Source organism: Nocardioides nematodiphilus (assembly GCF_020216525.1).
Taxonomy (GTDB): domain Bacteria; phylum Actinomycetota; class Actinomycetes; order Propionibacteriales; family Nocardioidaceae; genus Nocardioides; species Nocardioides nematodiphilus.
This window is the reverse complement of record NZ_JAIWOY010000002.1, coordinates 527223-582118: the sequence shown is the minus strand read 5'-3', so window position 1 is coordinate 582118 and position 54896 is coordinate 527223. Positions and strand designations below refer to the sequence as shown.

Genomic DNA, 54896 nt, shown 5'->3' with positions numbered 1-54896 from the left:
CGGTGGAGACCGCGAGCCGCTCGCGTACGTCGATCTGCGGGAAGGCGACCTGGTTGTCGATGTAGTCGATGATCGCGCCGGCCACGTCGAGCTTGGTGGCGGTCTCGATGCCCTCGAGACCGGGGGAGGAGTTGACCTCCATCACCAGCGGGCCCTCGTCGCTCTCCAGCATGTCCACCCCGGCGACCTTGAGGCCCATGATCTGGGCGGCGCGCACGGCGGTGCGCTCGTACTCGGGGTCGAGGTCGACGCGCTCGACCGTGCCGCCGCGGTGGACGTTGGAACGGAAGTCCTCGCCCTGGGCCGTACGACGCATCGCGGCCACCACCCGGTCGCCCACGACGAGCGCGCGGATGTCACGGCCCTTGGACTCCTTGATGAACTTCTGGATCAGGACGTTGTGACGCGTGGAGTGCAGCGTCTCGATGATCGCCTCGGCGACCTTGATGTCCGGCGCCAGGATCACGCCGATGCCCTGGGTGCCCTCGAGCAGCTTGATGATGACCGGCGCGCCGCCGACGCGCTGGATCGCGGGGACGACGTCGGCGCGGTTGCGGACGAACGCGGTCGGCGGCATCGCGATGTCGTGGCGCGAGAGGATCTGGTTGGCCCGCAGCTTGTCGCGGGAGTTGGTGATGCCGCTGGCGGTGTTGGGGGTGTAGACGTCCATCTGCTCGAACTGCCGCACCACGGCGGTGCCGTAGTAGGTGATCGAGGCGCCGATGCGCGGCAGGATCGCGTCGTACTCCGAGAGCTGCTTGCCCCGGAAGTGCAGGTCCGGCTCGTCGCCCGAGAGGTCGATGGCGAACCGCAGCGTGTTGAGCACCTTGACCCTGTGTCCCCGGTCGTGGGCGGCCTGGCGGAGGCGCTGGGTGCTGTAGCTCCGGGGCGCACGGGACAAGATGGCGATCTTCACGAGGGAATCCTGATTGGATAGGCGACGTGTCGAGAAACGATCCCACCCGCACCATCGGCTGGCGTGAATGGGTCGGTCTACCGGGTGTCGGCGTCGACTGGCTCAAGGCCAAGATAGACACCGGCGCCCAGACGTCATCGTTGCACGCGTTCGGGCTCGAGCGGTTCGAGCGCCACGGCGCGGCCTGGGTGCGCTTCGAGATCCACCCGTGGCAGCGCTCGACGGCCGACCCGATCCGGGTCGAGCTGCCCGTCCACGACACCCGCCACGTCCGCTCCTCGTCGGGGCACACCGAGGAGCGCCACGTCGTCCTCATCGATGTGCGGCTGTGCGGAAGGGTCGTGCCCGCCGAGGTCACCCTCACCCGCCGCGACGCGATGGGCTTCCGGATGCTGGTCGGTCGCGAACTGCTCAAGCGTGGCTTCCTGGTCGACTCCTCGGCCTCCTACCTGGGCGGCAAGCCGCCTCGCGACGTACGTCGCGCCAACCGCCGCGAAGATGGCTGACTCGGCCCTCGCGCACGGCCGACCTGGCCCTCGCGCACGGCCGAGTGACGTGGGGTGCCGCGGTCGAGTCGGAGTCGGTCTGGGACGTGACGCGACGCGGGGCGTCGCCGTACGCCACGGCTAGCAGCCCTTCTTGAACACGTAGCAGCGCAGCGGGGGCTCGGCGCTCAGCATCGGGGCGCCCGAGAGCGTGACGAGCGGAAGCTCGGTGCTCGCCAGGCTCGGCAGCGCACTCATCAACGGCAGGAAGCCGGTCACGTCGAGCGGATCGATGCCCGGCATGTAGAGCCGGCCGCAGACCGTACGGGCGATGCGCGCGGGTACGGCCGGGCCCGGGTGGTCGAGGGCGTCCATCACCAAGGCGTACGTGGTCGGGCTGACCGTGCCCGTCATGAGGTGCTCGTAGACCTCGAGCGGACAGATCGACTGGGTGGCGACGTTCGAGATCCTGCCGCGCCCGGTGTGCAGGGCCGAGGAAGGGTCGTCGCCCGTGCTGGGTGTGACCACCTCGTCGGTGTGCGTGTAGATCTCGGTGTAGCTGATCCCGGCGAAGGTCTCGGTACGCGAGTTGAGCGCGCGCATGAAGGCCGAGCCGCGCAGCTGCTGCCACACCGCCGGGGTGCACGTGGTGACGTGCGGGACGCAGCCGACCAGCATCGTGGTGCCGTGATTGTCACCCGCCATCCCGATCACGTCGTCGACCATGGGGCGGGTCGCGGGCCAGAACCGCAGCGCCCAGCGCATGCTCATCCCGCCCTGGCTGTGGCCGAGGATCGCGATCCGGCGTCCGGTGGTCGCGTGCATCCGCCTGATCGCGAAGACGAGGTACTCGGCGGCCGTCTGGATGTCGCCGAAGGTGTGATGGGGCATGGTGACTGCGCACCAGTACCTGCCCTGGCGCGTGAAGGCCTTCTCGTAGTTCCACGAGTAGTTCTCCGCCGGCGTCACGCTGGTCGCCGGGTTGAGCAGCACCGGCTCGGGCGCGGCATGCGGGTCGCCGTGGCAGGTGATCGCGGCCCGGAGACTTGCTCGGGGCACGCTGAGCGACGGCCCGCTCCGGTTCAGCGGGGCGTACCCGCCGCCGTGCGCGTACGCCGATGGGACAGCGTGCTCGCAGGCAAGCAGGACGACGAGGACGAGCAGCAGGCGACGGAGCATGTCCGGACAACGTCTCGTGCAGACACGGGTTACGACGCGTGCTCGGCCCCTGGCTGAGCAGGCGGCGACAGGTGCGCGCTCCTCGGCGTGGGTCAGCCGGCCCCTACGCGGTGCCGAGCTCGTCCTGCCGACCGTTCAAGGAGTACGTCGCGGGCTGCGGTGTGATGACCGCTCGCACCGTGTGACGGCCTCCGCCGGCTCACGCGCCGTGGGACATCACGACCGCGCGCTCGGCGGCGTGGGCCAGGTCGCTGCGGTGACGCTCGCTCAGATCCGGCATCGCCAGCTCCAGCAGCAGCATCACGGCGCTGCGCGCGGCGCGTCCGGGGTGCCCGCCGGGCAGCTCCGGGGCGATCGCGATCACCTCGACGCAGATGTCGAGGGCGAGATCGCGCCGCCGGCGCGGCAGCCGTTCGGTGAGCAGCAGCAGCGTGTCGTCCATGCTCGGGACAACGACCACCGCAGCGGAGGGGTTACGTGTCAGGCGGAGAGAGCGGGCTCGGCGCCCGGCATGCCGATGAGGCCGGAGCCGGCGATCTTCTCGATCAGCGCAGTCGTCGAGATCGCCGGCGTGCGGGGCAGGTAGACGACCTCGCAGATGTCGCGGAACTCGTCGAAGCGACCCTCCCAGTCGTCACCCATCACGAGGACGTCGGCGCCGTACGAGAGGATGTAGTGGCGCTTGAGCTCGAGGCTCTCCTCGAGGAAGACCTCGTCGACCTGCTTGAGCGATCCGACGATCGCGAGACGCTCGGCCTGGCTGAAGACAGGGGCCCGGTTCTTCTTGCGCATGTTGAGTGCATCAGCGCTCACCCCGACGATCAGCCGGGTGCCGAGATGGGCCGCACGCTCGATCACACGGAGATGGCCGACATGGAAGACGTCGAACGTACCGAAGGTGATGACCGTGCGATTGTGCATTAGAGAATTCTGTCACGTGAGTGCCGTCCGGAAAGAATCAGCGGAGAGGGCAGAATCACCTGCATGACGACGGCCAGCCCGATCACGGACACGACCGCCGACGAAGCCCGCCGACGCGCGCTGCGGAGGATGCGGACGGTGGCGACATCGCTCCTCGTGGTGGCGGCGATCGTCTTCCTCCTGACCCTGCATCACGACGGCTTCCTGGGCTTCGTCAACGCCGGCGCGGAGGCATCGATGGTCGGTGCGATGGCGGACTGGTTCGCGGTCACCGCGCTCTTCCGGCACCCCCTCGGGCTGCCGATCCCGCACACCGCGCTGATCCCGCGCCGCAAGGACGACATCGGGCACAGCCTGGAGGAGTTCGTCGGTGAGAACTTCCTCGCCGAGGACGTGCTGCGCGAGCGGATCGCGGTCGTCCGGCCTGCCCGCCGCGCCGCGGCCTGGCTGGCGCAGGAGGCCAACGCCCGCACGCTCGTCGACGAGGTCTCCACGGTCGCGGCGGCCGGCCTGGGCAGGATCCGCGAGGAGCACATCGCCGAGCTGGTCCACGACGTCCTCGTCCCACGCTTCGCCGAGGAGCCGATCGCGCCGTTGCTCGGCGGCGCGCTCGAGGGCGCCTTGGCCGACGACCTGCACCACGGCCTGGTCGATCTGGCCCTGGTCGAGCTGCACGGCTGGCTGCAGACCCACCCCGAGACGGTCACCGATGTGCTGGGGGAGCGGGCGCCGTGGTGGGTCCCACCCGCGCTGCGCGAGCCCGCGGCGGCGCGGATCCACGTCGAGATCGTGCGCTGGGTCGCCGAGATCCGCCGCGACCCGCACCACCGGGCGCGGGTCGCGCTCGACCAGCTCCTCGGCGAGCTCGCCGACAACCTGCAACACGACGCGGGCACGCAGGAACGCGCCGAGCGGTTCAAGCTGCGCCTGCTCGAGCACCCGCAGGTGCTCGCGACCTCGATCGACCTGTGGAACGCCTTCCGGCGCGCACTCACGACCGCGCTCAACGACGACGAGGGCGCGCTGCGCGCCCGCCTGGTCGAGGAGGTCACCCGGTTCGGCGCACGCCTGTCGGGCGACGACGCGCTGCAGGAGCGCCTCGACGGCATCGCCGCCGACAGCGTCGTCTACGTCGTGAAGCGGTACGGCAAGGAGGCCACCGCCGTCATCACCCACACCATCGAGCGCTGGGACGGCAAGGAGGCCTCCGAGCGCATCGAGCTGCACGTGGGCCGCGACCTGCAGTTCATCCGGATCAACGGCACCATCGTCGGTGGTCTGGTCGGCGTGCTGATCCACGCCGTGTCGACGGCCCTCTGACCGGAGGACCGCCCCTCGTCACAGGCGGAAGTGGCCGACCAGGTCCTTGAGCTCCCCGGCCATCGAGGTGAGCCGGGTGGCCGCGTCCAGCGTGCCCTGTGCGCCGGCCTGAGTCTCCGCAGCGGCGCGGGCGACCTGGGTGGCGTCCTCGGCGATCCCGTTGGCGCCGTTGGCGGCCTCGGTCACCGAGCGGGCGATCTCGTTGGTGGTGGCGGTCTGCTCCTCCACCGCGCTGGCGATGGTGCCGGTGATGTCGTTGATCTCGGTGATCACGCCGGTGATCTGCGCGATCGCCTCGACAGCGTCGGTGGTGCTTCCCTGGATCGCCGCGATCCGCTGGCTGATCTCCTCGGTGGCCCGCGCGGTCTGGCTGGAGAGCTCCTTGACCTCGTTGGCGACCACGGCGAAGCCGCGACCGGCATCGCCGGCCCGGGCGGCCTCGATGGTGGCGTTGAGGGCGAGCAGGTTGGTCTGGGCGGCGATCGAGGTGATCGTCTTGACGACCTTGCCGATCTCGGCGCTCGCCTCGCCGAGCGAGGCGACGGTGCCCTGCGCGCCGCTGGCGACGCCGACGGCCTGGGTGGCGACCGAGGACGCGTCCGTGGCGTTGCGCGCGATCTCGCTGATCGAGGCGGTCATCTGCTCGGCAGCGGTCGCCACCGTCTGGATGGAGGCGGAGACCTCGACCGAGGCCGCCGACGCCGTGGAGGCGCGGTCGGTGGTCTGGGCGGCGCCCTCGTCCATGCCCTGCGCGACCGCGGTGAGCTCACCGGAGGCCAGGTTGAGCGCGTCGGCCGTACGGTTGATCTGGTCGATCGAGGAGCGGAACGCGCTGACCAGCTCGTTGAGACCGGTGCCCATCTGGCCCAGGTCGTCGGTGCCGACGACGTCGGTGTCCGAGGCGAGGTCGCCGGCGGCGACCCCGCGGACGAAGACCAGCAGCTCCTCGAGGCGGCGCTTGCTCTCCTCCGCCTCGGCGGCAGCGCGCTCGGTGGCGCTCGCGCGCTCCATCGCCTCGGAGATGATCTGGGCGATCGACCGGATCGCGGCCTTCCGCTGCTCGGACAGGAGCAGCTCGACGTCGAAGGCGATCTCGATCGCGCCGATCACCTCGCCGTCGGTCGTGATCGGCAGGGCGAGCGCCGACTTCACACCGGCCTCGGCGGCCTCCTGGGCGCCGGCCCAGTCCGCGTCGGTCGCTGCGGCCACGTCAGCGATGTAGTACAGGTCGCGGCTCGACCAGGCCTTGCCGCACAGGCCGTCGCCCTTCTCCCACCGGACCTGCGCGTCGAGCGCGCGTCCCTGCTCGCGGATGCCGGGCACGCCGGCGTCCTGCACGGCGGCCATCCCGCCGGCGTCGTCGATCGCCCAGTACGCGAGGTACGGAAGCTGCCAGCGCTCGGCGAGGACGTCGAGGACGGTCTGCATCGTCGTGGCGCGGTTCTCGGCGCCGGCGAGGCGGGTGAGGAGGGTGTTGGTCGTCGCCGCGTCGGTCTCGGCGTCGGCGGCGGTGCGCTCGGCCGTGACCCGGTCGGTGATGTCGACGGCGCTGCACAGGGCGCCGTGGTAGGCGCCGTTCGCGTCGCGGATCGCGCTGAGAGAGACCTCGACGCTGCGTGCGCCTACGGCGGTGCGCAAGGTGACGGGCAGTCGCTGGGGGTCGCGAACGGCCCCGGCGAGCTCCGGGTTCTGCGGCAGCATGATCGCGAAGTCGGCGCCGATCATCGCCTCGAGGGTGATCGGCTGACCGGTCATCGCGCGGGCATCGGCGATCGCGATCGCGTTCGCGTGCAGCACGCGGAAGTCGGGATCGACCACGAAGGCCCCGATCGTCATCGCGTCGACGATGCCGTATCCGAGCGACGGCTGGGTGATGGGCGCGAGATCGAGGTCGAGAGTCACGCCTGTCGATCGGCCGGAGCCCCGTCCATCTGAGGCGGGGACCCTCCGTGACGGGGCGGTGCTCAGTTCACCCAGACGGCGCGCGCACCGGCATCGCCGGTCATCACACAGAGCACGATCACCGCGATGCCGCCGATCGGGAGAAGGACCGACACGGCCGTACGGGCGGCGCCAGGCCGCTCGTGCAGCCACCAGCCGAGCAGTGCCAGTGCACCGAGGACCCAGGTGGAGAACTGGAGCTTGCCGGCGAGGTCCTCGTGGTGGCGGATCGCCTCCGCCCCCGGTGTTCCGGGGACGAGGTGCATCGTGCTCTCCAGGTCGCCGCCGGTGAACGCGGCGAACCAGACCAGCACCGCGGAGATCACGCCGAGGGCAAGGACCCACGGACGCAGGCGGTCGCGCATCCGCGGGATCGCGTAGCCGACGGCGAGCAGCCCGGCCAGCGGGGCGGCGACCACCGCGCCGTGCACGACGAGCGGATGGAGCGGGAGGCCGTTGATCGTCATGGGGCCATCGTGCCGAACCCACCTGATACGCACCTGAAGACATCGGTGAGGAGTGCGTGGAGCGCGTGGCCACTAGGGTGAGCCTGTGGCGACCGACTACACCGATGACCTGCGTCTCGCGCACCTGCTGGCCGACGACGCCGACTCGATCAGTGCCGACCGGTTCAAGGCGTTGGACCTGCACGTCATGACCAAGCCGGACCTCACGCCGGTCAGCGACGCCGACCAGGCCGTCGAGGAGTCGATCCGCCGTACGCTCTCCCGGGCCCGCTCGCGCGACGCGATCACCGGCGAGGAGGAGGGCTCCTCGGGCACGGCCGCACGTCGTTGGATCGTCGACCCGATCGACGGCACCAAGAACTTCGTCCGTGGCGTGCCGGTCTGGGCCACCCTGATCTCGCTCGCCGTCGAGGACGAGGTCGTCATGTCCGTGGTCTCTGCGCCCCTGCTGGGCCGCCGCTGGTGGGCCAGCAAGGACCAGGGCAGCTGGACCGGCAAGTCGCTGATGAAGGCGACCCGCAACCAGGTCTCCGACGTGCGTCGGCTGGAGGACGCCTCCCTGGCGTACGCCTCCCTCGACGGCTGGGAGGAGCGCGGCCGGCTCGACGACTTCATGGCGTTGATGCGGCGCTGCTGGCGCACGCGCGGGTACGGCGACTTCTGGTCGTACATGCTGCTCGCCGAGGGCGCCGTCGACATCGCCGCCGAGCCCGAGCTCGAGGTCTACGACATGGCCGCGCTCGTCCCGATCGTGACCGAGGCCGGCGGCATCTTCACCTCGCTCGACGGCGAGGACGGCCCGTGGGGCGGCAACGCGCTGGCGACCAACGGCCACCTGCACGATGCCGCCCTCTCGTTCCTGGGCAGCGTGCCCGACGGCGACGACCCGGACTGGCCTACCAGCGGCCCCGGCTCGGTCACGCCGCTGCGTCGCCCCTGATCAGTCCTCGGCGCGGTGCGTGCCGGTGCTGGACGTGCCGGTGCTGGGCGGCGTGGGCTCGTAGTCACGGGCCTTGTGGTTCACCTCCGGGTCGAGGCGGTCCGCCTCGCGCAGCCGGTCCTCGTGCGCGGCCTCCTGCTGCGCCAGGGCGGTCTGGGCGGCCTCCGCCTCGCGCTGGGCGCGCTCGGCCTCGAGGCGAGCGGCGTCCGCGCGTACCTCGGCCTCCTGCGCCTCGGTGCGGGTCGAGCCGATCTCCGGGGCGCGCGTACGGGCCTCCTCGCGCAGAGCCTCCGCGCGGGCGCTGCGCTTCTTGCGCTCCGCCGAGCGCCACACCGCGAGCGCCAGCAGCAGCACCACCACGATGACGACCGCGAGAATGATCCAACCAGTCATGGACATGACGACTCCCTTCGTTTCAGGGAGAGGTACCCACGGATCTAGCCGAGGCATCATCCGCGGGTCTACGGTCGCAGCATGCGCATCGGAGAGATCTTGGCGGCCAAGCCGTCCTCCGGCGTCGTGACCATCGGTCGCGACGCCTCTGTCCGCGAGCTGCTCGCCGTGCTGGCCGAGCACAACATCGGCGCCTGCGTCGTCAGCGACGACGGCGAGGGCCTCGACGGCATCGTCAGCGAGCGCGATGTCGTACGCCGGCTGCACGCCGACCCCGCGGTCCTCGACCAGCCGGTCGCGGCGATCATGACCAGCCAGGTCACCACGTGCGCCACCGGCGACACCCTCGACCAGGTGATGGCCCAGATGACCGAGGGCCGCTTCCGGCACCTGCCCGTGGTCACCGACGGGGCACTGGTCGGCGTGATCAGCATCGGTGACCTGGTCAAGCACCGGATCGAGGAGCTCAGCTTCGAGCGCGACCAGCTGGAGAGCTACGTCCACCAGGTCTGAGATCGGGCTCGCGCGGGGCGCCTCGATAGGCTGGGTGCATGAGCCAGAAGCCTGAGATCGACTTCATCGACCCGTCGGAGACCTACACCGACCTCGTCATCAAGGACATCACCGTCGGTGACGGCGACGAGGCCGTCGCCGGCAAGACCGTCGCGGTCCACTACGTGGGTGTCGCGCTGAGCACCGGCGAGGAGTTCGACGCCTCGTACAACCGCGGTGCCGCCTTCCAGTTCCCGCTCGGCGGCGGCCGGGTCATCGCCGGTTGGGACCAGGGCGTCCAGGGCATGAAGGTCGGTGGCCGCCGTCAGCTGATCATCCCGCCGCACCTCGGCTACGGCCAGCGCGACCTCGGCGTGATCAAGCCCAACGAGACCCTCGTCTTCGTCGTGGACCTGCTCAGCGTCGGCTGATCGTTCCTGCGGTGACCGCAGATCACCAGGGCAGGTCGTCCACGTAGTCAGCCTCGCTGACCGGTCGGGCGGCCTGCCCGCGCAGCTCCACGACATCGCCGACGTGGAGCTGGCGACCCCGGCGGGTGTCGATCTCGCCGTTGACCTGAACCTCGCCGGCCGCGATGACCTCCTTGGCCTCGCCGCCGTGCTCGACCAGGTTCGCGAGCTTGAGGAACTGCCCGAGTCGGATCATCTCCTCGCGGATGGGCACGTCATCGATCTGCGGGCCCTGCGGCTCGACCGCCTCGACGGGCTGGGGCTCTGCGGACTTCTTCTTACGACCGAACACCGCGCCAGTCTCCCACTGATCGTCAGTAGGACGAGACCGAGCGCGCGTCCAGCAGGCGCCGGAACGACATCACCCGCTCCGGGTCGGCGTCGCCGCGCTCGACGGCCTCGTCCAGGCCGCACTCCGGCTCGTCCGCGCCGTGCGTACATCCGCGCGGGCAGTCCTCGGTCATCTCGTCCAGGTCGGGGAACGCCTCGATCAGGTGCTCCGGCTCGACGTGGGCCAGCCCGAAGGAGCGGATGCCGGGGGTGTCGATGATCCACCCCCGGGTGAGGTCGTCGCCCGCGTCCGGCAGCCGGAGCATCAGGGCCGAGGTCGAGGTGTGGCGACCGCGGCCGGTGACCGCGTTGACATGGCCGACCTCCCGCCTCGCATCGGGGACGAGCGCGTTGACCAGCGTCGACTTGCCGACGCCGGAGTGGCCGAGCAGGACGCTGGACTGGCCCTCGAGCCGCTCGCGCAGCTCGCTCAGGTCGCCACCGCCCGGCTGGTTGACGCCGTGCGTGACGACCCACGGCACGCCGAGGGCGCGGTAGGTCGACAGCAGGATCTCCGGGTCGGCCAGGTCGGCCTTCGTGAGGCACAGCAGCGGCGAGAGCCCGGCGTCGTAGGCCGCGACCAGCGCCCGGTCGATCAGCCCGTGCCGCGGCTCGGGGTCGGCCAGCGCGGTCACCACCACCAGCTGGGTCGCGTTCGCGACGATGACGCGCTCGTACGGATCGTCGTCGTCGGCGGTACGGCGCAGGACGGTCGTACGCTCCTCGACCTCGACGATGCGGGCGAGACTGCCGTCGACACCCGAGACGTCGCCCTCGAGCCGGACGCGGTCACCCACGACGACGCCCTTGCGGCCCAGCGGGCGGGCCTTGACCGCCCAGATCAGCCGGCCGGCGACCATCACCGTGAAGCGACCGCGGTCGACGGTGACGATGACACCAGGGACCGCGTCGGCGTACGTGGGCCGCTCCTTCGTGCGCGGTCGCGAGCCTCGCCGGTTGGGCCGGTCGTAGTGCTCGGGGTCGTGCTCGGAGTAGCGGCGGTTCAATCAGGCCCCCGGCGTCGTGGTCGGCTCGAAGAGCGCCGACCAGAAGGGTGCGAAGTCCGTGAACGTCTTGGAGGTGGTGCCGACGTTCTCGACCAGGATGCCGTCGACGGCGGCGCCGATGATCACACCGGCATGCGCCATCCGGTGGTCGGCGTAGGTGTGGAAGACACCGCCGTGCAGGGGAGCGGGGCGGATGACGAGGCCGTCGGGCAGCTCGTCGACGTCGGCGCCGAGCGCGTTGAGCTCGGTGGCCAGGGCCGTCAGCCGGTCCGTCTCGTGACCGCGGATGTGGGCCACACCGGTCAGCCGGGACGGCGTGCTCGCCAGCGCGCACAGCGCCGCGATCGCCGGGGTCAGCTCACCGACGTCGCGCAGGTCCATCTCGAGGCCGCGCAGGCCGCCGCTCCCGGGGCCGGAGACGGCCAGGCCGGCGTCGGTCATCTCCACGTGGCAGCCCATCAGCGTCAGGATCGTGCGCAGCTCGTCGCCGGGCTGGTCGGTGGTCTCGGGCCAGTCGCGCACGACCACCCGTCCGCCGGAGATCGCGGCCAGCGCGAGGAACGGCGCGGCGTTGGACAGATCGGGCTCGATGGTGCGATCGAGCGCCTTGACCGGGCCGGGCGCGACCACCCAGCGGTCGGGCTGAGCGTCGTCGACCTGGACGCCGTGCTCGCGCAGCATCGACACCGTCATCTCGATGTGGGGCAGCGAGGGCACCGGCTCGCCCTCGTGGCGGATCTCGACGCCGGCGTCATAGCGGGCGCCGGCCAGGAGGAGCGCGCTGACGAACTGGCTCGAGCCGGAGGCGTCGATCGTGACCACGCCGCCGGGCACGGAGCCGTCACCGGCGAGGGTGAAGGGGAGCGCGTCGCCCTGGGCGTCGACGCCCAGGCCGCGCAGCGCCTTGAGCACCTCGCCGATCGGGCGCTGGCGCATGTACTCGTCGCCGTCGAAGGCGATCCTGCCGCTGTTGAGCGCCGCGACCGGCGGCACGAAACGCATCACGGTGCCGGCCAGGCCGACGTCGATGGCGCCGTCCTGGTCGAAGGTGGCCGGGGTGACCGACCAGTCCTCGCCGCTGGTGTCGATCTGGGTGCCGAGCGCTGTCAGGGCCCCGGCCATGAGCGAGGAGTCGCGCGAGCGCAGCGCCCGACGTACGACGGAAGGTCCGTCAGCGATCGCGGCCAGCACGAGGGCGCGGTTCATCAGCGACTTGCTGCCGGGCAGCGAGAGCGTCGCGTCGATCGGCGCGCTCACGCGCGGGGCGGGCCAAGGGTCGGCGATCGGGGACTGCGTCACGACCGCAGCCTACCGAGGCCCGGCCCCGCGTCGTGCTTCTGCTGGGACTCAGACGAGCTTCGCCTTGGCCAGCTCGCCGACCGCCATCGCCTGCGCGCGAGCTGCTGCGGCCTGGTCGCGAGCGGCCGCAGCGATCGCGGGCGCCTGCTTCTTGGCGTGCTTGCGGGCCTTCTTGGCCCTCTTCTGGGCGTCCTTGCGCAGGTCCTTGATCATCGGCGCGGCCTGCTTGCGAGCCCTCTTCGCCTTCTTGCGGGCCTCCTTGCGCAGGTCCTCGATGACCGGCGCGGCCTCGGCACGGGCCTCCTGCGCGGCAGCCGTGGCGCTCGCGGCGAGCACGCCAGCGTGCTCACGGGCCGCGGCTGCGACGACCGGGCCCTTCTCCTGGGCGACCTCCTTGGCGTGCTTGCCGGCGGCGAGCAGTGCCGTGCCGACGGTTGCGCCGACGGCGGCCGTGCCGCGGTCGGCCTCCAGGGCCACCACCTTGCTCTCGAGCTTGGCGGTGTGGGCGGCGTGCCCCAGGTCGCGGCGTACGTCGCTGACGGCGTGCTTGGCCAGCCATGCGACGCCCGGCTTGCCGTCGGTGTCACCGGCGGCGATCAGCAGACCGCCCAGCAGGGAGACGTTCTTGGCGAGCTGGATCTGCTGCTGCTTGCGGACCTCCGGGTCGGTCTCGTTCCAGAAGTCGTGCGCTGCGACCGTGGTCGGCACCAGCGAGGTGGCGAGCACGGCTGCCGAGAGCCGCGGCAGCCGACCGGTCGCCAGGCACAGGCCGGCGGCGAGCTGCACGCCGGCGTTGATCTTCACCAGCTTCTCCGGGTCGTGCGTGATCGGCACGCCGGCGCGCTGAAGGAAACGGACGAGCGGGTCGGTGACCGGCTCCGCCTTCTTGGCTGCGCCGGACGAGTTGCGCAGCGTGGAGATGGGACCGACCAGGAAGATCGAGGCCAGCAGGGGACGCGCGATGGTTCGGCTCAGGCTCATGCAGGGCCGGTTACCCCGCTTCGCGCGGCGCATGCGCCCAGACCTCTAGGACCCCAGCGTGTCGCCGGTCGCGCGGTGGAAGGTGGTGTCGCCGCCGGTGCTGTCGACGAAGCCCTGCGGCGTCAGTGAGGCATCGACGCTCCACGGATCGCTGACGTCGAAGTCGAGGTGAAGAAGCTCGCCGTCGCGATCGACGGTGCAGGTCAGGTCGAGCGTGCCGCTGGGAGCGGTGGGCAGCGTGCAACCCGACGCGACCGGTCCCAGCGCATCGGTCTGGCCGGCCGCCCAGCCCGTGATGCCGGTGATGTGGATGTGGAACGAGGCAGTGTGGTCGGCGGGAATGCCACGGACGCTGAGGTGGACGTGCTCGTAGCTCCCGCCGACGGTGATCGGATGCGAGATCAAGGCGAGGTCGGAGGAGAGCGGGTCGACGGTGAGCGCGACCGTGCCTGACGCGGAGGCGCCGGCGGGGTCGGTGGCGGTGTAGCCGAACGAGTCCGGGCCGGAGTAGCCGGCGGACGGGGTGTACGTGGCGGCGCCGTCGGGTGCGATCACCACCGTCCCGTGTGCCGGGGCGTCGCCGATCGTGTAGCTCAGGAGATCGCCGTCCGGGTCGGAGGCGTGGGCGCTGAGAGCGACGGTCACCGGGGACCCGTACGCGGTGCTCGCCGTGAACGATCCCGCCACCGGTGCGCGGTCGGGCAGCGCGCCGAGGTGGACGGTGACGGTCGCGTGGGCGGTGCCGCCGTGGCCGTCGCGGACGGTGTAGCCGAACGTGTCACTGGCAGCGTCGGACCCCACCGGTGGGGTGTAGTGGATGGTGCCGCCGACGATGGTCGCGCGGCCGCGCTCGGGCTTCGTCACCGCCTTGATCGCCAGCGCGTCGTGGTTGGCGTCGCTGTCGTTGGCGAGCACGTCGATCGAGATCGGTGCGGCGGTGGTCAGCCATCCGTTGCTCGCCCGGGCGCTGTCGTCGCCGGCGACCGGAGGGGTGTTGGGCGTGCGGACCTCGACGCTGCCGCGGGCGGTGCCGCCGTGGCCGTCGGTGAGGACGTAGGTGATCGTGTCCGTGCCGCGCCAGCCCGCGTCCGGGGTGTAGGTGACGGTGGTGTGCGGGGCGGCGCTGGGCGTGACCGTACGGGCGGCGAACGGGGCGAGCGTGCGGCCGGCCGGCACCCGGGCCGCCGCACGGTCGATGACGACGGTGCCGTGGGACGGCCTGGTCACCGAGGCCGACCTGATCCTGATCGGGTAGCCGTTCGGGGCGACCGCGCCCTTGGTCAGGTCGATCGTGACGGGCGAGGTGGAGGACCGCGCGACCACCGGTCGGAGCGGCGTCCTGATCTCCAGCCCGGAGCGCGGGGCGCTCGGCGGCGCCAGGGCGGTCGCCGCGGTGGTCGCCGGAGCGACCGGAGGCGTGGTCGCCGTCGCGGTCGCGGGCGGCCGGCCCGCCGACTGCGTGGCGGTCTTCGAGGGCGGCGGGGCCGGCGCCTGGGTCGCGGGCGCGGTGCTGGGTGAGGAGGCCGGTGGCCGCGTGGTCGGGGCGGCCTGCGGGGACGAGCCGCCGTACGAGAGAGCGGCGGCCGCGACGACAGCGGCCGCGGCCACCACACCCGTGGCTCCGGCCGCGACCCGGCCAACAGGGTTGTGCAGCACCCAGTCCTTGCCACGGTCGAGGAAGAGCAGCACGCCGCCCTTGGTCGCGGCGATCGCGCCGACGTGTGCGGCGGCGAGGTAGCCGGCACCGGCGCTGCCGAGCAGCATCGGCGCGAGCACGGCGCCGAGGTCGTTGTTGACCTCGGTGAGCTCGAGATAGATCGCGCTGCACTCACGGCAGCCGCCGAGGTGCTCCTCGACCTTGGCGCCGTCGCGGCGCGAGATCCCGCCGCGCAGGTACGCGCCGAGGTTGGCGCGGGCCGTGGCGCAGGCGTCGACGGCCGCGTCCTGGGCGTGCATCGAGATGAAGGCCTGGCGCAGGCCCTCGCGGGCCCGGTAGGCGAGGGCGGAGACGGAGTTGGCGCTGATGCCGAGCAGCGGCGCCACCTCGGCCGGCTTCTGGCCCTCGACCTCGGTGTGCCACAGCACCTGCTGCCAGCGCTCCGGCAGCGACGCGAACGCCTTGGCAGCCGCGGCGTTGTCGAAGCCCGAGATCGCGGTGTCCTCGAAGGCGATCCCCGGGTCGTATGCGGTCATGTCGTCGGTCGTGGTGAGGCGTGCGCCGGCACGCATCTTGTCCACGTGGAGGCGTCGCAGCGAGGTCAGCAGGTAGGCGCGGAACGCCAGGTCGGGGCCGCCGCCCTTCTGCAGCGCCGAGAGCACCTTGGCGAACGCGTCCGAGACCAGGTCGTCGACGTCGCCGGCCGAGACCAGCTGCCGGGCCAGGCGTCGGGCGGAGTCGACGTGTCGCGCGAAGAGCAGGCCGTACGAGTCGAGATCGCCGCCGCGCACGGCGGAGATCAGCTCGGCGTCGCCGGGCTCATCGAGGGGCACGAGCCCGGAGGGCTGACCCTGGTGCACATCACTCACAACACCTTGACGTCGCCGGACGCGCGTCATGACGCGATCGACGCAATTCCGTCATCCCCCCGTCCCAGATCTGCCTTGCTGCCGGCGGCACGGTCAACGAACAAGGATCGAAAAAGTCCTGAAAAAGTCTCCGAACCGCGTCATGACCGCGTCGGGTCCGCGTCCCATCATCGTACGGCGCAGCGGCGCCGCACAGCTGAATGGACAAGGGAGGCTCACGTGGGGATCTTCGCCCGCCAGCGGACACGCCGTGAGCACCAGCAGAGCGGTGCAGAGCTGACCGACGACCTGCGGAGCGCGCTCGCCCCGCAGTTCGAGGCGGTAGGGGAGGCACTGGCTGCTGGGACCTCGTCCATGGAGGCGTGCTGGGTGGTGGGTCGCAGGCAAGCGGAGCAGGGCGCCTCTCTCGGGGAGAGCCTGGAAGGACTGCGCGCCACCACCCAGCTCGTCGTGGGCCGCGACCCGGTGTTCGACGAGTCGCACGCGCTCTCGCTGGCCTGGAGCGAGTCCGTGCTGGGCTACCTGCACGGCCTCTCCTGCGCCGACCCCCTGACCGGTCTCTCCACCCACGCGCACATCCGCGAACGCATCGCTGAGCTCTACCGCAACGCCGTCGCCGACTCCATCGGGGCCAGCAGCGTCAGCCGCAGCCATGCCCTGGTCGTCACCGACGTGGGGCACGCGGCCGACGTCCGGGACCCGGTCTCGGTGGCACGACGCCTCGCGCTGCTCGGCGACGCCGCCCGTACGGTCTTCGCCGGCAGCGAGACCATCGGCCAGATCGGCACCACCAAGGTGGTCGTGGTCGCGCCGCGCAACGAGCGCCTCGCGGACCGGGTCTCCCTGCTGCGGCGGATGGTCGTGCCGGAGGCCTCCCGCGTCTGGATCGAGGGCCTGCCCGGCTCCGACGCCTCAGCGGTCTCGCTGCTCGACGAGCTCGCCCGCGCCTGACGCGCCGGGGTCCGCACTACTGTGGCCCCATGTGCGGCCGCTACGCGTCCAGCAGGGACCCACTCGACCTCGCCGATGAGTTCGGTGTCGACGAGACCTATCTCGCCGCGCCCCTGCCCGCCTCGTACAACGTGGCTCCGACCGACGAGGTCTACGCCGTCCTCGAGCGGCCGGCCAAGCCGGACCGACCGCAGCAGCGCCAGCTGCGCGCGGTGCACTGGGGTCTGGTGCCGTCCTGGGCGAAGGACGCGAGCATCGGCAGCCGGATGATCAACGCTCGGATGGAGACGGTCGCGGAGAAGCCGTCCTTCCGCAAGGCGTTCGCCTCGCGGCGCTGCATCGTGCCCGCGGACGGCTACTACGAGTGGTACGCCACCTCGCAGACGACCGCGAAGGGCAAGCCGGTCAAGCAGCCGTTCTTCATCCGCCCGCGCGACGGCGGCGTGCTCGCGATGGCCGGGCTCTACGAGATCTGGCGCGACCGCTCGATCGAGGACGCGGAGGCGCCCGGCGCATGGCGCTGGACCTGCACCGTCATCACCACCACCGCCGAGGACGACCTCGGCCGGATCCACGACCGGATGCCGCTGATGGTGGAGCCGGACCGCTGGGACGACTGGCTCGACCCCACCCACCCGGCTGCGCTCACCCTGCTCGAGCCGGCCGCCCCCGGTCGCCTCGAGGCCTACCCGGTCAGCGCCCTGGTAAGCAACGTCCGCAACAACGGCCCCGAGCTGATCGAGCCGCTGCCCCTCACCCCCGCCATCGAGGAGTCGTTGCTGTGAGCACCCCACAGATCACCACGATCACCACCATGTACGGCGACGGGAGGCTCGAGGTCCACGCGGCCGAGGCGCCCATCGCCACGGTCCTGCTGAGCCACGGCGCCGGCAACGGCATCGAGACCCACGACCTCCAGGCGCTGGCCAGCGCGCTGCCCGCAGAGGGCATCAGCGTCGCGCTCTTCGAGCAGCCGTGGCGTGTCGCCGGCCGGCCCGTCGCCTCCGCGCCGGCCACCCTCGACGTGGGCCTCACCGCCGCAGCCGAGGCCCTCGCCGTCACGAGCCCTCTGATCGTCGGCGGCCGCTCGGCCGGTGCCCGCTCCGCGGCCCGTACGGCGACGAGTCTCGGTGCTGTCGGCTGCCTCGCGCTGGCCTTCCCCCTGCATCCGCCGGGCAAGCCGGAGAAGAGCCGGGTCGCGGAGCTGCTGGGCGCAGGAGTGCCGACGCTCGTCATCCAGGGGGAGCGTGACCCGATGGGCCGACCCGACGAGTTCCCCGGCCAGGCAGGCGCGATCGACCTGGTCGTGGTGCCCGCCGCGGACCACTCGCTGCGGGTCGGGAAGACGGGGCCGCTGGACCAGGAGGAGGCCAACGCGATCCTGGTCGAGTCGACGCTGGAGTGGCTGATCCGCGAGGTCGTCGGGACCCGCGCCTGACCCGCCCGGAGCGCGGGGAATGAGCCACGAGGGCGCGCTGTTGTGCTGGACATGATCGCCTGCCTCGACCGTCCCTCGACATCCGCCACCGCGGCTGATGATGGCCGCGTACTCTTGGCATCGATGTCTGACACCTTCGATGACCTGACCGCCTCGCTCGCCGTGGACCCGGCGACCGAGACGGATGCAGAGCGCGCTCTGCGGTTCGAGACGGACGCGCTGCCGTTCCTCGACCAGCTCTATTCCGCGGCGATGCGGATGACCCGCAACCCGGCCGATGCCGAGGACCTGGTGCAGGAGACGTTCGCCAAGGCGTACTCGTCCTTCCACCAGTTCAAGCCTGGCACCAACCTGAAGGCCTGGCTGTACCGGATCCTCACCAACACCTTCATCAACAACTACCGCAAGAAGCAGCGCCAGCCCCAGCAGTCGATGTCCGAGGACGTCGAGGACTGGCAGCTCGCGCGCGCCGAGTCGCACACCTCGCACGGGCTCAAGTCCGCCGAGACCGAGGCGCTCGAGCACCTTCCCGACTCCCAGGTGAAGCAGGCGCTGCAGCGTCTGCCCGAGGAGTTCCGGCTCGCGGTCTACCTCGCGGATGTCGAGGGCTTCGCCTACAAGGAGATCGCCGAGATCATGGAGACGCCGATCGGGACCGTGATGTCCCGCCTGCACCGCGGTCGCCGCCAGCTGCGCGACCTGCTCTCCGACTACGTCAAGGAGTCGGTGGCATGAGCGCCTCCCTGGACAACGGGCACAGCGAGCACGCCCACGGCGGGGCCGATGAGCCGACCTCGGCGGAGTGTGCCGACTACCTCGAGCAGATCGTGTACTTCATCGACAACGAGCTCGACGAGGCCGACTGCTCGGCGGTGCGCCAGCACCTCGACTCGTGCAACCCGTGCCTGGCCAAGTACGACCTCCAGCGCACCGTGAAGCAGGTCGTCGCACGCTCCTGCTCGGAGGTCGCACCCGGCGAGCTGCGCGCCAAGATCATGCTCCGCCTGCAGCAGGTCCGCGTGGAGATCACCCACGACTGACCCAGATTCGCCCTCTCGAGGCGGATTTGAGAGACTGGCCCCTGCCCCTCGTGGGCGATACGTATCGATCCAGGAGGACACCATGGGCAAGACCGGCCGCAAGCGCCGCGCTCGTAAGAAGAAGGGCGCGAACCACGGCAAGCGCCCCAACGCCTGAGCGCATCAAGCAATCGAGCCCCCGGCCTCACGGCCAGGGGCTCGCTGCTATTTCCGGGCCTGCGGGACCGCGGGTCGAGATCTACCCCTTGCGCAGGTCCGGGTTGCGGCGGCGCAGCACGTCGACCATGACCAGCAGCAGATCCGCCCGTACGGCCGGCGGCTGCGGGCCCAGAGCGAGCTGGAGGTAGAGGGCGCGTAGGAAGGACTCCGCGTTGTCGCGCGCGATCGCGGGGACCCGGTCGGTCGCCCCCACCCGAGCCACCCAGGTCTCGACGACGGAGAACGGCACCGCGTTGCGGCGCAGCACCGCGATGGTGGCGCGGGCGAGCTGGTCGGCGTCGTGCTGCGCGTAGGCGAGCGCGACGGACGCCAGGACGCGGTCGGCGACGACGTCGAGCAGGACGGTCAGCTCGGGCGTCGCCAGGTGCGGGGAGAGGGCGAGGGTCGCGAGCGCGTCAGCGCCGTGCGCCAGTGCCTGGGCCGGGCCCTTGCCCGGGACGACGGAGCGCAGGTCCTGCTCGCGCAGCAGCCACGTCGCGAGCCGGTCGCCCCACTCCAGGACCTTGCCTCCCGGCACGAGGGGCCGCTCGTTGTCCCGCGCGATGCACTCGCGCAGCACTAGTGCCGAGAAGCTGCGGCGGAAGACGCTGTCGGTGCCGGTCTCGCCCAGTCCGGCGATCAGGCCGGCGGCCATGCCGTCGCCCAGTCCGCTGAGCAGCTCGTCGTACACGCCACGCGCGATCCACGTCGACAGGGTCGGGTAGGCGATCGCGTCTCGGATGTCGGGATCGGCGTCGCCAAGCATGCGGGTGAGCTCGGTCGTGAGCTCCACCAGCGGGCGGTCAGAGGGGACACCGAGCCCCTGTGAGCGCACTGCTTCCCAATATGACCCGGACATACCCTCATCCTCTCAGATGCCGAGGCCTCACTAGTGTGTGGATCGTGCCGTCGCTGTTCGAGCTCGCGCAGAGCCACACCGACCTGGACGACGACGACGTCTCCTGGTTGCAGCTCCTCATGGCCGACTGGCAGATCGTCGCCGATCTGTCCTTCGCCGACCTCGTCCTCTGGCTGCCCGATCGGGAGGGCAAGGGCTTCTGGGCCGCCGGTCAGATGCGGCCCACCACCGGTCCCACGGCGTACGTCGACGACATGGTCGGCACCTTCGTCCCCGAGGGTCGTCGGCCGGTCCTGGACGAGGCGTTCGCGGCGGGCCGACTGGTGCGCGAGGGGGATCCGGAGTGGCGCGACGACGTGCCGGTACGGGTCGAGACGATCCCGGTCCGCCGTCAGCAGCGGGTCATCGCCGTGATCAGCCGCAACACCAACCTCCTGGGCGTACGCACCCCCAGCCAGCTCGAGCTGACCTACCTCCAGACCGCCTCCGACCTCACCCAGATGATCGCCGGCGGGGAGTTCCCGGCCGCGGGCCAGCGCAGCGACCATGCCGACACCCCGCGCGTGGGCGACGGCTTCCTGCGCGTCGACGCTGACGGGGTGGTCGTCTACGCCAGCCCCAACGCGCTCTCGGTCTACCGCCGTCTGGGGCTCTCCGGCGACCTGGCCGGCTCCTCGCTGGCCGATCTCACCCGTGGGCTGGTGCCGCCGCGCGACCGGCCCGACGAGGAGACGCTGAGCGCGGTCCTCGGCGGCCGGGCGTACCGCGACACCGAGATCGCGTCCCGGGCGGTCTCCCTGATCGTGCGCTCCATCCCGCTGCGTCCGCAGGGTCGCCACATCGGCGCCTTGGTGCTGGTCCGCGACGTGAGTGACCTGCGCCGCCGCGATCGCGAGCTGGTCACCAAGGACGCCACCATCCGCGAGATCCACCACCGGGTGAAGAACAACCTCCAGACCGTCGCCGCGCTGCTGCGCCTGCAGTCGCGCCGGATCGGCGAGCCCGCCGCCAAGGCAGCGCTGGATGAGGCCGTACGACGGGTCGGGTCGATCGCGCTCGTCCACGAGACCCTGAGCCTGCAGGCTGTCGAGCAGAAGGTGCTCTTCGACGAGATCGCGGATCGTCTGTGCGTGATGGTCACCGAGGTCTCCGCCGTCGGTGCACCGGTGCGCGTGCGCCGTGACGGCAGCTTCGGCGCCCTGCCCAGCGAGATGGCCACCGCCTTGGCGATGGTGCTCACCGAACTGCTGCAGAACGCCGTGGAGCACGGCTACGCCGACGCCTCCCCGGGGGATGAGACCGGGCGCATCGCGCTGCGGGTCGCTCGGACCGGCGGCCGGCTCCGGGTCGTGGTCGAGGACCACGGGCGCGGGCTGCCGGAGGGCTTCGACCTCGAGCGGTCGACGAACCTCGGGCTCTCCATCGTCAAGACGCTGGTGGAGTCCGAGCTCAAGGGCAGCCTGCGGCTCGAGCAGCGGTCCGGCGGTCCTGGCGCTCAGGCCACGATCGACGTACCGCTGGAGGAGTGAGGAGCGAGGTCACGAGCCGAGCCTGCGAGTGTTCTGCCGCCGAAGGCGGCCGGAGTGAGGACGCTCAGACGGTGGAGCGGACCCGGGCGCGGGCGTTGCGGCGCTTCAGCGCGCGACGCTCGTCCTCGGAGAGACCGCCCCAGACCCCGTGGTCCTGACCGGCCTCGAGAGCCCACTGGAGGCACTGTTCACGCACGTCGCAACGACGGCAGACAGCCTTGGCCTCCTCGATCTGGAGGATGGCCGGGCCGGTGTTCCCGATGGGGAAGAACAGCTCCGGGTCCTCGTCGAGGCATGCCGAACGGTGGCGCCAATCCATGGGCGGGGGATCCCTACTTCCTACTACGTCTGGGCAGCGGCACGATCAGTGCCTCAGCGACCGCACGGGCGCGATGGTGTGAACGCCTTCACGTGCGACTGCCAAGGATTCCAATTATTGGAGCGTTAAACAAGGGTTCATGAGCGTGGGATTCCTCACCGCGACGACGTGCCTCGTAGGCTGACGCGGTGCCGCGCCCGTTTCTTGTGACTGTAGCCGCTGCCCTGGTCGGACTCCAGGGACTTGTCCTCGTGGCGTGGGGAGTTCTCGTCCTGGTGGACATCTCCGCGATGTCGGTCTCGACCGCGATCTTCTTCCTCGCCTACGGCGTGGCGCTCGGCGCCTGCGCGTACGGCCTGCTCCGGTTGGTCTCCTGGACGCGGGCCCCGATCGTGCTGACCCAGCTGATCACCCTGGGCCTGGCCTGGGACGCCCGGCACACCAATGCCCCGGTCGCGATCGCGCTGGCTGTCGTCGCCCTGGTGGCGCTCGGCTGCGTGCTCAACCCGGTCAGCCTGGAGGCGCTCTCCTCCGAGGAGTGAGCCCGAGTCCCGATCCGTACGCCTTCGGCGGCGGACCGGCTCGCGACCTCGTTCCTCAGTCCTCCAGCGCGTTGCGCAGGTGGGCGAGCGTCCGGGTGAGCAGGCGGGAGACGTGCATCTGGGAGATGCCGACCTCCTCGGCGATCTGCGACTGGGTCATGTTGCGGAAGAAGCGCAGCATGAGGATCGTCTTCTCGCGGCTGTCGAGCGCATCGAGCAGGGGCTTGATCGACTCGCGGATCTCGACGTGCTCCAGCTGCTCGTCCTCGATGCCGAGCGCGTCCAGCATCGTGGCGGTGCTGTCGTTGCCGTCGGAGGCGTCCAGGGAGAGCGTCGCGTACGCGCTGCCCGACTCGAGCGCCTCGACGATCTCCTCGACCGTGCAGCCGAGGTGCTCGGCCAGCTCGCGGGGCGTGGGGGAGCGCCCCAGCAGCTGGGTGAGATGCGCGCTGGCGGTGCCGATCTGCAGGCGCAGCTCCTGGAGGCGCCGCGGCACCCGGATCGCCCAGCCCTTGTCGCGGAAGTGACGCTTGATCTCACCGATCACGGTCGGCGTGGCGTAGGTGGAGAACTCCACGCCGCGCGAGGTGTCGAAGCGGTCGACCGCCTTCAGCAGGCCGATGGTGCCGACCTGGACGAGGTCCTCGTGCGGCTCGCCGCGGTTGCGGAAGCGGCGCGCGCAGTGCTCGACCAGCGGCAGGTTGAAGCTGACCAGGTGATCGCGGGCGAACCGGCGATCGGAGTCGGTGCTGTCCTCGGCGTGCAGGATGGAGAAGAGCGCGGCATTGCGCCGGCGGCTCTCCTCGATCGCGGCACTGCGGGGGATGTCCACGGCGCTCGCGTGGCTCTCGTCCCGAGACGGATCGATGGTCATGTCAGACGCCGGTCTCCAGCGGCAGCGCGGTGACCACCAGGCTCAAGGCGACCAGCCCGTCGCTGTGCGTGAGCGAGGTGTCGGTGGCCAGCGTGCTGAGCACCTGCCAGCCGAAGTCCTCCTCCGGTGTGAGGACAGGGTGCTGCGCCGGCGCGGAGATGCGCACGGTGATCGCGCCGGCACCGAGCCAGAACTCCGCCGTCAGGTCGCCACCGTCGTCGACGCCGGAGAGCACGATCGCGCATGCCTCGCCGACCGCCATCCGCAGGTCCTCGATGTCATCGAGGGTGAAGTCGAGCCGGGCCGCGAGGCCGGCGCTGGTGGTGCGCAGCACCGAGACGTACGCGGAGTCGGCGGGAAGGCGGAGCTCGACGTGAGCGCGACCGGTGGCCCCGAATGCTGACGACATGGGCGTCATCCTTCCCCATCCGGCAGAGGGCTACACCGGCATTCGCGGTAAATGCAAAGAAGCCGAGACGGTACGCGCAGCCAGCCACCGCCTCCGCCGACCGCCGACCCGGCACCGCTCGACTGCTCGGCTGGGCGAGCAGTCGCTGCAGTCGTGGCCACCCGTCCGGCCCGGAGGTGACTCGGCGAATGACGAACCGCCCCGGCGCCAGGGGAGGTTGGTCGGGGCCGGGGCGGTTGGTTGGTCTCGCAGTTCCCACCCGGTCGCCGTGACGCACCCTGCGACCCCGCCGGTCTAGTCAGGGCGAAGGTCACAGTGTGCGTGCGCCAGTTTGTTGAAACCTGAACCTCGGCCACCTCGTCGCGTACTCCCGGGAGCGCCTTGTCGGGGGACAGGCGGCGGCGAGGTGGCCACGCGGCCACGCGCGACCAGCGTTCGCGCACCCATCCGGCCGCGGCTCACGCGTTGCTGACCCCATGTCTGTGGCCTACGGATGAGGACCGCACCCCGAACGTGCTCGACGCCGCCTCCGCCCGCTGAGTCCTGGTGCGGACTCCCTGCGGGCCGAGGCGGCGTCAAAGTAGCGTCTCCGCAGGTCAGCGACCTGCGGCGAGCGTCAGGCCTTCTTGGTCTCCCAGAAGATCTCAGCGATCTCGTCGATCTTGGCGAGCAGCTGGTCGGCGACCTCGGCGTCCAGCGTGCCCTTCGTGCCGGAGGCACCCGCGAGCTTGGTGGCCTCGTTGAAGAGGGTGTGCAGCTGCGGGTACTTCTCGAAGTGCGGAGCCTTGAAGTAGTCGGTCCACAGCACCCATAGGTGGTGCTTGACCAGCTCGGAGCGCTGCTCCTTGATGATCACCGCGCGGGTGCGGAAGTCGGGGTCGGAGCTGTCGTTGGCCTTGGCGATGATGGCCTTGATCGACTCGGCCTCGATGCGGGCCTGGGCGGGGTCGTACACGCCGCACGGCAGGTCGCAGTGGGCCGAGACCTCAAGAGTGGGGGCGAAGATGCGCGCGAACATGCGGGGTCCTCTCGTCGTCTAAGGGGTCGTTCCGCTGCGACACTACTCGCGTGGCGCAGCGCTCACTACAGGTACCCCTCTCCGGCCTCGGCCTCGCCCGCGTGACGGGCGACTCCATGGTGCCGACGCTGCGGCCGGGGGACCGGCTGCTGGTGTCCTACCGGCGGGCCCCGGTCGCGGGGGACCTGGTCGTCGCCCAGTTCGTCGACGGCACCGTCGCGGTCAAGCGGGCCACGGAGCGTCGCGAGACCCGTACGGGCGAGCCGGGTTGGTGGCTGCTCAGCGACAACCTCGACGACGGGGTGGACTCGCGCCACCGCGGCGTCGTCCCGGCCTCGGAGGTGATCGCCGTGGCGATCGCACGTCTGTGGCCACGGCCGCGCCGGATCTGACGCCGATGTGATCCAAGCCATTCAGAAGTGCCCTCGGCATCGGAGACATGCCGTGCCAGACTGACCAGTCCCTGGAGACGACCTCTCCACGGGTCCGTCTGTATCCGCGCCTCACCCTCTGTGCGCTGCCTGTTCCGCCCGCCTGAGACAAGAAGTTGCGCTGCCATGACTGAATCGACCCACCCCTTCGCCGGTGACCCCGTCTTCGACCTGCACGTCGGCGGCAAGATGGCCATCGCCGCCACGGCCTCCGTGAGCGACCGCGAGGCGCTCTCGATGGCGTACACGCCGGGCGTCGCCCGCGTCTGCACCGCGATCGCGGAGAACCCCGAGCTGGCCGAGGTCTACACCTGGGTGCCGAACACGGTCGCGGTCGTCACCGACGGCACCGCGGTGCTCGGCCTGGGCGACATCGGCCCCGCGGCCGCGATGCCGGTCATGGAGGGCAAGGCGGTCCTGTTCAAGGAGTTCGGCGGGGTCGACTCGATCCCGATCTGCCTGGACACCACCGACGTGGACGAGATCGTCGAGACCGTCGTGCGGATGGCACCGAGCTTCGGCGGCATCAACCTCGAGGACATCTCGGCGCCCCGCTGCTTCGAGATCGAGGACCGGCTCAAGGCGCGACTCTCGATCCCCGTCTTCCACGATGACCAGCACGGCACCGCCGTCGTCACGCTCGCGGCCCTGATGAACGCGCTCAAGCTCACCGGCCGCAACCCCGAGTCGACCCGCGTGGTCATCTCCGGTGCCGGCGCCGCCGGCGTCGCGGTCGCCAAGATCCTGCTTGAGTACGGCATCAAGGACCTTGCCGTCCTCGACCGCAAGGGCGTGCTGCACAGCTCGCGTGAGGATCTCACCGCCTCCAAGAAGTCGCTCGCCGCCCTGACGGCCGACCAGTCCGGTCGTACGGGCACCCTGGCGGACGTCATGGCCGGCGCGGACGTCTACGTCGGCGTCTCGGGCGGGACCGTGCCCGAGGAGATCGTCGCGACCATGGCCCCCGACGCGATCATCTTCGCGATGGCCAATCCCGACCCGGAGATCCACCCCGACGTGGCGCACAAGTACGCCCGTGTGGTGGCCACCGGCCGATCGGACTTCCCGAACCAGATCAACAACGTGCTGGCCTTCCCCGGCATCTTCCGCGGCACCTTCGACGTGCGCGGCACCGCCATCACCGAGGGCATGAAGCTCGCCGCCGCCGAGGCGCTGGCCGCCCTGGTGGGCGACGAGCTGGCCGAGGGCTACATCATCCCTGCGCCGTTCGACCCGCGCGTGGGACCGGCGGTCGCCGCAGCGGTCGGCGAGGCCGCTCGACGCGATGGTGTGGCGCGGGGCTAGGTTCGAGGCATGTTCGCTGTCTACGCCGACAAGATCAGCCGCGAGGACCCGCTCAGCGGGCTGGTGATCGGGGAGCGGCCCGACCCGGTCGCACCCGAGGGCTGGGCCACGGTCACGGTCAAGGCCGCCAGCCTCAACCACCACGACCTCTGGTCGCTCAAGGGCCAGGGCCTCCCGGCCGAGCGGCTGCCGATGATCCTCGGGTGCGACGCCGCCGGCCTCGATGAGGACGGACGCCCGGTCGTGGTGCACGCCGTCATCTCCGCCCCGGACTGGGTCGGGGACGAGACCCTCGACCCCAAGCGCTCGCTGCTCTCCGAGCTCCATCAGGGCACCTTCGCCGAGAAGGTCGTCGTGCCCCGCAGCAACGTGATCGCGCTCCCGGACGGCTACTCCTTCGAGGAGGCCGCCTGCCTGCCGACGGCGTGGCTGACCGCCTACCGGATGCTCTTCACCCAGGGCGGCTGCAAGCCCGGGCAGACGGTGCTGGTGCAGGGCGCCGGTGGCGGCGTCGCCACCGCGCTCATCGTGCTCGCCCGCGCAGCGGGCCTGCGGGTCTGGGCGACCTCGCGTGACGAGACCAAGCGGTCACGCGCCCTCGAGATCGGCGCCCACGACGTGTTCGCCTCCGGCGAGCGGCTGCCGGCGAAGGTCGACGCCGTCATGGAGACCGTCGGCAAGGCGACGTGGGAGCACTCGATCCGCTCGCTCAAGCCGGGCGGCGCGCTGGTCATCAGCGGGACGACGTCGGGCCCCGACCTCGACAACGCCATGCTCACCCACATCTTCTTCCTCCAGCTGCGGATCATCGGCTCGACGATGGGCACGCGCGGCGAGCTCGGCTCCCTGGTCGCGCTCCTGGACGCCACCGGCCACAAGCCGCTGATCGACCGGGTGCTGCCCATGGAGCAGGCCCGTGACGGCTTCGAGGCGATCGCCGGCGGCGACGTCTTCGGGAAGATCGTCCTCACCCGATGACGCAGCGGAGGCACCTGATCACCGGCGCAGGCTCGGGGATCGGGCGGGTGCTGGCGCAGCGGCTTCTGGAGCGCGGCGACGAGGTGCACGCGGTCGTCCGTACGGCCGGTCGCGCACCCGAGGGCTGCATCGAGCTGGTCGCCGACCTGGCCGATGACGCCGCCGTCGCGGCCCTCGACCTGCCCGGCGAGCTCGACACCGTGCTGCACGTTGCGGGCGTCGTCGAGCTGGCGAGCGTCGCGGAGATCAGCGCGGCCGGGCTGCGCGAGCAGCTCGACGTGAATCTGATCGCGCCGGTCCTGCTGACGCGGGCCGCACTCCCCGCGCTGCGGGCGGCACGGGGCCTGGTGGTGTTCGTGAACTCGTCGGCCGGACTCAGCGCCAGCCCGTCCTGGTCGGCGTACGCGGCCTCCAAGTTCGGTCTGCGCGCCGTCGCCGACGCGCTGCGCGCCGAGGAGCAGGCGAGCGGCGTACGGGTGACGACCGTCTTCCCGAGCCGGACCGCGACGCCCATGCAGGAGAAGGTGCACGAGCAGGAGGGCGGGGTCTACGACGCCGCCCGCTGGATCCGGCCCGAGACCGTGGTCGACACCATCCTGCACGTCATCGACCTGCCGCGGGACGCGACGATCCCGGACGTGACGATCAGGCCGTTGGTGCCCCGGCCGAACGCCAGTTGACCGCACCGATGAGGACCATCCGCAGCCGGGTGCGGATCACCTCGGCGACGGCCGCCTCGCGACTCGGCGCCGCTGCCAGCAGGTCCTCGGCCGCGCCGACCATCAGCGTGACGATGAGGCCGGACAGCGCCCGCAGGTCCGGAGTCGACAGGGCCTGACCCTGGGGGAGGCGGGCCAGGTCGGTCGCGAGCTCGTGCTCGCACAGGTCGATCTCGTGCCGGATCGCGGCACGGACGTCGGGGGTCCCGGCCACGCGCTCGCGGATGAGGAAGGCGAAGTGCGCCGGCTGGGCGCGGACGTGCTCGGTGACGATCCGCACCGAGGAGTCGACGATGCCGACCAGGCTCTCGATCGCCTCTGGCTGGCGGACGGCGCTCAGCATCGCGCGCAGCGAGACGAAGGCCTCCTCGACCAGGGCGAGGCCGAGCGCGTCGATCGAGTCGAAGTGCCGGTAGAAGGCGGTCGGTACCACGCCGACCTCCTTGGCCACGCTGCGCAGGGACAGGCTCGCCAGCCCGCTCTCGGCGGTGAGGTCCAGCGCCGCGTCCAGGATGGCGCGGCGGGTGCGCTCCTTCTGCTCGGCGCGGGTCTCGGTCACGGCGGCATCCTAGCCACCGCCCTTCACTTTCCGTGAACACGTGTTCACCGAAGTGGCGCGGCTCACCACGCGTCCCGTTGCGCAGGGCGGACCAGACCAGCCATAGTTTCGGTGTACGCATGTTCACTGAATGGAGAAGCGCATGTCTTTGACACAGGTGCTGACCGGCTCGAAGCTCGGTCGTCGCTTCCTGGACTCGGCCTTCGCCGAGGCGCTCGCGACGCCCCACGGCGTCGACCGTTACGTCGAGATGGTGGACCCCCTCTGGTCGCGGCGCGAGATCCGCGCCGAGGTGACCGACGTCGAGCGCAAGACCGCCGACAGCGTCACGCTCACCCTCCGTCCCAACACGAACTGGGCCGGCTTCAAGGCCGGTCAGTTCGTCAAGCTCTCGGTCGAGATCGACGGCATCCGCCGCACGCGCTGCTACTCGCCCGCGAACTCGCAGTTCCGGCGCGACGGCAGGATCGAGCTCACCATCAAGGTCGACCCGGCCGGCCTCGTCTCGCCGTGGCTGCTGGCCAACGCCGAGCCCGGCCTGATCGTGCAGATCTCGCCGGCGCAGGGTGACTTCCACATCCCGCTCCCGCACCCGCGCAGCATCCTGCTCATCAGCGGCGGCTCCGGGATCACGCCGGTGATGTCGATGCTGCGCACGCTCACCGAGCGCGCCTACATCGGCAAGGTCACCTTCCTGCACTACGCGTTCACCGAGGACGACGTCATCTACCGCGACGAGCTCGCGGAGATCGAGGCGAAGTACGAGGGCGTCCGCATCATCCGGGCGTACACGAACGCCGACAACGGCGACCTGCAGGGATTCTTCACCCGCGAGCACCTCGTCGCGGCCGACAAGCACTTCGCCGAGGCCGAGACCTTCCTCTGCGGCCCGATGCCGCTGATGGACAGCGTCCGCGCCGTCTTCGAGGCCGAGGGGATCACCGACCGCCTCCACCTGGAGCAGTTCGCCGCCCCGACCCGTACGGTCCCGACCGACGAGGCCACCGGCGAGCTGGTCTTCAGCGCCTCCGAGACGAAGGCGGAGAACAACGGCCAGACGATCCTCGAGCAGGCCGAGGGCGCGGGGCTCAACCCCGACTACGGCTGCCGCATCGGCATCTGCAACGCCTGCGTGAGCACCAAGCTCACCGGTATCACGCGCAACGTCCTGACCGGCGAGATCAACACCGACAACGACGTCAGCATCAAGCCGTGCATCTCGGCCCCGTGCGGCGACGTCTCCATCGACCTCTGATCCCTCAGACACCACTTTCAGGAGCTCTCATGACCACCACGAAGACGAAGAAGCTGGCGCCCGAGCAGATCGAGGCGTTCGGCAAGGAGCTCGACGACCTGCGTGCGCGCATCGTCGCCGACCTCGGCGAGAAGGACGCGAACTACATCCGCGGGATCGTCGGGCTGCAGAAGAAGCTCGAGATCTCCGGCCGCGCCCTGCTGTGGGCCGGCTGGCTCCCGCCGGCCTGGATCGCGGGCGTCACCGCCCTCTCCCTGTCGAAGATCATCGACAACATGGAGATCGGCCACAACGTCATGCACGGCCAGTACGACTTCATGAACGACCCGGAGTTCACGGCGAAGAACTTCGACTGGGACAACACGATCCACGCCGACAGCTGGCTCTACACGCACAACTACGTGCACCACACCTTCACCAACATCGTCGGCAAGGACCACGACGCCACCGGCTACGGCGTCATGCGGATGACCGACGAGACCCCGTGGCACCCGATCTGGCTGCTCAACCCGGTCTTCTGCGGGCTGCTGCAGACGTTCTTCCAGTGGGGCACCGCGCTGCAGGAGTTCGAGTCGGAGAAGTGGTTCCGTGGGGAGCAGACCTGGGCTGACATGGCCCCGGCGCGCAAGCGCTTCATGGAGAAGGCCGGCAAGCAGGCGTTGAAGGACTACGTCCTCTTCCCGCTGCTCTCGGGCCCGGGCGCGCCGTTCACGTTCGTCGGCAACGCGACCGCCAACCTGGTCCGCAACCTCTGGGCCTCCTCCGTCATCTGGTGCGGCCACTTCCCGGAGGGCGCCGAGACGTTCTCCATCGAGGAGACCGAGGACGAGAGCCACGCCGAGTGGTACTACCGCCAGATCCTCGGCTCCGCGAACTTCACCGGCAGCCACATCGTCGACGTCCTGTCGGGCAACCTGAGCTACCAGATCGAGCACCACCTCTTCCCCGACATCCCGGCGTACCGCTACGCCGAGATCGCGGTCGAGGTGCGCGAGATCTGCGAGCGCTACGGCGTCCGCTACAACGAGGCCCCGATGTACAAGCAGCTGTGGAGCGTGTGGCAGCAGGTCTTCAAGCTGGCGCTGCCGGACTCCACCTACACCCAGGGCGTCCTCGCCGGCCTGAAGGAGATCGTCACCTTCCCCTTCAGCCGCAAGAAGGCGAAGGCGGGGGCCCCGGCCTCGGCTGCTGCCGAGCAGACCGTGCTGGCGGCCTGACACCACTGTCGTGGACACTGGTCCCGTGACGAACCCACGCCTGAGCAAGCTCGAGATCCGCAAGGACGTCCTGCAGAGCGCCGTCGAGTCGATGGCGTCCACGGTGGGCGAGGTGACCGGCATCGTCACCGGCGCGATCAAGGACGTGGCCGCCTCGGTCGGGGGCCTGGCCACCGATCTCTTCGAGCTGCGTGAGTCCGCCCGCCGCGCCCACGAGGATCTCGACGACTGACGCCGAGCCTGTACGACGAAGACCGCCGGGTCTGCAGTTCAGCACTGCAGACCCGGCGGTCTTTCCACGTCTTCGGCAGAGGTCGGTCCGGCCCCCTGGGGCGGCGGCGACGTCGTCGCTCGGCACCCGTCACGAGCATGCTCGTGACCCGGCCTCGCTCCTAGTCCTCCGGGTCGTCGAGGCGGGCCAGCCAGGTGGCGAACCGCTCGATCGGCGTCTCGAACTCCGGGTAGGTGTCCACGAACGCCTGGAGCTGCTCGGCCAGCCAGGCCAGGGTGACGTCGTCGTCACCCCGCCTGGTGATCAGCTCCTCGATGCCGCGATCGGTGAAGTACATCGACCGTGCGCCTGACTCAGGCGAACGCCTGGTCGAGCAGCTCCTGCTGCTCGGTCAGGTGACGCTTCGAGGTGCCGACCGCGGTGGTGGTCGACGCCGCACGGGAGACGACCTGCACCGGGACACCGAGCTGCGGGGCGATGTTCAGCGCGAACGTCGGCCACGGACCCTGGTTGAACGGCTCGTCCTGGACCCACCTGACCGTCTTGAGGTTGGGGTAGGACGCGATCTCGGCCTTGAGCTCCTCGATCGGCCACGGGTAGAGCTGCTCGGTGCGGGCGACCGCGACCGTCTCCTGCAGGCCACGCTTGCCGCGGTCGACCATGATGTCCCAGGTCACGCGACCCGAGACCATCAGAAGGGTCTCGACCTTGGACTTGTCGGCCATCGCGTCGCCGATCACCGGACGGAACTCGCCGCTGGTGAAGTCCTCGGGCTGCGAGGCGGCCTCCTTGCGGCGCAGCATCGACTTCGGCGTGAAGACGATGAGCGGGCGGTGGTCCTCCGAGTGCGCGTGGGTGCGCAGCAGGTGGAAGTGCGAGGCCGGGGTCGACGGCTGGGCGATCTGGATCGCGTCGTCGGCGGCCATCTGCAGGAAGCGCTCGATGCGGGCCGAGGAGTGGTCCGGGCCCTGGCCCTCGTACCCGTGGGGGAGGAGGAGGACGACGCCGGAGTCCTGGCCCCACTTGGTGCGACCGGAGGTGATGTACTCGTCGATCACCGACTGGGCGCCGTTGACGAAGTCGCCGAACTGCGCCTCCCACAGGACGAGTGCGTCCGGTCGGGCGACCGAGTAGCCGTACTCGAAGCCGAGGGCGGCGTACTCGCTCAGCAGCGAGTCGTAGACGTAGAACTTCGCCTGCTCCTCGGTGAGGTTGGACAGCGGGGTCCACTCGTCGGCGTTGGTGCGGTCGATCATGGTGGCGAAGCGCTGCGAGAACGTGCCACGACGCGAGTCCTGGCCGGCGAGGCGGACCGGGCGGCCCTCCATCAGCAGCGAGCCGAAGGCGAGCAGCTCGCCGGTGGCCCAGTCGATGCCGCCCTGCGTGATCTGCTTGGCACGACGCTCCAGCTGGGGCATCACCTTCGGGTGGACGGTGAAGTCGACCGGCGGGGTGACGTACGCGTCGGCGACCCGCTTGAGGACCTCGTCGCTGACGGCGGAGGGCGTCGGCGCCGCGGCCTTGGCGGGGTACTGCGGGACGGTCTGCCACTGGTCGGGGCGGGCGTCGGCGTCGCGGACCGAGGTGAAGACGCGCTCCAGCTTGGCCTGGTAGTCGGCCAGGACCTGCTCGGCCTCCTCCACGGTGATGTCGCCACGACCGATGAGGGCCTCGGTGTAGAGCTTGCGCACCGAGCGCTTCTTCTCGATCAGGTCGTACATCAGCGGCTGGGTGAACGACGGGTCGTCGCCCTCGTTGTGGCCGCGGCGGCGGTAGCAGATGACGTCGACGACGACATCCTTGTTGAACGCCTCGCGGTACTCGAACGCGAGCCGGGCGACGCGCACGCACGCCTCCGGGTCGTCGCCGTTGACGTGGAAGATCGGGGCCTGCACCATCCGGGCCACGTCCGTGGCGTACAGCGTCGAGCGGGAGTTGCTCGGGCTGGTGGTGAAGCCGACCTGGTTGTTGATGATCACGTGCACGGTGCCGCCGGTGCGGTAGCCGCGCAGCTGCGAGAGGTTGAGCGTCTCGGCGACGACACCCTGGCCCGCGAACGCCGCGTCACCGTGGATGAGCAGCGGCAGCACCGAGAAGTCGCCCTTGTCAAGGACGTCCTGCTTGGCGCGGGCGATGCCCTCGAGCACCGGGTCGACGACCTCGAGGTGCGAGGGGTTCGCGGCGACGGTGACCTTGATCTTCTCGCCGGTGCCCGCGACGAGCTCGCCCTCGGCGCCGAGGTGGTACTTCACGTCGCCGGAGCCCTGGACGGTGCGCGGGTCGATGTTGCCCTCGAACTCGCGGAAGATCTGCGAGTACTCCTTGCCGACGATGTTGGCCAGGACGTTGAGGCGGCCGCGGTGGGCCATGCCGATCGCGACCTCGTCGAGGCCGGCCTGCGCGGCGGCCTCGCAGATCTCGTCGATCACCGGGATGGCGGTCTCGCCGCCCTCGAGGGAGAAGCGCTTCTGGCCGACGAACTTCGTCTGCAGGAAGGTCTCGAAGGCCTCGGCGTTGTTGAGCTTCTCCAGGATCCGGAGCTGCTCCTCGCGCGGGGTCTTGTCGTACGGGCGCTCGACGCGCTCCTGGATCCAGGCGCGCTGCTCGGGGTCCTGGATGTGCATGTACTCGATGCCGGTGGTGCGGACGTAGGAGTCGCGCAGGACGCCCAGGATGTCGCGCAGCTTCATGAACGGCTTCCGGCCGGCGCCGAAGGACCCGACCGGGAACTCGCGCTCGAGGTCCCACAGCGTCAGGCCGTGGTTCTCGATCTCGAGGTCGGGGTGGGTGCGCTGCTTGTACTCGAGCGGGTCGGTGTCGGCCATCAGGTGACCGCGCACGCGGAAGGCGTGGATCATCTCGCCGACGCGGACCTGCTTGGAGATCTGGTCGTCGTGGCTGGTCGCGACGTCCTGGCTCCAGCGGATCGGGGCGTACGGGATGCGCAGCGAGCGGTAGATCTCGTCGTAGAAGCCGTCGGCACCCATCAGGAGCTTGGCGACCGTGGCGAGGAACTCGCCGGACTGGGCGCCCTGGATGACCCGGTGGTCGTACGTCGACGTCATCGTCATGATCTTGCTGACGCCGTTGGCGGCGATGGTCGTCTCCGAGGCGCCCATCCACTCCGGCGGGTACTCCATCGAGCCGACGCCGATGATGGCGGCCTGGCCGGACATGAGGCGCGGGACGGAGTGGCTGGTGCCGAGACCGCCGACGTTGGTCAGGCTGACCGTGGTGCCGGAGTAGTCGGCCATGGACAGCTTGTTGTCCTTGGCCTTCTTCACGATGGCCTCGTACGCGGCCCAGAACTCGGCGAAGTCCATCGACTCGCAGCCCTTGATCGAGGGGGCGACGAGCTGGCGCGTGCCGTCGGCCTTCTGCTGGTCGATCGCGAGGCCGAGGTTGATGTGCGGCTGGGTGACGAGCGTCGGCTTGCCGTCACGCTCCTCGTACGTGTTGTTCATCGCCGGCTGGGACTTGATCGCCTTGATGATGGCGTAGCCGATGAGGTGCGTGAACGACACCTTGCCACCGCGCGCACGGCGCAGGTGGTTGTTGATCACGGTGCGGGAGTCCCACAGCAGCTTGACCGGGATGTTGCGCACGGACGTCGCGGTCGGCACGGACAGGGAGATGTCCATGTTCTTCGCGGTGGCGGCCGGGATGCCCTTGAGGACCGTGTACGTCGGCTGGTCCGGGGCGGTCGCGCCCGCAGCGGCGACCGGAGCGACCGGGTTCTCCTTGGGCAGCGGGTTGGTCGTGTCCTTGGCGGGCTCGGCGGCCTGGCTGGTCGCCGGGCGGGGCGTCGCGACCGGCGTCACGCCGGTCGCCGGGGTGCCGTTGGCGGCCGTCGTCGCCTCGGCGGCCGGGGCGGCGGCCGGCACCGGCTCGGGCGCCAGGCCGGCGGGCGCGGTGGCCTTCGCTGCCGCGGCGGGGGCCGCGGCCGTCTCGACCGGCGACCCGTTCTTCTCGAAGAACTTCACCCACACGGGATCCACGCTGCCGGGATCCTTCGTGTACTGGTCGTACATCTCCTCGACGAGCCACTCGTTGGCGCCGAACTCGGCGGGGACGTCGGAGGTGCTGTGGGACGGGTTGCCTGAGGACACGGGCTGGGTCGCCTCTTCCGGATGAGCGCGTTTTGGACTGGACTTCCGGGAGTCAAGGCTAGCCCCCCGATGGCCATGAACCGATGGTTGGGTCATAACTTCGGTCACAGTGTTGCCGACACCACAGTCGGCGGATCACTCGGTGGAATTAGCCGACCGGGTTGGGGACCTTCTTGGTGCCGTCCGAGCAGCTCGGATAGACCGCCCGGCGGACGCCCGCGGAGACCAGGTCGGCGCAGGCGGCGGTGCCCTCGCCCTTGAGGACGACCGACCAGGTGCCGTCGCTCGCGGACCCCCAGATCTCCCACCAGCCGGGGTTGCCGGCGTACTGCGGGCACGTGGGGGTCATGTCGCCCCAGCTCGCGTCGACGTACGCCTGGGTGGGGATGGTCCGCTTGACCCGGACCTGGGCGATGCCCTGGCAGCCCAGCTCGTCCTGGAACTGGTCGTGCCACATCTGGGTGAGCTGCTGCTCGGCGAAGCTCACCAGACCCGTGGGGGCACCGGGCAGCGCCTCGGGGGAGACCGGGAGCTGGAGCAGGCTGGTCTTGTCGCTGTAGCGGGTGACCGTGACCGGGTCCGCCGTCGGGCTCGCCTCGGCGGTGGGGGTCTCGCTGGCCTCCCTGGCCTCAGGCGTCGTGCTCGGCGCGGCGGCGGCGGTGCTGATCGGGGCCGCCGTGTGGGTGCGGTGCCTGGTCGGGCTCGCGGCCGGGGTGGCGTCGGAGTCCGAGGGGAGCAGGCCGCAGCCGGTCAGAAGGACGGCGCCGACCGCGAGGGCGATCGGAAGTGAGCGAGCGCGCGAGCCTGCCCGTGGTGCGGGCGAACAAGGACCGAGGCGCGAAGCACCGATGTGACGTACGAGACGCATGGGACAAGCATGACAGGTCCCGCGCTCAGAGGTCGGGCAGGCGCAGGTCGAGGTTCGGCTGCTGGATCCCGCCGTCGACCTCGAGCAGCTTGCCGGTGACGAAGCGCCCGGCGGGGGAGGCGAGGTAGACGATCGCGGCCGCGACGTCCTCGGCCTCGCCGATCCGGCCCAGCGGCGTCGCGGTCTCCATCTCGTGCTTCGTGTCCGGGTTGCCGGCGACGTACTCGAGCGCGCTGGTCATCACGGACCCGACCGCGATGCTGTTCACCCGGATCCGGGGTGCGAGATCGGTCGCCGCGAGCCGGCTCCAGTGGGCCAGCGCGGCCTTGGCCGTGCCGTACGCCAGGTAGCCGCGTGCGGCCGTGCGCCCGAGCATGGAGCTGATCGAGATGATCGACTTCTCGCCCTCGGCGTCCTTCAGCATGAGGGGGACCGCAGCATGGCTGAGCGCGTGCGCGGTGGCGACGTTGAAGTGGAAGGCGTCCTCCAGGTAGGCGACGTCGGTGTCGAGGAACGCGTTGGGGATAGTGCCGCCGACGTTGTTGACCACGTCGTCGACGCGGCCGAAGGCGTCGTACGCGCGCTGCGCGAGCGCGGCGGTGGCGTCGGTGTCCGCCAGATCCGCCGGTACGCAGAGCGCGCGGCGCCCGGTCTCCTCGATCCGGGCGGCGACCTCGTCGAGCTGGGAGCCGGTGCGTGCCGAGACGACGACGTCGGCCCCGGCCTCGGCCAGGGCGAGCGCGGTCGCGGCGCCGATGCCGCGCCCGGCGCCGGTGACGACGGCGACGTGGTCGGTGAGACGGAAGCGGTCGAGGATGCTCATGGGGTGACTCCTCCGGGAGTGGTCGCGACCAGGCCGCGGCCGGTGATCAGGGGCAGGTCGAGCGGCGAGACCAGCCCCGGGGCGGCGGCGACCACGGCCGGGACGGCGTTGATCAGGCGCTGTGCGGTGACGACCATCCCGGAGACGTTGTGGTCCCCGTGCTCACCGTGGTGGCTCAGCTCCATCGACATCCGCGGCTCGCCGGTGATCTCGATCCGGTAGCAGCCGTCGCCGGCCAGTGGTGTCGGCCAGTCCGGCTCGAGGTCGGGGGCGGTCCGGGTGACGTGCTCGAGCACGATCCGCGGCACGCCGTCGACGGTGCCGACGACCCGGAAGCGCACCGAGGCCATGGTCCCGGCCGCGATCTCGACCGATGCGGTGCTGATGTCGCGCGGCGCGGGGCGCCGCTCGACCCTCTCGACGAGGGGCTCGTCGAGGCTGACGCCGAGGCCCGCGGCGAGCAGTCGCACGACCGGGCCCCAGGCCATCCCCAGCACGCCCGGCTCCCACAGCATGGGCCGGGCGTCCATCGGCTGGCCGAAGCCGAAGATCTCCCGCATCACGACGGGCTGGTAGTAGGTGGAGTAGTCGGCGATCTCGCTGACCCGCACCGTGTCGATCCGCTGCGAGAGGCTGCTCAGCACCAGGGGCAGCACGTCGTTGGCGAAGCCGGGGTCGATCCCGTTGACGTGCAGGCTCGCGCCACCGGTGCGGCCGGCCTCCTCGATCGCGTCGATCATCGCGTCCGGCAGCGTGCCGCGCGGATGGACGAGCACGACCGGTCCCGAGGAGACGACGTCGATCCCGGCGCGCAGGAAGGACGTCAGGTCCTCGATCGCCTCGAAGACGCGGTCGTCGGTCATCGCGGCGTGGACGATGCAGTCGGGCTTCGACGCGAGCACCGCGTCGCGGTCGGTCGTCGCGAGGACGCCGAGGTCGCGACTCAGGCCGGCGAGGCGGCCGGCGTCGACGTTGTCCTTCTCCGGCGTCGAGGTCCAGACGGCGACCAGGTCGAGATCCGGATGGGCGTCGACGCCCGCGATCGCGTGCCGGCCGACGGTGCCCGTCGACCAGACCGCGACCCGGAGCGGGCGCGCTGGTGTCACCTGCGTCATGCCCGAACGCTAGAACAGGTTCTACTTTCTGGGAAGGGGCGAGCCGGATCGATAGGGTCGCGGTCCGATGACACCTGTACTCCGCGACGCCTGGCGACTGGCGGTCGGCACCCTGACCGCGGTGCCCGTACGCCCGCCCGTGACCGTCGACCGGCGCCGCGCCGGACTGGCCATGGTGCTGGCCCCGCTGGCGGTCGTCCCGCTCGGGCTCCTCGTCGCGGTCATCGGGTACGTCGCGGGCGCCCGCTCGGGGCTGACCCCGCTGACCGCGGCCCTGCTGGCCATCGGCGCGCTCGTGCTCGGCAATCGCGCCTTCCACGTCGACGGCCTCGCCGACACCGTCGACGGTCTGGCCGCCTCCTACGACCGCGAGCGCGCGCTGGCCGTGATGAAGACCGGCACATCGGGCCCGGCGGGCGTCGTGGCGATCGTGCTCGTGATCGGCCTGCAGGCCTCCGGGCTGGCGGGAGTCCTGTCGGGACCCGACCCGGTCGCGCGGGCCCTCCTCGCGGGGCTGCTCGTCTGCGGCTCGCGCGCAGCCCTGGCGCTGTGCTGCGCGCGCGGCGTGCCGTCGGCGCGCCCGGGTGGGCTGGGGGACACGTACACCGGGACGGTGCCGGTGCTCGCCGCGGCGGCGATCTGGGGCGGTCTCGCGCTGGCGCTCGCCTGGCTGGTGCCGTCGGTGGAGATCGACTGGTGGCGCGGGCCGCTCGCCGTCGCCCTCGCCGCCGCGGTCACGATCATCGTGATCGCGCGGGCGATCCGCCGGCTCGGGGGAGTGACGGGTGACGTCTTCGGCGCGGCCGTCGAGCTCGCGCTGGCCACGCTCCTGGTGGCGCTCTCCTAGCTCGTGGTCAGAGCGTGAGCACGCGGCCGGCGATCACGAGGTGGACCTCGTCGCAGGCGGCGGCGAGCTCCTGGTTGACCAGGCCGAGCAGGTCGCGGAAGACCCGGCCCGAGCGGTGGGACGGCACCACGCCGAGGCCGACCTCGTTGGTGACCAGCACCGTGTCGGCCGTGCGGGCGGCCAGCGTCTCGATGGCCTTCGCGAGCTCGGCGCGCACCAGCCCGGTCGCCTCGCCGGTCGAGGCCTCCCAGAGCGCGTGGTCGTCGAGGAGCGCGGTGAGCCAGGTTCCGAGGCAGTCCACGATCACCGGACCTTCGGTCGCCAGCCCGGTCGCGAGGTCGTGGGTCTCCAGGGTCGTCCACGATGCGGGACGGGCGGCCCGATGGGCGGCGATCCGCTCGGCCCAGTCCGCGTCGTCGGACACCGGCCCGGGGGCCACGTACGCGACCGCTCCGGCGGCCGCGAGCAGCGACTCGGCGTGCCGCGACTTCCCGGAGCGGACTCCGCCGGTGACCAGGACCTTCACGCGCCCAGCTTCCAGGAGTGCAGCAGGCGGCAGTCGTCGTTGGCCCACCACTGCAGGTCGAGCCGGTCGAGCCGGACGGCCAGCGGCAGGGTCTCGCCGAGGCGCTGGCTGACCGTGTGGGGCGTGATCGTCGGCGCGGTCTGGTCGAGCGTGAGGTGCGGAGTCGGGTCCGAGTAGGCGCCGGCGTACGGCGGGTGCTCGGGGAAGGCCTCCCACAGGCGCGCCGTCAGGTCGCGGATCGGGTCCTCCGGCACCGGACGCAGGTGGATCAGCCCGTCAGGGAAGGCGTGCACCGCGCCGAGCGTGACGTCGAAGGGCTCGATCTCGTCGACCACCTCCGCGACCCGGTCCAGGTCGACGGTCGTCGGGTCGCAGACCCACGGTCCGAGCACCGTGATGTGGGCGTGCACGAACCCCGGATCCGTGGACACGAACGACGCGTCGTAGTGCTCGGTTCGCTCGCGTACCCACCCATCCAGCTCCGGCACTGGGAAGGCGATCACCGTGTGGCCAGTCATCCCGAGACTCCTCTCCGACGGCGAAAACGCTATCAGTGAGTACCGGTTCTACCGGGTCCTTGGAACCGGCGCGTGGTCCCGGCCGATCCGGGACCTAGTCCCCAAGACGCTTGTCTCAGGCCGCCCGATGCCGGACCCTACGGTGCAGCGACGATGACGTCCTGGACGGTGCTGGAGGGTGGATACCGGTGGGGAGTGCGGCTGGGGGGCGACTCGGTGCGCGCCTGCGCGCCCGGGTGGGCGAGCAGGCGGTGCGTGACCGCGCCCTCAAGACCCTCTCCGCGGGCACGGACGTCCTGCTCAAGGCGCGTGACGAGGCCGACCTGATCGCCACCATGTGCGCGACCGTCGTCGACACCGGCGGCTACCGCTTCGCCTGGTACGGCCGGGCCGGCAACGACGAGGAGGGCACCGTCAGCCCGGTCGCCGCGGCCGGCGGCGCCAAGGCCTACCTCGACGGCATCCGGATCACCGTCGCCGAGGGTCCGTACGGCAACGGCCCCACCGGGGTGTGCCTGCGCACCGGCGCGGTGCATGTGCAACCCGACCTGCAGGGTGCCTCGGCCATGGCACCGTGGCACAGCCGGGCGCTCGCCTCCGACATGATCTCGGCGATCTCGCTGCCCATCTACTGCGAGGGTCAGCTCGACGGCGCCCTGACGGTCTACGGCCGCACCCGCGACGAGTTCGACGCCTCGGCCCAGAGCCTGCTCGGGCGCCTCGCCGAGCAGTTCGGGTACGGCCTCGGGCGCCTGCGCGACCAGGCGCGCTTCCGGATGCTCGCCGAGAACGCCACCGACGTGATCTACCAGTCCGACCACGACGGCCGGATCACGTGGGTCTCGCCGTCGGTCACGGCGGTGCTCGGCTACGAGCCGGCCGCCCTGTTGGGTACCGCGTGCCACCTGCTGGTCCACCCCGACGACCAGCCGACGCTGGGTGCCGCCCTGCGCGGTGCGTCGAGCGCGGGGGAGATGCCGCCGGTGCGCTACCTGCATGCCGACGGCGCGTACCGCTGGATGGATCCGCGCGTGACCGTGACCCCGGCCCTCGGGCCCGGTGGGGGCGGCGCGATCGTCGGCCTGCGCGACATCACCGCCGAGCACGAGGCCCGCGAGGAGCTGGCCTACCGGGCGTTCCACGATCAGCTCACCGGTCTGCGCAACCGCGCCTCCATCGTGGCGATCCTCGAGCGCGCGGTCGAGCGGATCCGCGACGACGCGCGGACCGTCGCCGTCCTCTTCATCGACCTGGACAACTTCAAGGTCGTCAACGACTCGCTGGGTCACGGCGCCGGCGACGTCGTGCTGGCCCGGGTCGCCGAGCGGCTCGCCGCCGCCCTGGGGCCGACCGAGCACGTCGGGCGCTTCGGTGGCGACGAGTTCGTGGTCGTGATGCCCGCCGTCCGCGACCATCTCGAGGTGGAGCGGACCGCCGAGTGGATCCAGGCCGCGCTCGCACCCGACCTCACCCTGGGGGAGCAGAGCATCCACTCCTCGGTCTCGATCGGCATCGCGCTGGCCGGCCCCGAGGCGACCGCTCAGAGCCTGCTGCGCGACGCCGACGCCGCGCTCTTCGAGGCCAAGGCCGGCGGTCGCGACCGCTGGCACTTCTTCGACGACGAGCTGCGCGCCCGGGCGCTCGAGCGGATGACGCTCGAGGCCGAGATCCGGGATGGCGTACGCCGTGGCGAGTTCGTCGCGTACTACCAGCCGATCGTCGACCTGCGTGACGCGCGCGTCATCGGACACGAGGCGCTGGTGCGCTGGCACCACCCCGTCCGCGGCGTGGTGATGCCCGGCGACTTCATCGGCGTGGCCGAGGCGAGCGGCCTGATCAGTGAGATCGGGCGCCAGGTGCAGGACCAGGTGCTCGCGATGCTCGCTGAGACGCCCCTGCCCGGCTACGTGAGCGTCAACGTCTCACCGGTCCAGCTGCGCCAGTCCGGCTGGGCGGCGGCGCTGATGGACGCGATCGAGGCGTTCGGCGTCGACCCGCGCCGGATCGCGATCGAGGTCACCGAGACGGCTGTCCTCGACGTGGCGGTCGAGGTGGTCGAGGACCTTCACCGGCTGCGCGCAGACGGCATCTCGATCCTGCTCGACGACTTCGGCACCGGGTTCTCCTCCATCTCGGTGTTGCGCGACCTGCCGGTGAGTGGGCTAAAGCTGGACCGCTCGTTCGTCAGCGAGGTCCGCGGGGTCCGCGACACCTCGACCGTCCTGGTCCAGGCGATCGGGAGCCTGGCGACGAGCCTCGAGCTCTCCTCGGTCGCCGAGGGTGTCGAGACCGAGGCCCAGCGCGAGGTCCTGCTCGAGCACGGCTGGCTGGTCGGTCAGGGCTATCTCTTCGGCCGCCCCGCGCCGGAGCCCCGGCTCGGTCAGGTCGTCGGGGTCTGAGACCGGCGTAGTCCGCTCAGGCGCCGTCGGGGAGCAGGTCCGCGACCAGCGCCTCGAGGTCGATGTGATCGCTCTCCGAGCCGAACGGCACCACATCGGTCGTGCGGTCGACGAACCCGCGCAGCAGGTCGGTGTCGGCGTGCACGCTGGCGAAGCCGCCGGGGGCGACGAACTCGAGGACGGTGATCGCCCGGCCGTCCTCGTCGATGCTGGGATAGATCCGGACGTCCCCGTCGCCGGACGGGGCGGACATGCCGGCACGCAGCAGTGGGCGGCCGACCAGCCAGGTCGCGAAGGTGTCGCCGTCGCCCGCTGCGAGGGCGAACGTGATCGCGACCGCGTACGGGTCCTCGGCGCCGTAGGCGAATCCCAGGATCACCTCCGCGCTGTGGCCCCGTTCGTCGTAGCACCGCAGTGCCATCTCGGCGAGGACCATGGGGCGGGCCTCAGCAGGGCTGCGGGGATCGAAGCTGGCGCTCATCGGATTTTCTTTCTATCCACTCGGTCTGACCATATGGTCAGATATGCGAGTGTGAGAGCCGCGGACGCTCACCGATATCGCGAACGCGCACGTTGGCTATCGGAAAGGCGCAGAGTGCGGCCGAGGAGCGCTCAGCGATGTGCGGCCAGGTGCGCGGACGGCGTCACGCCGTATCGCTCCTTGAAGGCCGCGCCGAACTCGCCGAGATGGAAGATGCCGCAGGAGTAGGCGACCTCGGTGACCGACAGCGCGACACCGGACCCCAGCAGCGCGTGTGCGCGCTGGATCCGCTCCGCCTTGAGCCACTGGCCCGGCGTCGTGCCGAGCTCGCCGCGGAAGGCCTCCTGGAGGCTCCGGACGCTCACGCCGCAGGCGGAGGCGACGGCGACGATGCTGAGCGGCTCGGCCAGGTGGTCGTGCATGTAGCTCGTCGCCGCACGGACCCGGCGTGCGGCCGTGGCGTCGCGTCCGGCCTGGAGCTGGGCGGACCTGCTGTTGGGCTGACCCAGGATGAGCGACTCCACGATGACCTGCTCCATCTGCCACAGCAGATGCGGCCTGCCCTCGGCGACGCCCGACGCCGTCAGGTCGATCGCGGCCTCGATCATCGCGGAGAGGCCGCCGACCGACGCCGTCACCTCCAGGTCGAACAGCACCGGGCCGGTGGTACGGGTCAGCGCCGAGGCGACCGACTCGACCTGCTGGCGGGGGAGTCGCAGGATGATCTGGTCGCAGGCGGCGTCGAGGTCGTAGCCGAAGTCGCGGCCCGGCCCGACGATCACCGCCCGTGTCGGCGTGCCCAGCGCCTCGCGGCCGTGGTGGCGGACCAGGGCCTCACCAGCGATCGGGAGGCTGAGGAGGTAGTCGTCGGGCTCGGCGTCCCCGGGGCGCAGGCCCACCGCGGTCCCGTACGCCAGCCGGGTGGCGGACTGCTCGCCGATCCGAACCTGCCAGAGGTGGGCGTCGAGCGCCCCGCCGCGCAGCCCGAGCCGGTGGGGTCGCAGCGCCTTCGACCCGAGATCGGCCGCCTCGTCCGGGTCGGCTGAGGCGAGCAGGAGGGTGCCGTTCTCGACGATGCTGTGTGCGAGATCGCGTGTGCCCATGGCCCACCCATTGTCGGCCGATCATGCGAAAGAACCGCCCGCCGGCCTGGGTGATTACCCAATTCCGGGGGCGGTTCTCATGCCGCGCCTTCGGCAGGATTCGAACCTGCGGCACCTGGTACCGGAAACCAGTGCTCTATCCCCTGAGCTACGAAGGCATCCACCGTCGAGCGGTGTGATGGAGACCCTACAGCCACCGGGGGAGGAGGGTGAAACCGGCCCGGCCGGGTGTGAGCGTGATCCACGGCCGGTTATCGGTGCAGGGGATCAGCGGGTCCGCCGATAGGCTTGGCGGGTGACCCCCGAACAGCTCTCCGCCACGATCGTCGACGTCCTGACGAGCCTGTCCGAGGAGGGCTCGCTGAGCCTTCCCGACGGCGTCCCGACCAGTGTGACGGTGGAGCGCCCGCGCCAGAAGGGCCACGGCGACTACGCCACCAACGTCTCGATGCAGCTGGCCAAGAAGGCCGGTACGAATCCGCGCGCCCTCGCCGAGCTGATCGCCGAGAAGCTGCGCGCCTCGGCGGGTGTGTCCGCCGTCGAGATCGCCGGCCCGGGCTTCCTCAACATCTCGGTGGAGGCCGGCGCCCAGGGCGCCCTCGCGGCCGACATCGTCGCCGGCGGCTCCTCGTACGGCCACACCGAGACGCTCGCGGGGCAGAAGATCAACGTCGAGTTCATCTCGGCCAACCCCACCGGCCCGCTCCACCTCGGCCACACCCGCTGGGCCGTGCTCGGCGACGCCATCGGCCGGGTGCTCTCGGCCGCCGGCGCCGATGTCACCCGCGAGTTCTACATCAACGACCGCGGCGTGCAGATGAACCACTTCGCCAGCTCGATCATCGCCTCGGCCACCGGAGCGGAGAAGCCCGAGGACGGCTACGCCGGTGCGTACATCGACGAGCTGGCCAAGGCCGTCGAGGCCGCCCGCCCGGGCATCTTCCAGCTCTCGGAGGGTTACGGCGAAGGCGAGCGCCTCGCCGCGGTCCGCGAGGTCGGCTACGCGATCCAGCTCAGGGAGCAGCAGGAGCAGCTCGCGTTCTTCAACACCCACTTCGACGTGTGGTTCAGCGAGCTGTCCCTGCACGAGGAGGGCCAGGAGACCGGTGGCGTTCCGAACACGCTCGCGCGCCTCAAGGACCTCGGCCACGTGTACGAGGAGGGCGGCGCGCTGTGGATGCGGACCACCGACTTCGGTGACGACAAGGACCGCGTCCTCATCAAGAGCGACGGCGAGCTGACGTACTTCGCCTCCGACACCGCCTACTACCTCAACAAGCGCGCCCGCGGCTTCGACCACTGCATCTACCTGCTCGGCGCCGACCACCACGGCTACGTCGGCCGCCTCAAGGCGATGGCCGCCTGCGTCGGCGACGACCCGGCGAAGACGCTGGACGTGCTCATCGGCCAGCTGGTGAAGATCATGCGCGACGGTGCCGAGGTCAAGCTCTCCAAGCGTGCCGGCAACATCGTCACGCTGCACGAGCTCGCCGAGGAGATTGGCGTCGACGCGCTGCGCTACTCGCTGGCCCGCTACCCGGCCGACAGCCCGCTGACGCTCGACATCGCCGAGATCACCAAGGCCTCGAACGACAATCCGGTCTACTACGTCCAGTACGCCCACGCCCGTACGTGCCGGATGATCGCCAACGCGACCGACCTGGGCATGACGCTCGACGACGCCCTGGCCACCTTCGACCCGAGCCTGCTCGCGCACGACCGCGACGGCGACCTGCTGCGCGCCCTGGCCGACTTCCCGCGCGTGGTCGCCAGCTCCGCCGAGCTGCGCGAGCCGCATCGTGTCGCGCGCTACCTCGAGGACACCGCCTCGACCTTCAACAAGTGGTACGACACCAAGGAGTGCCGCATGCTGCCGCAGGGCGACGAGCCGGTCGCGCCGGCCAACCTCGCGCGTCTCGTGCTGGTGCACGCCACCCGCACCGTCATCCGCAACGGCCTCGACCTGCTCGGCGTGACCGCCCCGGAGCGGATGTAGACCATGCCTCCTGCCTCCATGCTCGGCTGCGCGCCGACCACCGTGCACGCTGGCGGCGTTGTCGTCAGTCGCCGTGGCTCCGCCACGGCTCCCTCCTCCGCCGTGCCATCGCACGCGTTGGCCGACGCTCGCCACGAGCGAGAGACAGGAGCCATGGTCTGATGGCGCGCTCCGTCCCGCCGGGCGACTTCGCCGGCACCTCGCCCGTCTGGCTGCGTGAGCCCTCCGACGCCAACGCGCTCGTGCCGGTCCTCTGGCCGCGCACCGCGACCAAGGTCGACGGTCTGCTGCACGTCGGCGGCATGTCGGTGGCCGACGTCGTCGCCAACGTCAACACCCCGGCCTACCTCCTCGACGAGGAGGACTTCCGTACGCGTGCCCGCGCCTTCCGCGACGGCTTCGCCGACTACGACGTCTACTACGCCGGCAAGGCGTTCCTGTCCGTCGCGGTCGCCCGCTGGGTGGCGGAGGAGGGCCTCTGCCTCGACGTCTGCTCCGACGGCGAGCTGTCGGTGGCGCTGCGCGCGGGCGTCGAGCCCGCCCGGATCGGCTACCACGGCAACAACAAGTCCGCGATGGAGCTGCGCCGCGCCGTGCACGAGGGCGTCGGGCGGATCATCGTCGACTCCTTCCACGAGATCGAGCGCGTCGCCGACGTCGCTGCGCAGCTCGGGGTGCGCCAACCGGTGATGATCCGCGTGACCGCGGGCGTCGAGGCGCACACCCATGAGTTCATCGCCACCGCGCACGAGGACCAGAAGTTCGGCTTCTCGATCTCCTCCGGCGACGCGTACGAGGCGGCGAAGGCCGTCCTCACGCACGCCTCGCTCGACCTGCGCGGTCTGCACAGCCACATCGGCTCGCAGATCTTCGACACCTCCGGTTGGGAGGTCGCGGCCCGCCGTGTCCTCGCCCTGCACGCCCAGATCGCCAACGAGCTCAACCACGCCATGCCCGAGCTCGACCTGGGCGGCGGCTTCGGCATCGCGTACACGACGCAGGACGACCCGGCAGAGCCCGCCGATCTCGCTGCTCGGATCACCGCGATCGTCGAGGCCGAGTGCCACGCGCTCCGGATCGCCAAGCCGCACCTGTCGATCGAGCCCGGCCGCGCCATCGTCGGCTCCTCGATGTTCACCGTCTACACCGTCGGCACGGTCAAGTCGGTGACGCTCGACGGCGGCGCGAGCCGCACGTACGTCTCCGTCGACGGCGGGATGAGCGACAACATCCGCCCGGCGCTCTACGACGCCGACTACTCCGCCACGCTGGCCTCGCGCTCCTCGGACGCGACCCCGGTGCTGGCGCGCGTCGTGGGCAAGCACTGCGAGTCGGGCGACATCGTGGTCAAGCACGAGTTCCTGCCCGGCGACGTCGCCCCCGGCGACCTGATCGCGGTGCCGGGCACCGGCGCGTACGGCCGCTCGATGGCGTCGAACTACAACCACGCCCTGCGCCCGCCGGTCGTCGCGGTCAAGGACGGCGAGTACCGGGTGATCGTCCGCCGCGAGACCGAGGACGACCTGCTCGCCACGGACATGGGCTGATCCCGCCCTATCGCCGTGACAGCGTGTGCACGGGCGGCGCGTGATCGACCACGGTCGTCCTGACCGAGGTCAGCATGGTCGTCTTGTCGGCGTCGAGACCCGGTACGTCCGGGAAGTCGGGGTCGGTGCCGCGATCGCCGACGTACGCACCGGTCGCGGTGTCGAAGATCATCTGGAAGTGCCGGCCGCGCGCGCCGATCGCGATCCCGTCGTGCCCGGCGGGCGTCGTCACGCCCTCCTCGACGACCATGTCCGGGCTCTGCGCCAGGGCGCTGAAGAGCGCACTGCGGACCGAGGCCGGGGCGAGGCCGCTGCGCAGCACCTCGCTGTAGCCCTCCTCGAACTCGTAGGCCATCCCGCTGCCCTCGCCGCCGTGCTCCGTGCGGATGGCCCGCAGAGCGCCTGCGGATCGCGGGGGAGCGAGGCGTACAAGTCAGGGTCGTACGCGCAAAGGCAGACATGTGCGCCGCGGAGGCGGGTACAGGAGTGGCCCCCAGCACTAGGAGGAAACGATGGGTCTGGACGACAAGATGGGCAACAAGGCCGAGGAGCTCAAGGGCGAGGCCAAGGAGCGGATGGGCGGCGCGACCGGAGACGAGTCGATGCAGGCCGAGGGCAAGACCGACAAGGCCAAGGCCGATCTCAAGCAGGCCGGCGAGAAGGTGAAGGACGCCTTCAAGTGAGCTGACGCTCTCTGAACTCACGACGAGGCCGTCACGTCCCGCTCAGGCGGGGACGTGACGGCCTCGCCTATGTCTGCGGCGGCGGCTCCCAGCGCACCGCGCCGCTTCCGGCCGAGGCGAACTCGTCATCGGGGTTGTAGAGCGCGCACGCCTCCAGGGACAGACAGCCGCAGCCGATGCAGTTGTCGAGGGAGTCGCGCAGCCGCTCCAGCCGACGGATCCGATCGTCGAGGTCCGCGCGCCAGGTCGCGGAGAGCGCGGCCCAGTCCTGCCTGGTGGGGGTACGGCCGTCGGGCAGGGTGTCGAGCGCGTCGCGGATCTGCCCGAGCGGCAGGCCGAGGCGCTGGGAGACGCGGATGAAGGAGAGCCGCCGCAGCACGTGTCCGCCGGTCGTCGCCGGTTCAGCCCTGACCGCCACCCGCCGATACCCTTGTCCCCGTGACGACTCCTGCTGCCTTCGGTTCCGCACGCCCGCTCGGCGTGGCCCTCCTGGGCTGCGGCGTCGTCGGCTCTCAGGTCGTCCGGCTGCTGCACGAGCAGGCCGCCGACCTGGAGGCGCGGATCGGCGCCCCGGTCGAGCTCAAGGGCGTCGCCGTACGCCGGCTGGACGCGCCCCGCGAGGTCGAGATCCCGGCCGACCTGCTCACCACCGACGCCACTGCGCTGGTCGCGCGCGACGACGTCGACATCGTCGTCGAGGTCATCGGCGGCATCGAGCCGGCGCGTGGCCTCATCCTGAGCGCGCTCGAGAACGGCGCCTCGGTCGTCACCGCCAACAAGGCCCTGCTCGCCGAGGACGGCGCCACCCTCTTCGCGACCGCCGAGAAGGCCGGCCGCGACCTCTACTACGAGGCCGCCGTCGCGGGCGCCATCCCGATCCTGCGCCCGCTGCGCGACTCGCTCGCCGGCGACAAGGTCACCAAGGTGATCGGCATCGTCAACGGCACCACCAACTACATCCTCGACAAGATGGACACCTACGGCGCGGGCTTCACCGAAGCGCTCGCGGAGGCCCAGGAGCTCGGGTACGCCGAGGCCGACCCGACCGCCGACGTCGAGGCGTTCGACGCCGCCGCGAAGGCCGCGATCCTCGCCAGCCTGGCCTTCCACACGAAGGTCGTCGGCACCGACGTCCACCGCGAGGGCATCACCGACGTCACCGCCGCCGATGTGGCCTCGGCCAAGGCGATGGGCTGCGTGGTGAAGCTGCTGGCGATCGTCGAGCTCAAGGACGGCGCGGTCAGCGCGCGCGTGCACCCCGCGATGATCCCGCGCGAGCACCCGCTGGCGAGTGTCCGCGACGCGTACAACGCCGTCTTCGTCGAGGCGGAGTCCGCCGGTCAGCTCATGTTCTACGGCCGCGGCGCCGGCGGCGACCCGACCGCGTCGGCCGTCCTCGGTGACCTCGTCACCGTCGCCCGCAACCTGGTCGCGCAGACGCAGAGCGTCGCCGCATCCTCCTACGCCGACCGCGCGATCCTCCCGATGGGGCAGACCGTGACCCGCTACCACGTCGCGATCGACGTCGAGGACCGCGCGGGCGTGCTCGCCACCATCGCGAGCGCCTTCGCCGAGCACGGCGTGTCGATCCAGACCATGCGTCAGGAGGGTCGCGACGACGAGGCTCAGCTCGTGGTCGTCTCCCACGACGCGACCGATGCGCAGCTCGCGGCCACCGTCGAGCACCTGCGGAACCTGGATGTTGTTCGCGACGTCACCTCGGTGATGCGCGTCGAGGGAATGAACGGATGACCAGCATGACGAGCACCAACGGCCAGTGGCGCGGACTCATCGAGGAGTATCGCGAGCTCCTCGACATCCCGGCGGGCACCCCAGCGATCACGCTGGGTGAGGGCGGCACGCCGCTCGTGCGCTCCGAGTGGCTCTCCGGCGTCACCGGTGGCGAGGTCTGGATCAAGGTCGAGGGCGCCAACCCGACCGGCTCGTTCAAGGACCGCGGCATGACCGCCGCGATCTCGGTCGCCGTCCACGAGGGCGCCAAGGCCGTCGTCTGCGCCTCGACCGGCAACACCTCGGCCTCGATGGCGGCCTACGCCGCCAAGGCCGGCATCAGCCCGATCGTGCTCGTCCCGGACGGCAAGATCTCGGCCTCCAAGATGGCCCAGGCGCTGGTCCACGGCGGTCAGGTCATCCGCGTCCGCGGCAACTTCGACGACTGCCTGCGCCTCTCGCGCGGCCTGGCCGAGAACTACCCGGTCGCACTGGTCAACAGCGTCAACCCGGTGCGTCTCGAGGGCCAGAAGACCGCCTCGTTCGAGATCGTCGACCGTCTCGGCGACGCCCCCGACTTCCACCTGCTGCCGGTCGGCAACGCCGGCAACATCTCGGCCTACTGGCTGGGCTACGTCCAGTACAAGGACGCCGGCCGCGCGACCAAGACCCCGGTCATGCGCGCTTTCCAGGCCGCCGGCGCGGCGCCGCTGGTGCTCGGCCACCCGGTCGAGAACCCGGAGACCCGCGCCACCGCGATCCGGATCGGCAACCCCGCGTCCTGGAAGCTCGCCGAGGCCGCGCGTGACGCCTCCGGCGGCCGCTTCAAGGCGCTCAGCGACGAGCAGATCCTCTCCGCCCAGGCCCAGCTGGCCCGCAACGACGGCATTTTCGTCGAGCCCGCCTCCGCCGCCGGCGTCGCGGGCCTGCTCGACGACGTCGCCGCGGGCGACGAGATCGCCAAGGCGTACGCGGGCAAGGTCACCGTCATCACCGTGACCGGTCACGGCCTCAAGGACACGATCACCGCGCTCGAGTTCTTCGGCGAGATCCCCGACATCGTGGTCGACGCCGACATCGACGCCGCCGCTGCGGCCGCCGGCCTGATCTGATGGCCTTCGCGGCGGGGCCGGTCACCATCACGGTGCCGGCCACCTCGGCCAACCTCGGCCCCGGCTTCGACTCGCTCGGCCTCGCCCTCGACCTGCGGGACACGCTGGTGGGGGAGGTCCTCGAGGCCGATCTGGTCGTCGAGGTCGACGGTGCGGGCGCCGACGGCGTCCCGCGCGACGAGTCGCACCTCGTCGTCCGCGCGATGCGCGCCGCCTTCGAGCGCCTCGGTGGCCAGCCCGCCGGGCTCCGGCTCAGCTGCCACAACGTCATCCCGCACGCCCGCGGCCTGGGCTCCTCCTCGGCCGCGATCGTCGGCGGCATCGTGCTCGCCCGCGCGCTCGTCGTGGACGGCGCCGCGCTGATGGACGACGACGCCGCCTTCAGGCTCGCCGCCGAGATCGAGGGCCACCCCGACAACGTCGCCCCGGCGATGTACGGCGGCTTCACCATCTCGGGACACGAGCCGGGTCCTGATGGCGTCGAGGAGTTCTACTCGGTCCTCTCGCCGGTCGCCGCCGGGATCAGCGCCGTGGTCTTCGTCCCGCCCACGGGTGTGGAGACGAAGGTCGCCCGCGGCCTTCTGCCGGCCAGCGTCCCGCACGCCGATGCCGCCGCCGACGCCGGTCGTACGGCTCTGCTCGTCGCCGCGCTCGCCGGCCGGGCCGATCAGCTGCTGCGCGCCACCCGCGACTACCTGCACCAGGACTACCGCCGCCCCGCCATGCCGGGCTCGCTCGCTCTGGTCGACGCGCTGCGCGCCGACGGCGTCCCGGCCATCGTCTCCGGTGCCGGTCCGACCGTGCTCGCCTTCGTGACCGGTGTCGACGGTGACGCCGACGCAGCATCGCTGCTCGCCCGTACGCCGGACGGATGGGCCTCCCACGCGCTCGCGCTCGACCTGGACGGCGCGCGCACCGAGGGCTGAGGATCCGGCCGCCGCGAACGGCGGCCCGACCGGACTGCGGAGTGGCGGAATGATCGGCGCCGCGCCGGTGCTACATTGTCAGCGCCCCGGGGTACCGAGGCGCCGCACCGTTCGGTGCAACCCTCCCTCCGCTTCCGCGCAGATCTGCTCTGCGCAACCGATGAGACCTACCGGTCCGCCATCGGGGAGGAAGGTCGACAACAGCCGTCGGCAGCACGTCGTGCCGCCCGGCTCTGATACGTGAAGGAATCACGTGACTGAGATGACCGAAGCCGCCGCGCCGAAGAAGAAGGCAGCCGGCGGACTCAACTCCATGCTCCTCGCCGATCTCAAGGCGATGGCCAGCGGCATGGGGATCGCCGGCTCCGGCGCCATGAAGAAGGCGCAACTGGTCGATGCCATCAAGACTGCCCAGAGCAGCCGGCCGACCCAGAAGCCGGCCGAGAAGACAGAACCGAAGACGGATGCCGGTGCGAGCACCGCACCCAAGGTGACGACGCGTACGCGCGGCTCCAAGGCCGCGGCAGCACCGCAGACCGAGGCCGCTGCGGCGAAGCCGGAGCAGGACGCCGCACAGGACGCCGGGCAGGACGCCGGGCAGAACGCCGGGCAGGTCGAGAGCAAGCCGCGCCAGCGCCAGCGCCGCGCGAAGGCCGACGCCGTCGAGGCCAAGCAGGCCGAGCCGCAGCACGCCGAGCCGACCGACAAGGGCGAGCAGGCTGACAAGGGCGACCAGGGCGACCAGGACGGCCAGCGCCAGCAGCGCCGCCAGCAGCAGAACCAGAACCAGCAGAGCCAGAGCCAGGGCCAGGGCCAGCAGGGTCAGCACCAGGGCCGCCAGCAGAACCAGGGCCAGCAGAACCAGCCGCAGGGCCAGGGCCAGGGCCAGGGGCAGCAGGGTCAGCACCCGGGCGACGACGAGGACGGCGGCAGCCGCCGCAACCGTCGCCGTCGGGGTCGCGACCGCGACCGCCCCGTCGGCGCCGCGCGCGGCGACATGGACGTCGAGATCCGCGAGGACGACGTCCTCGTCCCCGCAGCCGGCATCCTCGACGTGCTGGACAACTACGCCTTCGTCCGCACGTCCGGCTACCTGCCCGGCGCCGACGACGTCTACGTCTCGCTCTCCATGGTCCGCAAGCTCGGCCTGCGCCGCGGCGACGCGATCGTCGGCCAGGTGCGCCAGCCCCGCGAGGGCGAGCGCAAGGAGAAGTTCAACCCGATGGTCCGCATCGACAGCGTCAACGGGACCGATCCCGCCAACGCCGCGGGCCGCGTCGACTTCTCCAAGCTGACCCCGCTGTACGCCAACGAGCGCCTGCGGATGGAGACCAACGCCGAGAACCTGATCGGCCGCGTCATCGACATCGCGGCTCCGATCGGCAAGGGCCAGCGCGGCCTCATCGTCAGCCCGGCCAAGGCCGGCAAGACGATGGTCATGCAGTCGATCGCCAACTCGATCACCGCCAACAACCCCGAGTGCCACCTCATGGTGGTGCTGGTCGACGAGCGGCCCGAGGAGGTCACCGACTTCCAGCGCTCGGTCAAGGGCGAGGTCATCGCGAGCACCTTCGACCGCCAGCCCGCCGACCACACCATCGTCGCCGAGCTCGCGATCGAGCGCGCCAAGCGCCTGGTCGAGCTCGGTCACGACGTGGTCGTGCTGCTCGACGGCATCACCCGCCTGGGTCGTGCGTACAACCTCTCGGCTCCGGCCAGCGGCCGGATCCTGTCCGGCGGCGTGGACTCGGCCGCGCTCTACCCGCCGAAGAAGTTCTTCGGTGCCGCGCGCAACATCGAGAACGGCGGCTCGCTGACCATCCTCGCCACCGCGCTCATCGAGTCCGGCTCGAAGATGGACGAGGTGATCTTCGAGGAGTTCAAGGGCACCGGCAACATGGAGCTGCGGCTGCGCCGCGACTTCGCCGAGAAGCGCCTGTTCCCGGCGATCGACGTCGTCCAGTCCGGCACGCGCCGCGAGGAGCTCCTGCTCAGCAAGGAGGAGCTCGCCATCGTGTGGAAGCTGCGCAAGGTGCTTGCCGGCCTCGACGGCCAGCAGGCGCTCGAGCTGCTGCTGGAGCGGATGCGCAAGACGCACAGCAACGTCGAGTTCCTGATGCAGATCGCCAAGACGACGCCCGACGCCTGACAGCAGCGGTGGCCGGATCGCCGAGGGAATTGGTTGCCGGCCACCGTTGTTCGTACCATTGCCTGTCGGTCCCGGTTCACGTCGCGCAGCCCGCGCTGGACGACCCGGGACCATTGAGAGATGAGGACACCATGAAGACTGACATCCACCCGACGTACGTCGAGGCCCAGGTCACCTGTACCTGCGGCAACACGTTCACCACGCGCTCGACCAAGGCCGACGGCGTCATCCGCGCCGACGTCTGCAACGAGTGCCACCCGTTCTACACCGGCAAGCAGAAGATCCTCGACACCGGCGGCCGCGTGGCCCGCTTCGAGGCTCGCTACGGCAAGAAGAACTAGCGTCCTCCGAGCGCCCCCCTTCCCCCTCGCCGGCGGGGCGGGGCGCCGCGCTTCCCCCCCCCCCCCCCCCGCCCCCCCGGCG

59 protein-coding genes and 1 tRNA gene (1 of these 60 only partly in view) are annotated in these 54896 nt (G+C 70.9%); 30 read left to right on the top strand and 30 right to left on the bottom strand.

Going from position 1 to position 54896, the window contains the following annotated elements; genetic code table 11:
- Positions 1-916: the 5' portion of a 30S ribosomal protein S6--L-glutamate ligase gene (gene rimK / locus KSO98_RS05910; protein WP_225284111.1), read on the bottom strand. The gene continues 278 nt to the left of window position 1, outside the view; 916 of the gene's 1194 nt are visible here — the first part of the coding sequence; the start codon lies at positions 914-916; the stop codon falls past the left edge of the window.
- Positions 917-942: 26 nt separating this feature from the next.
- On the opposite strand from rimK, the gene KSO98_RS05905 reads away from it, so the two are divergent.
- Positions 943-1422 (top strand): ATP-dependent zinc protease family protein, encoded by a 480-nt coding sequence (locus tag KSO98_RS05905; protein WP_225284110.1) that lies wholly within the window; start codon positions 943-945, stop codon positions 1420-1422.
- A 120-nt stretch (positions 1423-1542) separates the two neighbouring features.
- Here KSO98_RS05905 and KSO98_RS05900 read toward each other — a convergent pair whose 3' ends face one another.
- The 3 genes from KSO98_RS05900 to KSO98_RS05890 form a co-directional block, all read right to left on the bottom strand.
- Complete coding sequence (locus KSO98_RS05900; protein WP_225284109.1) at positions 1543-2580, bottom strand: esterase/lipase family protein; 1038 nt, start codon at positions 2578-2580, stop codon at positions 1543-1545.
- A gap of 199 nt (positions 2581-2779) precedes the next feature.
- Positions 2780-3022, bottom strand: a complete 243-nt coding sequence (locus tag KSO98_RS05895; protein WP_225284108.1) for a hypothetical protein — start codon at positions 3020-3022, stop codon at positions 2780-2782.
- Between the two features lie 38 nt (positions 3023-3060).
- Positions 3061-3501, bottom strand: a complete 441-nt coding sequence (locus KSO98_RS05890) for an FAD synthase family protein (protein WP_225284107.1) — start codon at positions 3499-3501, stop codon at positions 3061-3063.
- 129 nt (positions 3502-3630) lie between these two features.
- Between KSO98_RS05890 and KSO98_RS05885 the strand changes: the two genes are divergently transcribed.
- Complete coding sequence (locus KSO98_RS05885) at positions 3631-4821, top strand: DUF445 domain-containing protein (RefSeq protein WP_225284156.1); 1191 nt, start codon at positions 3631-3633, stop codon at positions 4819-4821.
- Between the two features lie 18 nt (positions 4822-4839).
- Here KSO98_RS05885 and KSO98_RS05880 read toward each other — a convergent pair whose 3' ends face one another.
- Positions 4840-6723: a methyl-accepting chemotaxis protein gene (locus KSO98_RS05880; RefSeq protein ID WP_225284105.1), complete on the bottom strand. Its 1884-nt coding sequence runs from the start codon at positions 6721-6723 to the stop codon at positions 4840-4842.
- A gap of 62 nt (positions 6724-6785) precedes the next feature.
- A complete protein-coding gene (locus KSO98_RS05875; protein ID WP_225284104.1) occupies positions 6786-7229 on the bottom strand; it encodes a DUF2231 domain-containing protein in 444 nt (147 codons plus the stop codon).
- A gap of 85 nt (positions 7230-7314) precedes the next feature.
- Between KSO98_RS05875 and hisN the strand changes: the two genes are divergently transcribed.
- On the top strand, positions 7315-8169 hold the full coding sequence (gene hisN / locus KSO98_RS05870; RefSeq protein WP_225284103.1) for a histidinol-phosphatase: 855 nt from the start codon (positions 7315-7317) through the stop codon (positions 8167-8169).
- On the opposite strand, the gene KSO98_RS05865 is transcribed toward hisN, so the two are convergent.
- Positions 8170-8568, bottom strand: coding sequence for an SPFH domain-containing protein (locus KSO98_RS05865; RefSeq protein WP_225284102.1), 399 nt, complete (start codon positions 8566-8568; stop codon positions 8170-8172).
- Positions 8569-8643: 75 nt separating this feature from the next.
- Here KSO98_RS05865 and KSO98_RS05860 point away from each other — a divergent pair, with 75 nt between their 5' ends.
- Both KSO98_RS05860 and KSO98_RS05855 read left to right on the top strand, forming a co-directional pair.
- Entirely contained in the window at positions 8644-9075 is a 432-nt protein-coding gene (locus KSO98_RS05860) for a CBS domain-containing protein (protein WP_225284101.1), read from the top strand.
- A 38-nt stretch (positions 9076-9113) separates the two neighbouring features.
- Positions 9114-9485 carry an FKBP-type peptidyl-prolyl cis-trans isomerase gene (locus KSO98_RS05855; protein WP_225284100.1) on the top strand — a complete coding sequence of 124 codons (372 nt, stop codon included), beginning with the start codon at positions 9114-9116 and terminating at the stop codon, positions 9483-9485.
- Between the two features lie 22 nt (positions 9486-9507).
- Here KSO98_RS05855 and KSO98_RS05850 read toward each other — a convergent pair whose 3' ends face one another.
- The 5 genes from KSO98_RS05850 to KSO98_RS05830 form a co-directional block, all read right to left on the bottom strand.
- Positions 9508-9720 (bottom strand): RNA-binding S4 domain-containing protein, encoded by a 213-nt coding sequence (locus KSO98_RS05850; RefSeq protein WP_372457765.1) that lies wholly within the window; start codon positions 9718-9720, stop codon positions 9508-9510.
- A 118-nt stretch (positions 9721-9838) separates the two neighbouring features.
- Complete coding sequence (gene rsgA, locus KSO98_RS05845; RefSeq protein WP_225284099.1) at positions 9839-10861, bottom strand: ribosome small subunit-dependent GTPase A; 1023 nt, start codon at positions 10859-10861, stop codon at positions 9839-9841.
- Positions 10862-12160: a 3-phosphoshikimate 1-carboxyvinyltransferase gene (gene aroA / locus KSO98_RS05840; RefSeq protein WP_225284098.1), complete on the bottom strand. Its 1299-nt coding sequence runs from the start codon at positions 12158-12160 to the stop codon at positions 10862-10864.
- 48 nt (positions 12161-12208) lie between these two features.
- Positions 12209-13141, bottom strand: coding sequence for a DoxX family protein (locus tag KSO98_RS05835; RefSeq protein WP_225284097.1), 933 nt, complete (start codon positions 13139-13141; stop codon positions 12209-12211).
- A 45-nt stretch (positions 13142-13186) separates the two neighbouring features.
- Positions 13187-15667, bottom strand: a complete 2481-nt coding sequence (locus tag KSO98_RS05830; protein WP_225284096.1) for a sigma-70 family RNA polymerase sigma factor — start codon at positions 15665-15667, stop codon at positions 13187-13189.
- A 219-nt stretch (positions 15668-15886) separates the two neighbouring features.
- On the opposite strand from KSO98_RS05830, the gene KSO98_RS05825 reads away from it, so the two are divergent.
- The 6 genes from KSO98_RS05825 to KSO98_RS19030 all read left to right on the top strand — a co-directional run bounded on the left by KSO98_RS05825 (position 15887) and on the right by KSO98_RS19030 (position 19253).
- Entirely contained in the window at positions 15887-16618 is a 732-nt protein-coding gene (locus tag KSO98_RS05825; RefSeq protein WP_225284094.1) for a hypothetical protein, read from the top strand.
- Between the two features lie 29 nt (positions 16619-16647).
- The gene (locus KSO98_RS05820; RefSeq protein WP_225284092.1) at positions 16648-17403 is read left to right on the top strand and encodes an SOS response-associated peptidase; all 756 of its coding nucleotides are present in this window, start codon (positions 16648-16650) and stop codon (positions 17401-17403) included.
- Positions 17400-18056 (top strand): alpha/beta hydrolase family protein, encoded by a 657-nt coding sequence (locus KSO98_RS05815; RefSeq protein WP_225284090.1) that lies wholly within the window; start codon positions 17400-17402, stop codon positions 18054-18056. The genes KSO98_RS05820 and KSO98_RS05815 overlap by 4 nt, the downstream gene beginning before the upstream one ends.
- Before the next feature lie 123 nt (positions 18057-18179).
- Positions 18180-18791, top strand: coding sequence for a sigma-70 family RNA polymerase sigma factor (locus KSO98_RS05810; RefSeq protein ID WP_225284088.1), 612 nt, complete (start codon positions 18180-18182; stop codon positions 18789-18791).
- Positions 18788-19096 carry a mycothiol system anti-sigma-R factor gene (rsrA, locus tag KSO98_RS05805; protein ID WP_225284086.1) on the top strand — a complete coding sequence of 103 codons (309 nt, stop codon included), beginning with the start codon at positions 18788-18790 and terminating at the stop codon, positions 19094-19096. Before KSO98_RS05810 ends, rsrA begins: the two co-directional genes overlap by 4 nt.
- Positions 19097-19178: 82 nt before the next feature.
- Positions 19179-19253, top strand: coding sequence for a 50S ribosomal protein bL37 (locus tag KSO98_RS19030; RefSeq protein ID WP_369759046.1), 75 nt, complete (start codon positions 19179-19181; stop codon positions 19251-19253).
- 81 nt (positions 19254-19334) lie between these two features.
- Here KSO98_RS19030 and KSO98_RS05800 read toward each other — a convergent pair whose 3' ends face one another.
- On the bottom strand, positions 19335-20087 hold the full coding sequence (locus tag KSO98_RS05800) for a DUF2785 domain-containing protein (protein ID WP_225284084.1): 753 nt from the start codon (positions 20085-20087) through the stop codon (positions 19335-19337).
- A gap of 110 nt (positions 20088-20197) precedes the next feature.
- Between KSO98_RS05800 and KSO98_RS05795 the strand changes: the two genes are divergently transcribed.
- Positions 20198-21682 (top strand): sensor histidine kinase, encoded by a 1485-nt coding sequence (locus KSO98_RS05795; RefSeq protein ID WP_225284083.1) that lies wholly within the window; start codon positions 20198-20200, stop codon positions 21680-21682.
- Positions 21683-21746: 64 nt separating this feature from the next.
- Here the strand turns inward: KSO98_RS05795 and KSO98_RS05790 are convergent, their stop codons facing one another.
- Positions 21747-22001, bottom strand: a complete 255-nt coding sequence (locus tag KSO98_RS05790; RefSeq protein WP_225284082.1) for a WhiB family transcriptional regulator — start codon at positions 21999-22001, stop codon at positions 21747-21749.
- A 251-nt stretch (positions 22002-22252) separates the two neighbouring features.
- Between KSO98_RS05790 and KSO98_RS05785 the strand changes: the two genes are divergently transcribed.
- On the top strand, positions 22253-22543 hold the full coding sequence (locus KSO98_RS05785; protein WP_225284081.1) for a hypothetical protein: 291 nt from the start codon (positions 22253-22255) through the stop codon (positions 22541-22543).
- Positions 22544-22598: 55 nt separating this feature from the next.
- Here KSO98_RS05785 and KSO98_RS05780 read toward each other — a convergent pair whose 3' ends face one another.
- The 3 genes from KSO98_RS05780 to sodN all read right to left on the bottom strand — a co-directional run bounded on the left by KSO98_RS05780 (position 22599) and on the right by sodN (position 24844).
- Positions 22599-23417 carry an RNA polymerase sigma factor SigF gene (locus KSO98_RS05780; RefSeq protein ID WP_225284080.1) on the bottom strand — a complete coding sequence of 273 codons (819 nt, stop codon included), beginning with the start codon at positions 23415-23417 and terminating at the stop codon, positions 22599-22601.
- A 1-nt stretch (position 23418) separates the two neighbouring features.
- Positions 23419-23826, bottom strand: coding sequence for an ATP-binding protein (locus tag KSO98_RS05775; RefSeq protein ID WP_225284079.1), 408 nt, complete (start codon positions 23824-23826; stop codon positions 23419-23421).
- Positions 23827-24442: 616 nt separating this feature from the next.
- Entirely contained in the window at positions 24443-24844 is a 402-nt protein-coding gene (sodN, locus tag KSO98_RS05770; protein WP_225284078.1) for a superoxide dismutase, Ni, read from the bottom strand.
- Between the two features lie 50 nt (positions 24845-24894).
- On the opposite strand from sodN, the gene KSO98_RS05765 reads away from it, so the two are divergent.
- The 4 genes from KSO98_RS05765 to KSO98_RS05750 all read left to right on the top strand — a co-directional run bounded on the left by KSO98_RS05765 (position 24895) and on the right by KSO98_RS05750 (position 28238).
- Entirely contained in the window at positions 24895-25236 is a 342-nt protein-coding gene (locus tag KSO98_RS05765) for a S24 family peptidase (protein WP_225284077.1), read from the top strand.
- Between the two features lie 165 nt (positions 25237-25401).
- Positions 25402-26580: an NAD(P)-dependent malic enzyme gene (locus tag KSO98_RS05760; protein WP_225284076.1), complete on the top strand. Its 1179-nt coding sequence runs from the start codon at positions 25402-25404 to the stop codon at positions 26578-26580.
- A 9-nt stretch (positions 26581-26589) separates the two neighbouring features.
- The gene (locus tag KSO98_RS05755) at positions 26590-27558 is read left to right on the top strand and encodes a zinc-binding dehydrogenase (protein ID WP_225284075.1); all 969 of its coding nucleotides are present in this window, start codon (positions 26590-26592) and stop codon (positions 27556-27558) included.
- On the top strand, positions 27555-28238 hold the full coding sequence (locus tag KSO98_RS05750) for an SDR family oxidoreductase (protein ID WP_225284072.1): 684 nt from the start codon (positions 27555-27557) through the stop codon (positions 28236-28238). The genes KSO98_RS05755 and KSO98_RS05750 overlap by 4 nt, the downstream gene beginning before the upstream one ends.
- Here KSO98_RS05750 and KSO98_RS05745 read toward each other — a convergent pair.
- Positions 28204-28836 (bottom strand): TetR family transcriptional regulator, encoded by a 633-nt coding sequence (locus KSO98_RS05745; protein ID WP_225284070.1) that lies wholly within the window; start codon positions 28834-28836, stop codon positions 28204-28206. The two genes, KSO98_RS05750 and KSO98_RS05745, sit on opposite strands and share 35 nt — an antisense overlap.
- A gap of 142 nt (positions 28837-28978) precedes the next feature.
- On the opposite strand from KSO98_RS05745, the gene KSO98_RS05740 reads away from it, so the two are divergent.
- The 3 genes from KSO98_RS05740 to KSO98_RS05730 are packed head-to-tail and all read left to right on the top strand — an operon-like array spanning position 28979 to position 31540.
- Positions 28979-30091 carry a ferredoxin reductase gene (locus tag KSO98_RS05740; protein ID WP_225284068.1) on the top strand — a complete coding sequence of 371 codons (1113 nt, stop codon included), beginning with the start codon at positions 28979-28981 and terminating at the stop codon, positions 30089-30091.
- Positions 30092-30120: 29 nt separating this feature from the next.
- Positions 30121-31308, top strand: a complete 1188-nt coding sequence (locus KSO98_RS05735) for a fatty acid desaturase family protein (protein WP_225284067.1) — start codon at positions 30121-30123, stop codon at positions 31306-31308.
- A gap of 25 nt (positions 31309-31333) precedes the next feature.
- Positions 31334-31540, top strand: a complete 207-nt coding sequence (locus tag KSO98_RS05730; protein WP_225284066.1) for a hypothetical protein — start codon at positions 31334-31336, stop codon at positions 31538-31540.
- Positions 31541-31700: 160 nt separating this feature from the next.
- On the opposite strand, the gene KSO98_RS05725 is transcribed toward KSO98_RS05730, so the two are convergent.
- The 5 genes from KSO98_RS05725 to KSO98_RS05705 form a co-directional block, all read right to left on the bottom strand.
- Complete coding sequence (locus KSO98_RS05725; RefSeq protein WP_225284065.1) at positions 31701-31877, bottom strand: DUF6104 family protein; 177 nt, start codon at positions 31875-31877, stop codon at positions 31701-31703.
- A gap of 16 nt (positions 31878-31893) precedes the next feature.
- Positions 31894-35649 (bottom strand): multifunctional oxoglutarate decarboxylase/oxoglutarate dehydrogenase thiamine pyrophosphate-binding subunit/dihydrolipoyllysine-residue succinyltransferase subunit, encoded by a 3756-nt coding sequence (locus tag KSO98_RS05720; RefSeq protein WP_225284064.1) that lies wholly within the window; start codon positions 35647-35649, stop codon positions 31894-31896.
- Between the two features lie 148 nt (positions 35650-35797).
- Positions 35798-36517, bottom strand: coding sequence for a hypothetical protein (locus tag KSO98_RS05715; protein WP_225284063.1), 720 nt, complete (start codon positions 36515-36517; stop codon positions 35798-35800).
- Positions 36518-36542: 25 nt separating this feature from the next.
- Positions 36543-37340, bottom strand: a complete 798-nt coding sequence (locus KSO98_RS05710; RefSeq protein WP_225284062.1) for an SDR family oxidoreductase — start codon at positions 37338-37340, stop codon at positions 36543-36545.
- A complete protein-coding gene (locus KSO98_RS05705; protein ID WP_225284061.1) occupies positions 37337-38455 on the bottom strand; it encodes an NAD(P)H-dependent amine dehydrogenase family protein in 1119 nt (372 codons plus the stop codon). The genes KSO98_RS05710 and KSO98_RS05705 overlap by 4 nt, the downstream gene beginning before the upstream one ends.
- A gap of 67 nt (positions 38456-38522) precedes the next feature.
- Between KSO98_RS05705 and KSO98_RS05700 the strand changes: the two genes are divergently transcribed.
- Positions 38523-39302 (top strand): adenosylcobinamide-GDP ribazoletransferase, encoded by a 780-nt coding sequence (locus KSO98_RS05700; protein ID WP_225284060.1) that lies wholly within the window; start codon positions 38523-38525, stop codon positions 39300-39302.
- A gap of 7 nt (positions 39303-39309) precedes the next feature.
- Here KSO98_RS05700 and KSO98_RS05695 read toward each other — a convergent pair whose 3' ends face one another.
- Together KSO98_RS05695 and KSO98_RS05690 are read right to left on the bottom strand one after the other, a co-directional pair.
- Complete coding sequence (locus KSO98_RS05695) at positions 39310-39828, bottom strand: bifunctional adenosylcobinamide kinase/adenosylcobinamide-phosphate guanylyltransferase (RefSeq protein ID WP_225284059.1); 519 nt, start codon at positions 39826-39828, stop codon at positions 39310-39312.
- The gene (locus KSO98_RS05690) at positions 39825-40346 is read right to left on the bottom strand and encodes a 2'-5' RNA ligase family protein (protein WP_225284057.1); all 522 of its coding nucleotides are present in this window, start codon (positions 40344-40346) and stop codon (positions 39825-39827) included. The genes KSO98_RS05695 and KSO98_RS05690 overlap by 4 nt, the downstream gene beginning before the upstream one ends.
- Positions 40347-40534: 188 nt before the next feature.
- Here KSO98_RS05690 and KSO98_RS05685 point away from each other — a divergent pair, with 188 nt between their 5' ends.
- Complete coding sequence (locus KSO98_RS05685) at positions 40535-42745, top strand: putative bifunctional diguanylate cyclase/phosphodiesterase (protein WP_225284055.1); 2211 nt, start codon at positions 40535-40537, stop codon at positions 42743-42745.
- Between the two features lie 16 nt (positions 42746-42761).
- Here KSO98_RS05685 and KSO98_RS05680 read toward each other — a convergent pair whose 3' ends face one another.
- The 3 genes from KSO98_RS05680 to KSO98_RS05670 all read right to left on the bottom strand — a co-directional run bounded on the left by KSO98_RS05680 (position 42762) and on the right by KSO98_RS05670 (position 44487).
- Positions 42762-43226 (bottom strand): SsgA family sporulation/cell division regulator, encoded by a 465-nt coding sequence (locus KSO98_RS05680; RefSeq protein WP_225284053.1) that lies wholly within the window; start codon positions 43224-43226, stop codon positions 42762-42764.
- Positions 43227-43357: 131 nt separating this feature from the next.
- Entirely contained in the window at positions 43358-44329 is a 972-nt protein-coding gene (locus KSO98_RS05675; protein ID WP_225284051.1) for an AraC family transcriptional regulator, read from the bottom strand.
- A gap of 85 nt (positions 44330-44414) precedes the next feature.
- A tRNA-Arg gene (locus tag KSO98_RS05670) sits at positions 44415-44487 on the bottom strand.
- A 137-nt stretch (positions 44488-44624) separates the two neighbouring features.
- Between KSO98_RS05670 and argS the strand changes: the two genes are divergently transcribed.
- Positions 44625-46325: an arginine--tRNA ligase gene (gene argS, locus KSO98_RS05665; RefSeq protein WP_225284050.1), complete on the top strand. Its 1701-nt coding sequence runs from the start codon at positions 44625-44627 to the stop codon at positions 46323-46325.
- A 161-nt stretch (positions 46326-46486) separates the two neighbouring features.
- Positions 46487-47872 carry a diaminopimelate decarboxylase gene (gene lysA, locus KSO98_RS05660; RefSeq protein WP_225284049.1) on the top strand — a complete coding sequence of 462 codons (1386 nt, stop codon included), beginning with the start codon at positions 46487-46489 and terminating at the stop codon, positions 47870-47872.
- A gap of 7 nt (positions 47873-47879) precedes the next feature.
- On the opposite strand, the gene KSO98_RS05655 is transcribed toward lysA, so the two are convergent.
- On the bottom strand, positions 47880-48227 hold the full coding sequence (locus KSO98_RS05655) for a hypothetical protein (RefSeq protein WP_225284048.1): 348 nt from the start codon (positions 48225-48227) through the stop codon (positions 47880-47882).
- A 157-nt stretch (positions 48228-48384) separates the two neighbouring features.
- Here KSO98_RS05655 and KSO98_RS05650 point away from each other — a divergent pair, with 157 nt between their 5' ends.
- Entirely contained in the window at positions 48385-48555 is a 171-nt protein-coding gene (locus KSO98_RS05650) for a CsbD family protein (RefSeq protein WP_225284047.1), read from the top strand.
- 67 nt (positions 48556-48622) lie between these two features.
- Here KSO98_RS05650 and soxR read toward each other — a convergent pair whose 3' ends face one another.
- Positions 48623-48973: a redox-sensitive transcriptional activator SoxR gene (gene soxR / locus KSO98_RS05645; protein ID WP_225284046.1), complete on the bottom strand. Its 351-nt coding sequence runs from the start codon at positions 48971-48973 to the stop codon at positions 48623-48625.
- Positions 48974-48993: 20 nt separating this feature from the next.
- On the opposite strand from soxR, the gene KSO98_RS05640 reads away from it, so the two are divergent.
- The 5 genes from KSO98_RS05640 (at position 48994) to rpmE (ending at position 54814) form a co-directional block, all read left to right on the top strand.
- On the top strand, positions 48994-50307 hold the full coding sequence (locus KSO98_RS05640; RefSeq protein WP_225284045.1) for a homoserine dehydrogenase: 1314 nt from the start codon (positions 48994-48996) through the stop codon (positions 50305-50307).
- A 5-nt stretch (positions 50308-50312) separates the two neighbouring features.
- Positions 50313-51398 carry a threonine synthase gene (gene thrC, locus KSO98_RS05635; protein WP_225284044.1) on the top strand — a complete coding sequence of 362 codons (1086 nt, stop codon included), beginning with the start codon at positions 50313-50315 and terminating at the stop codon, positions 51396-51398.
- A complete protein-coding gene (gene thrB, locus KSO98_RS05630; protein WP_225284042.1) occupies positions 51398-52324 on the top strand; it encodes a homoserine kinase in 927 nt (308 codons plus the stop codon). Before thrC ends, thrB begins: the two co-directional genes overlap by 1 nt.
- A gap of 262 nt (positions 52325-52586) precedes the next feature.
- Positions 52587-54473: a transcription termination factor Rho gene (rho, locus tag KSO98_RS05625; protein WP_225284151.1), complete on the top strand. Its 1887-nt coding sequence runs from the start codon at positions 52587-52589 to the stop codon at positions 54471-54473.
- Positions 54474-54604: 131 nt separating this feature from the next.
- Positions 54605-54814, top strand: a complete 210-nt coding sequence (gene rpmE / locus KSO98_RS05620; protein WP_225284040.1) for a 50S ribosomal protein L31 — start codon at positions 54605-54607, stop codon at positions 54812-54814.
- Positions 54815-54896 lie beyond the last annotated feature (82 nt).

Excerpts from the sequence above, each read along its gene's own strand:
- KSO98_RS05900 (WP_225284109.1), bottom strand. The coding sequence starts at position 2,580 with ATGCTCCGTCGCCTGCTGCTCGTCCTCGTCGTCCTGCTTGCCTGCGAG.
- KSO98_RS05820 (WP_225284092.1), top strand. The coding sequence starts at position 16,648 with ATGTGCGGCCGCTACGCGTCCAGCAGGGACCCACTCGACCTCGCCGAT.
- sodN (WP_225284078.1), bottom strand. The coding sequence starts at position 24,844 with ATGTTCGCGCGCATCTTCGCCCCCACTCTTGAGGTCTCGGCCCACTGC.
- rho (WP_225284151.1), top strand. The coding sequence starts at position 52,587 with ATGACCGAAGCCGCCGCGCCGAAGAAGAAGGCAGCCGGCGGACTCAAC.
- KSO98_RS05760 (WP_225284076.1), top strand. The coding sequence starts at position 25,402 with ATGACTGAATCGACCCACCCCTTCGCCGGTGACCCCGTCTTCGACCTG.
- KSO98_RS05725 (WP_225284065.1), bottom strand. The coding sequence starts at position 31,877 with ATGTACTTCACCGATCGCGGCATCGAGGAGCTGATCACCAGGCGGGGT.
- KSO98_RS05850 (WP_372457765.1), bottom strand. The coding sequence starts at position 9,720 with ATGATCCGACTCGGGCAGTTCCTCAAGCTCGCGAACCTGGTCGAGCAC.
- KSO98_RS05780 (WP_225284080.1), bottom strand. The coding sequence starts at position 23,417 with ATGACCATCGATCCGTCTCGGGACGAGAGCCACGCGAGCGCCGTGGAC.
- KSO98_RS05835 (WP_225284097.1), bottom strand. The coding sequence starts at position 13,141 with ATGAGCCTGAGCCGAACCATCGCGCGTCCCCTGCTGGCCTCGATCTTC.
- KSO98_RS05755 (WP_225284075.1), top strand. The coding sequence starts at position 26,590 with ATGTTCGCTGTCTACGCCGACAAGATCAGCCGCGAGGACCCGCTCAGC.
- lysA (WP_225284049.1), top strand. The coding sequence starts at position 46,487 with ATGGCGCGCTCCGTCCCGCCGGGCGACTTCGCCGGCACCTCGCCCGTC.
- KSO98_RS05655 (WP_225284048.1), bottom strand. The coding sequence starts at position 48,227 with ATGGCCTACGAGTTCGAGGAGGGCTACAGCGAGGTGCTGCGCAGCGGC.
- KSO98_RS05790 (WP_225284082.1), bottom strand. The coding sequence starts at position 22,001 with ATGGATTGGCGCCACCGTTCGGCATGCCTCGACGAGGACCCGGAGCTG.
- KSO98_RS05895 (WP_225284108.1), bottom strand. The coding sequence starts at position 3,022 with ATGGACGACACGCTGCTGCTGCTCACCGAACGGCTGCCGCGCCGGCGG.
- KSO98_RS05715 (WP_225284063.1), bottom strand. The coding sequence starts at position 36,517 with ATGCGTCTCGTACGTCACATCGGTGCTTCGCGCCTCGGTCCTTGTTCG.
- KSO98_RS05885 (WP_225284156.1), top strand. The coding sequence starts at position 3,631 with ATGCGGACGGTGGCGACATCGCTCCTCGTGGTGGCGGCGATCGTCTTC.
- KSO98_RS05810 (WP_225284088.1), top strand. The coding sequence starts at position 18,180 with ATGTCTGACACCTTCGATGACCTGACCGCCTCGCTCGCCGTGGACCCG.
- KSO98_RS05855 (WP_225284100.1), top strand. The coding sequence starts at position 9,114 with ATGAGCCAGAAGCCTGAGATCGACTTCATCGACCCGTCGGAGACCTAC.
- KSO98_RS05710 (WP_225284062.1), bottom strand. The coding sequence starts at position 37,340 with ATGAGCATCCTCGACCGCTTCCGTCTCACCGACCACGTCGCCGTCGTC.
- KSO98_RS05875 (WP_225284104.1), bottom strand. The coding sequence starts at position 7,229 with ATGACGATCAACGGCCTCCCGCTCCATCCGCTCGTCGTGCACGGCGCG.
- KSO98_RS05705 (WP_225284061.1), bottom strand. The coding sequence starts at position 38,455 with ATGACGCAGGTGACACCAGCGCGCCCGCTCCGGGTCGCGGTCTGGTCG.
- KSO98_RS05865 (WP_225284102.1), bottom strand. The coding sequence starts at position 8,568 with ATGTCCATGACTGGTTGGATCATTCTCGCGGTCGTCATCGTGGTGGTG.
- KSO98_RS05775 (WP_225284079.1), bottom strand. The coding sequence starts at position 23,826 with ATGTCGTCAGCATTCGGGGCCACCGGTCGCGCTCACGTCGAGCTCCGC.
- KSO98_RS05750 (WP_225284072.1), top strand. The coding sequence starts at position 27,555 with ATGACGCAGCGGAGGCACCTGATCACCGGCGCAGGCTCGGGGATCGGG.
- rpmE (WP_225284040.1), top strand. The coding sequence starts at position 54,605 with ATGAAGACTGACATCCACCCGACGTACGTCGAGGCCCAGGTCACCTGT.
- KSO98_RS05680 (WP_225284053.1), bottom strand. The coding sequence starts at position 43,226 with ATGAGCGCCAGCTTCGATCCCCGCAGCCCTGCTGAGGCCCGCCCCATG.
- KSO98_RS05740 (WP_225284068.1), top strand. The coding sequence starts at position 28,979 with ATGTCTTTGACACAGGTGCTGACCGGCTCGAAGCTCGGTCGTCGCTTC.
- KSO98_RS05860 (WP_225284101.1), top strand. The coding sequence starts at position 8,644 with ATGCGCATCGGAGAGATCTTGGCGGCCAAGCCGTCCTCCGGCGTCGTG.
- thrB (WP_225284042.1), top strand. The coding sequence starts at position 51,398 with ATGGCCTTCGCGGCGGGGCCGGTCACCATCACGGTGCCGGCCACCTCG.
- KSO98_RS05650 (WP_225284047.1), top strand. The coding sequence starts at position 48,385 with ATGGGTCTGGACGACAAGATGGGCAACAAGGCCGAGGAGCTCAAGGGC.
- KSO98_RS05735 (WP_225284067.1), top strand. The coding sequence starts at position 30,121 with ATGACCACCACGAAGACGAAGAAGCTGGCGCCCGAGCAGATCGAGGCG.
- KSO98_RS05675 (WP_225284051.1), bottom strand. The coding sequence starts at position 44,329 with ATGGGCACACGCGATCTCGCACACAGCATCGTCGAGAACGGCACCCTC.
- rsrA (WP_225284086.1), top strand. The coding sequence starts at position 18,788 with ATGAGCGCCTCCCTGGACAACGGGCACAGCGAGCACGCCCACGGCGGG.
- KSO98_RS05690 (WP_225284057.1), bottom strand. The coding sequence starts at position 40,346 with ATGACTGGCCACACGGTGATCGCCTTCCCAGTGCCGGAGCTGGATGGG.
- thrC (WP_225284044.1), top strand. The coding sequence starts at position 50,313 with ATGACGAGCACCAACGGCCAGTGGCGCGGACTCATCGAGGAGTATCGC.
- KSO98_RS05890 (WP_225284107.1), bottom strand. The coding sequence starts at position 3,501 with ATGCACAATCGCACGGTCATCACCTTCGGTACGTTCGACGTCTTCCAT.
- KSO98_RS05700 (WP_225284060.1), top strand. The coding sequence starts at position 38,523 with ATGACACCTGTACTCCGCGACGCCTGGCGACTGGCGGTCGGCACCCTG.